This window comes from Prosthecobacter sp. SYSU 5D2, from assembly GCF_039655865.1.
Classification (GTDB): domain Bacteria; phylum Verrucomicrobiota; class Verrucomicrobiia; order Verrucomicrobiales; family Verrucomicrobiaceae; genus Prosthecobacter.
In genome coordinates, this window is sequence record NZ_JBBYXL010000012.1 from 173,014 (window position 1) to 230,684 (window position 57,671).

Annotated in this window: 34 protein-coding genes (2 of these 34 only partly in view); 12 read left to right on the forward strand and 22 right to left on the reverse strand. The window is 60.1% G+C overall.

Going from position 1 to position 57,671, the window contains the following annotated elements; genetic code table 11:
* Positions 1-145, forward strand: the end of a protein-coding gene (locus tag WJU23_RS19905) for a tetratricopeptide repeat protein (protein ID WP_346334373.1). The gene continues 968 nt to the left of window position 1, outside the view; only the last 145 of its 1,113 coding nucleotides appear in the window; its start codon lies off the left edge, out of view; it ends in the stop codon at positions 143-145.
* A 14-nt stretch (positions 146-159) separates the two neighbouring features.
* Here WJU23_RS19905 and mnmA read toward each other — a convergent pair whose 3' ends face one another.
* On the reverse strand, positions 160-1,233 hold the full coding sequence (mnmA, locus tag WJU23_RS19910) for a tRNA 2-thiouridine(34) synthase MnmA (protein ID WP_346334374.1): 1,074 nt from the start codon (positions 1,231-1,233) through the stop codon (positions 160-162).
* A gap of 108 nt (positions 1,234-1,341) precedes the next feature.
* On the opposite strand from mnmA, the gene WJU23_RS19915 reads away from it, so the two are divergent.
* Positions 1,342-2,424 (forward strand): redoxin domain-containing protein, encoded by a 1,083-nt coding sequence (locus tag WJU23_RS19915; protein WP_346334375.1) that lies wholly within the window; start codon positions 1,342-1,344, stop codon positions 2,422-2,424.
* A gap of 19 nt (positions 2,425-2,443) precedes the next feature.
* Here WJU23_RS19915 and aroQ read toward each other — a convergent pair whose 3' ends face one another.
* Positions 2,444-3,007: a gamma subclass chorismate mutase AroQ gene (gene aroQ, locus WJU23_RS19920; protein WP_346334376.1), complete on the reverse strand. Its 564-nt coding sequence runs from the start codon at positions 3,005-3,007 to the stop codon at positions 2,444-2,446.
* Between the two features lie 291 nt (positions 3,008-3,298).
* Here aroQ and WJU23_RS19925 point away from each other — a divergent pair, with 291 nt between their 5' ends.
* On the forward strand, positions 3,299-4,444 hold the full coding sequence (locus tag WJU23_RS19925; RefSeq protein ID WP_346334377.1) for a L,D-transpeptidase: 1,146 nt from the start codon (positions 3,299-3,301) through the stop codon (positions 4,442-4,444).
* A 30-nt stretch (positions 4,445-4,474) separates the two neighbouring features.
* Here the strand turns inward: WJU23_RS19925 and WJU23_RS19930 are convergent, their stop codons facing one another.
* From WJU23_RS19930 to WJU23_RS19955, 6 genes are all read right to left on the reverse strand, one after another.
* Positions 4,475-5,134: a hypothetical protein gene (locus tag WJU23_RS19930; protein WP_346334378.1), complete on the reverse strand. Its 660-nt coding sequence runs from the start codon at positions 5,132-5,134 to the stop codon at positions 4,475-4,477.
* 146 nt (positions 5,135-5,280) lie between these two features.
* Entirely contained in the window at positions 5,281-5,622 is a 342-nt protein-coding gene (locus WJU23_RS19935) for a zinc ribbon domain-containing protein YjdM (protein WP_346334379.1), read from the reverse strand.
* A gap of 71 nt (positions 5,623-5,693) precedes the next feature.
* A complete protein-coding gene (locus tag WJU23_RS19940; protein ID WP_346334380.1) occupies positions 5,694-6,275 on the reverse strand; it encodes a PqiC family protein in 582 nt (193 codons plus the stop codon).
* Complete coding sequence (locus tag WJU23_RS19945) at positions 6,272-7,282, reverse strand: MlaD family protein (RefSeq protein WP_346334381.1); 1,011 nt, start codon at positions 7,280-7,282, stop codon at positions 6,272-6,274. The genes WJU23_RS19940 and WJU23_RS19945 overlap by 4 nt, the downstream gene beginning before the upstream one ends.
* Before the next feature lie 12 nt (positions 7,283-7,294).
* Positions 7,295-8,080: an ATP-binding cassette domain-containing protein gene (locus WJU23_RS19950; protein WP_346334382.1), complete on the reverse strand. Its 786-nt coding sequence runs from the start codon at positions 8,078-8,080 to the stop codon at positions 7,295-7,297.
* Positions 8,081-8,083: 3 nt separating this feature from the next.
* Positions 8,084-9,235 carry an ABC transporter permease gene (locus WJU23_RS19955; RefSeq protein WP_346334383.1) on the reverse strand — a complete coding sequence of 384 codons (1,152 nt, stop codon included), beginning with the start codon at positions 9,233-9,235 and terminating at the stop codon, positions 8,084-8,086.
* A gap of 192 nt (positions 9,236-9,427) precedes the next feature.
* Here WJU23_RS19955 and plsX point away from each other — a divergent pair, with 192 nt between their 5' ends.
* The 4 genes from plsX (at position 9,428) to WJU23_RS19975 (ending at position 12,849) form a co-directional block, all read left to right on the forward strand.
* Positions 9,428-10,450, forward strand: coding sequence for a phosphate acyltransferase PlsX (gene plsX / locus WJU23_RS19960; RefSeq protein WP_346334384.1), 1,023 nt, complete (start codon positions 9,428-9,430; stop codon positions 10,448-10,450).
* Positions 10,437-11,453 (forward strand): beta-ketoacyl-ACP synthase III, encoded by a 1,017-nt coding sequence (locus WJU23_RS19965; RefSeq protein ID WP_346334385.1) that lies wholly within the window; start codon positions 10,437-10,439, stop codon positions 11,451-11,453. The genes plsX and WJU23_RS19965 overlap by 14 nt, the downstream gene beginning before the upstream one ends.
* Before the next feature lie 95 nt (positions 11,454-11,548).
* Positions 11,549-12,103, forward strand: a complete 555-nt coding sequence (locus WJU23_RS19970) for a hypothetical protein (protein ID WP_346334386.1) — start codon at positions 11,549-11,551, stop codon at positions 12,101-12,103.
* A 125-nt stretch (positions 12,104-12,228) separates the two neighbouring features.
* Positions 12,229-12,849, forward strand: coding sequence for a hypothetical protein (locus WJU23_RS19975; protein ID WP_346334387.1), 621 nt, complete (start codon positions 12,229-12,231; stop codon positions 12,847-12,849).
* 12 nt (positions 12,850-12,861) lie between these two features.
* On the opposite strand, the gene WJU23_RS19980 is transcribed toward WJU23_RS19975, so the two are convergent.
* The 3 genes from WJU23_RS19980 to WJU23_RS19990 form a co-directional block, all read right to left on the reverse strand.
* Complete coding sequence (locus tag WJU23_RS19980) at positions 12,862-13,776, reverse strand: aldo/keto reductase (protein WP_346334388.1); 915 nt, start codon at positions 13,774-13,776, stop codon at positions 12,862-12,864.
* 126 nt (positions 13,777-13,902) lie between these two features.
* A complete protein-coding gene (rpsT, locus tag WJU23_RS19985; protein WP_346334389.1) occupies positions 13,903-14,175 on the reverse strand; it encodes a 30S ribosomal protein S20 in 273 nt (90 codons plus the stop codon).
* Positions 14,176-14,280: 105 nt separating this feature from the next.
* Positions 14,281-18,354, reverse strand: coding sequence for an SUMF1/EgtB/PvdO family nonheme iron enzyme (locus tag WJU23_RS19990; protein ID WP_346334390.1), 4,074 nt, complete (start codon positions 18,352-18,354; stop codon positions 14,281-14,283).
* Between the two features lie 189 nt (positions 18,355-18,543).
* Between WJU23_RS19990 and WJU23_RS19995 the strand changes: the two genes are divergently transcribed.
* Positions 18,544-20,274 (forward strand): NAD-binding protein, encoded by a 1,731-nt coding sequence (locus WJU23_RS19995; protein ID WP_346334391.1) that lies wholly within the window; start codon positions 18,544-18,546, stop codon positions 20,272-20,274.
* Positions 20,275-20,277: 3 nt separating this feature from the next.
* Here WJU23_RS19995 and WJU23_RS20000 read toward each other — a convergent pair whose 3' ends face one another.
* The 4 genes from WJU23_RS20000 to WJU23_RS20015 form a co-directional block, all read right to left on the reverse strand.
* Positions 20,278-20,727 carry a SufE family protein gene (locus WJU23_RS20000; protein WP_346334392.1) on the reverse strand — a complete coding sequence of 150 codons (450 nt, stop codon included), beginning with the start codon at positions 20,725-20,727 and terminating at the stop codon, positions 20,278-20,280.
* A gap of 333 nt (positions 20,728-21,060) precedes the next feature.
* Positions 21,061-21,900: a 4-(cytidine 5'-diphospho)-2-C-methyl-D-erythritol kinase gene (ispE, locus tag WJU23_RS20005; RefSeq protein ID WP_346334393.1), complete on the reverse strand. Its 840-nt coding sequence runs from the start codon at positions 21,898-21,900 to the stop codon at positions 21,061-21,063.
* Positions 21,901-21,912: 12 nt separating this feature from the next.
* Positions 21,913-22,590 carry a polyphenol oxidase family protein gene (locus WJU23_RS20010; RefSeq protein ID WP_346334394.1) on the reverse strand — a complete coding sequence of 226 codons (678 nt, stop codon included), beginning with the start codon at positions 22,588-22,590 and terminating at the stop codon, positions 21,913-21,915.
* Positions 22,591-22,676: 86 nt separating this feature from the next.
* Entirely contained in the window at positions 22,677-23,039 is a 363-nt protein-coding gene (locus tag WJU23_RS20015; RefSeq protein WP_346334395.1) for a MarR family transcriptional regulator, read from the reverse strand.
* A 473-nt stretch (positions 23,040-23,512) separates the two neighbouring features.
* On the opposite strand from WJU23_RS20015, the gene WJU23_RS20020 reads away from it, so the two are divergent.
* Positions 23,513-29,206 carry an autotransporter-associated beta strand repeat-containing protein gene (locus WJU23_RS20020; protein WP_346334396.1) on the forward strand — a complete coding sequence of 1,898 codons (5,694 nt, stop codon included), beginning with the start codon at positions 23,513-23,515 and terminating at the stop codon, positions 29,204-29,206.
* Between the two features lie 6 nt (positions 29,207-29,212).
* Here the strand turns inward: WJU23_RS20020 and WJU23_RS20025 are convergent, their stop codons facing one another.
* The 3 genes from WJU23_RS20025 to WJU23_RS20035 all read right to left on the reverse strand — a co-directional run bounded on the left by WJU23_RS20025 (position 29,213) and on the right by WJU23_RS20035 (position 42,999).
* Positions 29,213-29,557 (reverse strand): DMT family protein, encoded by a 345-nt coding sequence (locus WJU23_RS20025; RefSeq protein ID WP_346334397.1) that lies wholly within the window; start codon positions 29,555-29,557, stop codon positions 29,213-29,215.
* A gap of 9 nt (positions 29,558-29,566) precedes the next feature.
* On the reverse strand, positions 29,567-30,319 hold the full coding sequence (locus tag WJU23_RS20030; protein WP_346334398.1) for a C4-type zinc ribbon domain-containing protein: 753 nt from the start codon (positions 30,317-30,319) through the stop codon (positions 29,567-29,569).
* A gap of 110 nt (positions 30,320-30,429) precedes the next feature.
* A complete protein-coding gene (locus WJU23_RS20035; protein WP_346334399.1) occupies positions 30,430-42,999 on the reverse strand; it encodes an autotransporter-associated beta strand repeat-containing protein in 12,570 nt (4,189 codons plus the stop codon).
* A gap of 827 nt (positions 43,000-43,826) precedes the next feature.
* Here WJU23_RS20035 and WJU23_RS20040 point away from each other — a divergent pair.
* From WJU23_RS20040 to WJU23_RS20050, 3 genes are all read left to right on the forward strand, one after another.
* On the forward strand, positions 43,827-46,334 hold the full coding sequence (locus tag WJU23_RS20040) for an autotransporter-associated beta strand repeat-containing protein (protein ID WP_346334400.1): 2,508 nt from the start codon (positions 43,827-43,829) through the stop codon (positions 46,332-46,334).
* 127 nt (positions 46,335-46,461) lie between these two features.
* The gene (locus WJU23_RS20045; protein WP_346334401.1) at positions 46,462-47,952 is read left to right on the forward strand and encodes a LysM peptidoglycan-binding domain-containing protein; all 1,491 of its coding nucleotides are present in this window, start codon (positions 46,462-46,464) and stop codon (positions 47,950-47,952) included.
* Between the two features lie 102 nt (positions 47,953-48,054).
* Entirely contained in the window at positions 48,055-49,674 is a 1,620-nt protein-coding gene (locus WJU23_RS20050; protein WP_346334402.1) for a sialate O-acetylesterase, read from the forward strand.
* 18 nt (positions 49,675-49,692) lie between these two features.
* Here WJU23_RS20050 and WJU23_RS20055 read toward each other — a convergent pair whose 3' ends face one another.
* From WJU23_RS20055 to WJU23_RS20070, 4 genes are all read right to left on the reverse strand, one after another.
* Complete coding sequence (locus WJU23_RS20055; protein ID WP_346334403.1) at positions 49,693-50,703, reverse strand: substrate-binding domain-containing protein; 1,011 nt, start codon at positions 50,701-50,703, stop codon at positions 49,693-49,695.
* Between the two features lie 15 nt (positions 50,704-50,718).
* Positions 50,719-51,849, reverse strand: a complete 1,131-nt coding sequence (locus tag WJU23_RS20060) for an LptF/LptG family permease (RefSeq protein WP_346334404.1) — start codon at positions 51,847-51,849, stop codon at positions 50,719-50,721.
* Between the two features lie 94 nt (positions 51,850-51,943).
* Positions 51,944-55,195, reverse strand: a complete 3,252-nt coding sequence (locus WJU23_RS20065) for a PVC-type heme-binding CxxCH protein (RefSeq protein WP_346334405.1) — start codon at positions 55,193-55,195, stop codon at positions 51,944-51,946.
* Between the two features lie 179 nt (positions 55,196-55,374).
* Positions 55,375-57,671: the 3' end of a choice-of-anchor D domain-containing protein gene (locus WJU23_RS20070; protein ID WP_346334406.1), read on the reverse strand. It continues 6,718 nt past the right edge of the window; 2,297 of the gene's 9,015 nt are visible here — the last part of the coding sequence; its start codon lies off the right edge, out of view — the gene reads right to left on this strand; its stop codon occupies positions 55,375-55,377.

Sequence of the window (57,671 nt, forward strand, 5' to 3'; positions counted from 1 at the left end):
TCCCTATACCGAGGCCGAGCCACAGAGCAGCGAGGATGGTGCTCCCCTGCCCCAGGACACTATCTTGCAGGAGGAAGGCGTCCCAGGCGGCACACCGGCGAAGCCGAAGAACAGCAAGGGCAAAGGACGCGGCACCGTGGTCTGAAAAGGCACCTGCCGCTATCTCTCATAGTCTATCCCCTCAAACACCGCCCCGCCCAGCAGCCGCTCCCCTTCGTAAAGGGCGCAGATCTGGCCGGGGGTGAGAGCACGCTGCGGCTCAGAATAGACGAGCTCCGCCCGCCCGCCCCCCAGGGGAGTGAAGACTGCATCGCCCGCCGGACAGCGATATCGCGGCTGCGCCTGCAGTGTCCGTGCCGTATCCAACGGCAACCCGGTGGCAGACAGCCCGGTCAGCGTGCAGCGGCGTGCCCAAAGCAGCGGTGTATCCGGGCGCTCGATGGCGATGACCAGTTCATTCGCCTCGTGCCGCTTGGCCACCACCACATAGGCCTGTTTATACAGATTGCTGGCCACGCCGATGCCCTTGCGTTGACCCAGGGTATATAAATGCAGCCCTTTATGCTGGCCCAGTACCTTGCCTTCCAGGTTCACAATTGGGCCCGGTTTGTCCTCGACAAAAGTGCGCAGGAAATCCTCCATTTTCACCTCACCAATGAAGCAGATGCCCTGGCTGTCCTTCTTGTCCGCCGTCTTCAGCCCCAGCTTCCGCGCCTGTTCCCGCAGCTCGGGTTTTAAAAGATGGCCGATTGGGAAACGGGCGATTTCCACCTGCTCCGGTTTCATCATCGCCAGGAAATAGGACTGGTCCTTGTTGCTGTCGGCACCGCGCAGGATGGATGAACCATTGCCTTTCCGGGCATAATGACCCGTGGCGATGGCGTCAAATCCGCGCTCCTTGGCCCAATCCCACAGCACCCCGAATTTCATCTCACGGTTGCACATCACATCGGGGTTCGGCGTGATGCCGTCCTGGTATCCTTCCAACAGGTATTTCACCACCCGCTCCCGGTATTCGCGCATGAGGTTCACTACATGGAACTCAATGCCGAGCTGGACTGCCACCGCCTTTGCATCCACGATGTCCTCCTCCCAGGGGCAATGGCCGATGATGTTCTCCTCATTGATCCAGTTCTTCATGTAGGCCCCCACCACTTCATGCCCCTCCTGCACCAGCAGCGCCGTTGCGACGCTGCTGTCCACCCCTCCGGACATGGCTGCCAAAATCTTCATGGGCCTACTTCGCATACGTCGCAGGCAGGCTCAAACCTCAAAACAGAGTTCCTTTGAAGCGCCACTTCTTGTTTGCAGTTCTTTATAATTACCATAAATTAGCCAATCATGATGCGCTGCCTATTTCTCTGCCTCCTGCTGCTCAGCCTTTTGCCAGGCCTGGGTGTTTATGCACAGACAGTGCTGACCACCGCTACGGCGCATGAGCAGATCCGCAGCATCATTGACAAATACGAAAACACCGTCCGCGCCAACACCCAAAAAATCATCGCGGCGACGACGGAAGAGGAAAAGGCCCGATACCGCTCCTCGGTGCCCAGTGCCGCGCCTTATGCCAGCCAGGTGCTGGCAGTCGTTCAAGCGCATCCGACAGATCCGGGCAGCGTCACAGGTGTCACCTGGCTCATCACCCAGGCAGCGGCCTTCCCAGAGTCGGAAACCGCCCTTGAACTGCTGGCCACCACCCATTCCGCCAGTGCCGGCATCGCCCCGGCAGTCAAAGCCCTGGAATTCCGCCCGCTGGAAAAGGCCGGTCCCATCCTGGAGACGATCCGCCAGAAAAACCCGCATTCTGAGGAAAAAGCCGCCGCCTTGTATGCCCTGGGCATGCTGCACTTCCGGCGTTTTGACGCCGCCCTCAGCCCGGCCGAGGCAGAAGTTTCCAAACAGATCTCCATGGACTGTTTTCAGGAAATCATCGCCAGTTACGGCGACGTGAAAATCCAGGGTTTCCCCATTGCCGACCAGGCCGGGCGGATGCTTTTTGAGATGAGCAGCCTCTCCGTGGGCAGCATCACACCGGAGATTGAAGGCACAGATCTGGACGGCCAGACCTTTAAACTGAGCGACTATCGCGGGCAGCATGTCGTGCTGGTTTTCTGGGGCGGCTGGTGCCACGCCTGCCACGGTCTGCTACCGCAGGTGAACCAGTTCGTCACCGAGATGAAGACGGCTGGCAAACCGGTCACCGTGCTCGGCATCAATACCGACATCCCGGACGAGGCCAAAAAAGCATGCACCGACTACCAGGTGAATTTCCGCAACTGGTCCGATGGCACCACCTCCGGCCCCATCACCAGTCTTTTTAATCTTCGGAATTTCCCCACGCTTTACCTGATCGGCCCGGATGGGAAAATTTTGCTCAAACAGACGGGCCTGGAAGCCATTCGGGAAAAATTGAAAGCGCTGTAAAGCCGCTCCAATCTTCTTTTTACCGAAGCCCTGCTTTCAGACCGGCAAGCGCCGCCTGGGTCACTGCGTGTGAGTATCCGGCCTGAATCAGGGCCGCTCTCGCCGCAGCAAGCACCTGGTCAGGTTCGTGATCCCGTCGCGTGATGGACAATGCAGCCAGCATCTTCTGCCCTAAATCATCCAGCGCGGGCCGGACATCCTTGGCGAGATCGGGCAAAGGGTGAGCACTCGCATCGCCCCGAGGATGCGTGGCCAGCCACTCGTTTTGGAAGACCTTGGCTGCCTCCATCTGGCCGTCAAAAAAGGAGCGGACTGCCTCTGGCGGCAGCTCATGCGAGGCAGCCTGTTTTTCCATGGCAGCGAGTAATTCGGCTTCGCGTTTCGGGTCCGTCACGGGCAGTGACCTGGCCTGCTTGACCCTGGCCACTTCATCCATCCAGCCCAGTCTTTCGACAATTAATGGCGGCAGGTCACCTGAGGATTTTGAACCAGGAGTTACGGTGTGAGTTGCACACCCCGACAGCAGCAGGAGCATCAGGCCACAAGCAAGATGAGGAAGCCGTTTCAACATGGCGGTGCTCATGCCTGCTTTTCTTGGACCTCCGTCGGCAATGGCTCTGCCGGAGGTGTGACAGCCACGGTTTTCTTGAGTTTTGGCGCAGGCTTCTGGCCAGGGATAAACCCGGCGTCCTTGTTCCCCCTGCCTTTGGTGGCATTACCGCTTTTAAAAGGGCGTGGCGGTTTGTTGGTTTGTTTCTGGCTCTTCATTGATTCGTGGTCAGCAATACAGGCGCATCGTTGTGGAGATTGGCGGGATTGGCAAATGCAAGATCGAGGCAGGGCCAGCGCATGGGGCAGAAACGAATAACTGCACATGCAACTGTCCTTCCGTAAAGCGCTCCTGGCATCCCTCCTGTTCAGCCCGTTCCTGATGTCCGCTGCTGGGGAGGAAAAAGAAACCTCATCTCCCGACGATGCCCAATTGATGAAAGCCACAACGCAGCTCCAGGTTTTTCTGGATCGCGCCAACTTTGGTCCGGGCAAGATTGACGGTCATTACGGTGGGTTTACCAGCAAGGCGCTCGCCCTCTATCGTGAGTCCCAGGGCAAGCCAGTGCTGAAAGAAAGCAAGGATGCCGGGCAGAATGACAAGACTGCGGAGGATGAAAAGAAGAAAGCCCGCCAACCCCTTCCCGATCTCCAGGATCTGGACCTCTCCAGCGTTGATCCAGTCTTTATTGAATACAAGGTCACCGAAGCGGATGCCAGGATGGTAGGCGAACTTCCGAAAGAAGTACCGGACAAGGCCAGGCTAAAGTGGATCCCTTATGCCACCCTGCCGGAAGCCATCGCTGAAAAGTTCCATAGCGACCTGGATTTCCTGGAGGAGCTAAATCCGGGCAAGCTGGCGGCGCTGAAGGCAGGCGATACATTGAAGGTACCCAATGTGGAGCCCTTTGACATGAATGCAGTCAAGGACATGCCTTTGCTGGACCTGGCCGATCAGGATAAAAAAGACGTCGAGGCAGCCCCAAAGGACAGAGACAAAAAAGAGCCCTCAACCGAGGACTCGATCAAGGACGAAAAAGGCGGGAACGGCGCGCTTAAACCGGACGAAATCTCCGTGACGGTTGAAGGCAGCGACAGCATGCTGCATCTCCATGAAAAGGGCAAACTTGTCGCTGCCTTTCCGGTCACCATCGGTTCCGCTCAGACCGAGTCCCCGCAGGGCGAATGGAAGATCAAGGGCATCGCCCGCCTGCCCGACTTCCGCTATGACAAATCCTTCCTCAAAACCGGCGAGCGCAGCGATGACACCTACCTGCTGCAACCCGGCCCCAACAACCCCGTCGGCGCCGTCTGGATCGCGCTCAACAAAAGCGGCATCGGCCTGCACGGCACGGATGATCCGGACAGCATCGGCCGCAGTGCCAGCCACGGCTGTGTCAGGCTGGCCAACTGGGACATCGCCCGCCTGGCCTCCCGCCTGCGCGCCGGGGTGGCAGTGACCATCCGCTAACTAATAATGCGACAAAGAACAGGACCCCGGTCAGGCCCCCTGCTTCTTTTTGGCAGGTTTCGCCGCCTTGGGGCTCTTGGTCGCCGCACCCGTGGAAGAGCGGTCCGTCCCCTGAATCCGGGCCAGAACTTTCTTCGCATAGCTGCTGCTCTGCTCAGGCGTCATGTTCGGCTGCTTGTCCAGTTGCGACTTCACCAGGGACTTGAACTGTCCCCGCGCCTCCGGGGACAGGGACGAATACAACTTCTTCCCGTCCTTCCCCAGCAAGGAAGTCGTCGAGAGCTTGCTGTCCTTATTCGGCACACCGCCACCGGCCAGCCGGCTCATTTTGCCCTCCTTCTTGCCACCCTGGGGAGAGACCTCCTGCCCATGATAATGCATCGTGATGGACTCCGGCCCGACGGTCATCTCGATCTGGGTATTGATGAGATCCGTCCCGGCCACCGCCCCGGTCAGCCGCCAGCCCAGGGCATTCGGCTCCTCAAAGACCAGCACCGTCTCCTTGGTCATCTTGTTATACACCGTAGCCACCGGCCGCCCGTCCACATACGCAATGCTCGTGAGCTGAAGCGAATCCTCCAGGCTCACATACCGGCTGAAAGGCGAGTTGGCGATGAGCCCCTCAGCAAACTGCCCGTCCACCGGCTGCGGCAGGTCCGGGTCGCCCGCAACATACGGTTCCACGGCCATCAGGCTGGAGGTTATAAAAAGGAGTATGCCAAGGCATGGAAGTATCTTCATCGAAGGGGTGCACTGAAAACGCTGGAAAACCTCCCGTCTATCATCCCCCCCGGCTCCTTCCAATCACCGGTTGCCGCCGATAAAGGCCAGCCCGTCTATACCGTGACTTTTTTGACAAAGCAGGCCTTCAGGGCAATGGCCAGCCCGTCCATCTTGCAGGAGATCTCATGGTCGCCATCCACCAGCCGGATGGGTTTGGACTTGGTGCCCACCTTGAGCACCTGGGAGGTGCCACCCAGCTTGAGGTCCTTGATCATGGCCACGATGTCCCCATCGGCCAGCACATGGCCATACGCATCCTTCACCACGCGTGCAGCCTCAGGTGCTTCGGCCTCCGTCTCATGCGGCCATTCGTGACCGCAGGTGGCACATTCATATCGTTCAGCGTGATCCAAAATCTCTTCCATCTCGCACATCGGGCAGGCAGCATTGCTCATGGAACACAGGTGAAAGCTGCTTGCGGCAGACACAAGTCCTCACTTGTCTTTCTCGGCCCTCTTTTTGCCGATCAGAGACTGCGGGCGATGTCACGCGCCAGGCGGCCCAGGGCTTCGTTCATGGCTGAGATGCGACCGGTCATGGGGGGCAATGTCGGAGTGATAAGGACGACGGTGCGGAAGCTGCGGAAGGCGACATCGGATCCCCTGACCGGCTGCACCCGCCAGGTGCATTCCAGGATCATGCTACCAGTGGCATCGGGATCAAACTGGGCGATGCGGAGCTCCAGCAGACCGGTATAATCCAGGGAGATGAAGTCCCCCACCGGAAGGATAGAGGTGGATCCTGTCAGGCGGCTGAGATTGGCGGCGGTGACGCGGGCGATGCCTGAATCCAGAGGCTCCGACCAGAGGGTGTTGTCCTGGATCTTGATGGCTCCGGTGCCATCGCGGGTGACGATCTGCTGGCGGTCAAGGTAGGCCGGAAGGGCAGGCCGGGCAATCGCGAGGGAAGGCCTGGATGAATGGCCGGCGCGGTAGGGCACGGCAGGGTCCAGGAGATGCCGTGAGGCGGGGTCCTTCACCGGCTTGAGGGTGCTGCAGGAGAGCAGCGCGAAGGGCAGGCAGAGAAGCAGGAGTAGCCGGGAATTCATTGGGGTTGTTCCTTGCCCATGAGCAGGGCGTTGGGATTGCGTTTGAGGTCGTTGGCCAGTTCTTTGATGGCGCGGGCGGCGCGCTCGGTTTCCATGAGCACGTCTTGCAGCCGCATCAGCACCGGGCCGCGCGGATTGGCCACCTTGGAGACTTCCGCCCCCACTTCTTCGATCCTGCTGAGGCTTTCGGTCGCCTTGTCCGCCACCCGGGAAAAATCTTCCAGCAGCGGATCAACGCCATTATTGACCTTCACTGTCAGCGCTTTGAATTCCACCAGGGCCTCATCCAGATTGGCGATGGCGTTGTTCAGCTTCTCATTGCCAGTGATGGCCTGGATGTCTTCGGTGATGGCGATGATATTGTCGCTGATGCCCTTGGCATTGAGGTCGTCAAGCTGTTTGCGGGCGCTTTCGAGCACGCCGCGCATGTCTTTGGCGATGCCATCGAGGTCCAGGGCGTTGATCTTTTTCAGACCGTCGGCGACGCCGGCGATAAGCTCATCAATCTCCGTGGCGGTGGTCGGGACCATGGGGTAGTTGCCAATGGTCGGGCCGTTATAGACGAATCCAGGGACGTCGGGGGTGATGTCGAACTCGATGTACAACAGGCCAGTCAGCAGGCTCTGCTGTTTCATACCGGCACGCAGGCCACCGTCCACGGCGCGTTGCACGCCTTCGCGGGTGGCAAAGTCAATGCTTAAACCCGATGTGGAACCGATGGCCTTGAGGTTCTTTTCCGAAAGCTCGACGACGACAGGGATGATCTTGCGGTTCTTCTCCGTATCCACCAGCACGTTGATGGAATAGACGCTGCCGATGCGTACGCCGCCGAAGCGCACATCCGAGCCGACCATGAGGCCGATGGCGCTTTTGTCAAAATGCAGCAGGATGCGATGAGAGCGCTCAAAGTATTTGCCTGCACCGAAGAGCACGACGGCAGCCCCAACGAGGATGAGGCCCACCAGGGTGAAGGCCCCGATGAGGGTGGGATTGGCTTTCTGGCTCATGAATAAAGAGGGCTAAGGGGATGGGGCGGCAGGTTCGGCACCACGGTTCAAAAACAGCCGCACGGCCGGGTTGTCCGAATGGTCTTTGAGTTCGGACGGATTGCCGACGGCACCCTGCGTGCGGGTTTCAGTATCGAGGAAGATGCAGTTGTTGGCGATGGCAAAGATACTGGCCAGCTCATGGGTGACGATGACCACGGTGGAGCCCAGGCTGTCCCTCAGGCGCAAAATCAGATCGTCCAGGCGGCGGGAGCTCAGCGGATCCAGCCCGGCCCCTGGTTCGTCCAGGAACAGGATGTCAGGGTCCAGCGCCATGGCGCGGGCGATGCCGGCGCGTTTGTTCATTCCGCCGCTGACCTGGCTGGGATAGAAGTCCTCATAGCCGGAGAGCCCGACAAGGGCGAGCTTGTAAGAAACCAGTTCCCGGACGGCCTTGGCCGGCATCTGGGTAAATTCCTCCAGCGGCAGAGCAATGTTTTCGGCCAGGGTGAGCGAGGACCAGAGGGCACCGGACTGATACATGACACCAAACCGGCGGATGAACTTTTCCCGCTGCTCCGCTTTCGCCGCGGTGAAGTTTTCGCCATCGTAATAGACCTCCCCTTTGGCGGGCTCGCGCAGGCCGATGAGGTGGCGCAGGAGCGTGCTTTTGCCACAGCCGCTGCCGCCCATGATGACAAAAATATCGCGCTCATTGATGTCAAAATTGAGGTCCTTCATCACCACAAAGGAGCCATAGGCCATGGTCAGATCCCGGATGGCGATCTTGGCTTTGGGTTCTGGTGAAGGGGCGGACATGAATCAGATGTCGAGGAGGGTAAAGATGGCCGCAAAGCCGGAGTCCATGATAATGATGGACGTGATGGAGATGACCACGGCGCGGGTCGTGGCCTGGCCGACTGCGGCGGAGGAATTGCCTGCCTCCATGCCCTGCATGCAGCCGCTGATGGCGATGGCCGCTGCGAAGAAGAAGCTTTTGAAAACCCCTAAAAAGGCCGTGGTCAGCGTGATGGCCCCGACGGTCTGGGTCCAATAGAGCACAGGAGGAATGCCGACTGCGGCACCGACCAGCATGCCGCCGAGGATGCCGATGATGTTCGCATACACCGTCAGCACCGGCAGCATCAGCAAAAGCGCCAGCAGACGCGGCAGGACCAGGAAATCAAAAGCGTTAAGGCCAAAGGTGCGCAGGGCATCAATCTCCTCATTGGCCTTCATGCTGCCGAGGTGCGCGGCAAAGGCGGCCCCGGTGCGCCCGCTCATGATGATGCCCGTCATAACCACGCCCATCTCCCGCACCATGGCAATGCCCACGAGGTCGGCCACGAAGATGTTGGCACCAAAGTTGGTAAGCTGAACATTGCCCACAAAAGCCAAAATCAGGCCGATGAGGAAGCTGATGAGCGAGACGATGGGCAGCGCCTCAATGCCGCACTGCTGCACCGTCATCCAAAAATCACTGCGGCGGAACCGCGCCCTGCCTGTGAAGTAGCGTCCCAGGGAAAGAATGGATTCACCCACAAACGTGGCCATGCCCTTGATCCCTCTCCAGACAGCAAGCGTCACTTTGCCCAGTTCTTTCAGGTCGGAATGGTCAGCGGACTTCGTCTTGGCATCGCTGCGCTCAGGCACGGCCAGGGCCAGTTCCATCAGGCCGGTCAAATTATCCGGCAGACCCGCCAGGGCCTTCTTAATGTCGTTTTTGTCTTCCGTTTTTATGTCTTTCTGGTCAGCGCTTTTCCTCAGCGTCGCCAGCAGGAATGCCGGCAGGGTGGAATCAAAGCTGCCTAGGGAGCCTGTTTCGTAGCGGTCAGGCCAGCGGTCGGGGGCCTCACCTTCCAGCTTCACCTCCGGTCCCTCACGGCTCCAGTCCCCGGAAAGAGCCAGGACATGGGCGTCCCCATCCTGGGACCAGGAAGCAAGAGGTGGAGAAGAGGCGTCAGCTTGACTCACTAGTGATGACTATCGTCCAGAAGCCGCCCTCAAACAACCTGGTGTTTTTCCAGATCTTCATTCCATGCTGATAAAACCTTTAGGTCCCGCCGCTTGATGAAGCGAACAGCCCGGATGAATCCGCATTTGCAAACTGCCCTGGCCACGCTTTAAACTGCCGTTCACCATTTTGAAAACACTAGCTCTTGAGGCATGAAAATCGCGTTGGATGTCATGGGTGGCGACCACGCCCCGCAGAACCCCATGGGCGGCGTGAAGCTGGCCCTGGAATCCCTGCCGCAGCTCGAGAAACTTTTTCTCGTCGGCGTGCCGGAAGTCATTGAGCGGGAGATGCAGGCGCAGGGCATCCCCGCCGGCCCGAGGCTGGAAATCTTCCCCGCCAGCCAGGTGGTGGACATGAGCGACAGCGGCCTGGATGCCGTGCGCAAAAAAAAGGACAGCTCCATCTCCCGGGCGGTGGACCTGGTGAAGGAAGGGACCGCAGACGCCGTCGTCAGCGCCGGCCATACCGGCGCGGCCGTCACCGCCAGCCTCATCAAGCTGCGCACCCTGGCGCACATCGAGCGGCCTGCCATCGCCTCCGTCATGCCATCCATGACCACGCCCTGGCTGCTCATTGATGCCGGGGCCAATCCCGACAGCCTGCCGGAGCACCTGGTGCAAAATGCCCTCATGGGCAGCGCCTATGCCCGTCACGTCATGGGCCGCTCCAATCCGCGTGTGGGCCTCATGTCCAACGGCACCGAGGAGGAAAAAGGCAATTCCCTGTGCAAAGAAACCGGCAAGCTCCTGCGCACCACCCCGGGCATCAACTTCATCGGCAATGTCGAAGGTCATGACCTGTGGGACACTCCACCGGATGTGGTGGTCTGCGACGGCTTCACCGGCAACATCATCCTGAAGACCTCCGAGGCCCTCGCCCATGCCCTTTTCGGCATGATCAAAGAGGAGATCATGAGCACCACGCGCACCAAGATCGGGGGCATGCTGGCCAGGCCCGCCTTCAAGCGCATCCATAAAAAAACCAGCGCGGACGAATCCGGCGGCATGCCGCTTTTAGGCCTCAACGGCATCACCATCATCGCCCATGGCGGGGCTAGCGCCTACGCCATGAAAAACGCCATCCGCATGGCCTGCGACACCATTTCCCACCAGGTGAACCCTCACATCGAGGCCGCCCTCTCCCAACATCTTCTCATCCATGCCCCAGCCTAAACCGCAGCCCTTCTGCACCTCCAGCATCATCGGAACCGGCAGCTACATGCCGGAAAAAATCCTGACCAATGAAGACCTGTCCAAGTTTGTGGACACCTCCGATGAATGGATCACCAGCCGGACGGGCATCCGGGCACGCCGCATCGCCGCCGATGACCAGGCCACCAGCGACCTGGCCAGCGAGGCAGCCCGCCGCGCCATGGCCGCCGCAGGCGTCACGGCGGAGGAAATCAACCTCATCGTCGTGGCCACCGTCACCCCGGACATGTTTTTCCCCTCCACCGCCTGCTTTGTACAAAAGAAGATCGGGGCCAGCAATGCCGTCTGTTTTGACATCAGCGCCGCTTGCTCAGGCTTTCTGTATGCGCTGCAGGTCGCCCGGCATTTCATCAATACCGGCAACCGCACCACCGCGCTGGTCATCGGCGCGGAAAAGCTCAGCAGCCTGATCAACTGGCAGGACCGCAACACTTGCGTGCTCTTTGGCGATGGAGCCGGTGCTGTCGTCATCCGCAGGGCCGAGGAAGGCGAAGAAGCCCCTGGCCGTGTGCTCTCCACCGTCATGGGCAGCGATGGCAACCTGACGGACCTTTTAAAAGTGCCCGGCGGAGCCAGTGCCTGCCCGATCACACCGGAAAACGTGGCCAGCCGTCCCAACACGATCCACATGGAAGGCCGGGAGACCTTTAAACATGCCGTCACCCGCATGTGCCAGGCCAGTGAGCAGGCTCTGGAGATGGCCGGGCTGACCAAGGATGACATCAGCATGGTCATCCCCCACCAGGCCAATGCGCGCATCATCACCGCCATCGCCGACCGCCTGGGCGTGCCGGAAGAAAAGACCTTCATCAACCTGGACCAGTATGGCAACACCAGCGCCGCCACCATCCCCGTGGCCCTGGATGAAGCCCACCGTCAGGGCAAGATCCAGCGCGGCGACATCATCCTTCTCGTCGCCTTCGGCGGCGGCTTCACGTGGGCGAGTTCGGTGGTGAGGTGGTGAACTAAGCTGATGCAGCTATTCTTTTAGCCAGGGAGCCAGACCGTCAGAGGTCTGGCTTTTGATTGTGCTGTTTCATGAATACCAGTCATCTCATTATGAAAATCAACTATTTTGCAATCCTCCTGCTAGCGGTTTACTTCGCGAGTCGCTCAAGTGTTGTGAATGCTCAAGAGAGAACACCTTCGGAAGGTCCCGACGGTGCGGTGCATAAGGAGACGGAAGACTATGTGACCGACTTGGACATAGCACTCAAACTTGCCAAAAAGACTGATCGAAAGGTCATCCTCTACACTGGACACATTCATCATCTGCGTAAGCATGGGATGGCCTCACCGAAAATTTATTTCGACACCGTATTGGTCAAAGCATCGCCATTGTTTTTGTCTCGACGATCAGAGTTCGTTGTTTGCGAGCGATTTGAGTTTACGGCTATGCACGACTCGAAAGGGAATTTCACGCCCGAATTCTTTAAATTTAGCAAGGGATGGTTCGGCGAACTGAACAAACTCTATGATATTCGATTCTTCACTCCAACCCTAACCCTCCTCGATGGAGACGGTAAAAAGCTTGCAGGACCTTTCGATAATTTTGCAGGCTTTGCCGAAGCTATAACTTCAGCATTGAAGAAAATTCCATCTGCGTCCCCGTGAAGGGGAACATGCAAGTGGCAATGATCTATAATTACCGGCCTACTGGCAACGCCTCTGCCAAACTGCCATCTGGATAGAAACAGTCCGGACTGGACAGCAAGGGCACGCCGTGATGTGATCCTGTTATGACACCTGCTCCCTCGCCGAAACTGCTGCCCCTTGTCCTGTTCAACGGCATTTACATCGCGGCATCAGTGGCAGCCTCGGTGATTGGCGGCAACGGAGAGTTCATCTTCTATATCGTCGTGATGCTGGTGCTCATCGGCGTCATGACGCTGGTGCACCGGAAGGTGGGCCTCAGCACTCCCCTGCTGTGGGCGCTCTCTGTTTGGGGCATGCTGCACATGGCAGGCGGTCTGGTGCCGGTGCCCGCAGGCTGGCCTTATAATGGTGAGCATGCGGTGCTGTATAGCCTGTGGCTGATTCCAGATTATCTAAAGTATGACCAGGTCGTCCATGCCTACGGCTTCGGCATCACCACCTGGCTCTGCTGGCATGCGCTCAGCAGCGGGATGCAGCGCGGCTTTGGCATCCGTCTCCAGCCGACTCTGGGGATGCTGACTCTCTGCGCCGCCGCCGGCGTCGGCTTCGGCGCGCTCAATGAAGTCATCGAATTCATCGCCGTTTTAAGCATGCCCAACACCAACGTCGGCGGCTACATTAACACTGGCTGGGACCTCGTCGCCAACATGGTCGGCGCGATGGTCGCAGCGGTCATCATCCGGTGCTGCACTCCAAAGAACTGATACCCAGTTAGGTCACGGAATAGACTGACCCTGCGCAGCTTCCCAGAGGCCATACCAGTCTTCGCGCTCAAGCTGAATCTCAGCCGCCTTCGCCGTGGCGAGGAGGCGGTCCATCTTGTTGGTGCCGATGATGGGCAGGGGCTGGGAGGGGTGGGCCAGGATCCAGGCATAGGCTAGCTGGTCCAGGGTGGCGTTTCCATACTTGGCGGAGAGCTCCAGGGCCTTGGCGTGCAGGCGGGCGGAGGCGGGCTGAGTCGTGTCCATCAGGGCGCCTTTGGCCAGCGGAGACCAGGCCATCGGTTTGATGCCCAGCTTCTGGCACTGGTCGGCAGTGCCATCATAAATCGGGTCCATGTGGAGCAGGCTGAACTCGACCTGGTTGGTGACCAGCGGCTGGTCCATGCGGGAGTTCAGCAGGTCAAACTGGTGGACGTTGTAATTGGAGACCCCGGCGCTGCGGATCTTGCCTTCCTTCAGCAGCCGGTTCAGACCCTCGGCAGTTTCATCGGCGCTGGTGAGCCAGTCGGGACGGTGCACCAGGAGCAAATCAATGTAATCAGTGCCCAGGAAGCGCAGTGACTTCTCTGCACTTTTGACGATGCGGGCGGCGGTAGCGTTGTAATGGGCGACTTTGCGATCGGGGTGAAAGTCGCAGGGGACGTAGATGCCGGACTTGGTGACGATCTCAAATTTTTCGCGCAGCCCTGGCTCGAGCCTGAGTGTCTGGCCGATGAACTCCTCCACCCGGTAAAGGCCATAGATCTCCGCCGTGTCCAATGTCGTGATGCCAAGATCCAGGCAGGCATGCAGGCGCTTGAGCAGGTCAGCCGGGTTCGCAGTCGCGGGATCGTCGAGAAAACGCCAGGTGCCATAAACGAGACGTGAAAACTCGGGACCGGAGGAAGAAAGGGAAATGCGGGAGATCATGGAAGGCGATTGAAACGGGCGTGAGAGAGAAGATAAATCTTAAAATGCAGCAGACAGAAACACGACGAAAAAACCCACCTGCCGCGAGGCGAGGTGGGTTTTAAAAAAGAACAAACAACCGGCAGCTTATGCTGGCTTGGTCAGGGCGCTCACCTTGACAGCCAGGCGGCTCTTCAGGCGGGAGGAAGTGTTTTTGTGAAGCACCTTCGTCTTGGCAGCCTTGTCCGTGGCAGCGGAAAATTCGCTGAGGCTTGTGCTGGCAGCAACAGAATCACCCTTTTCGATGGCGCTGAGGACCTTCTTGCGGAGCGTGCGGATACGGCTCTTCACGGATTGGTTTGCCGCGGTACGCTTGATGGTCTTGCGGATGTCTTTTTCTGAAGAACGAATATTGGCCATATAAAAAGTCTGCTGGAGAGAAGGGCGGAGTTTATAGAACAGACCGCCGGGGCTGTCAAACTGGAATGTGCACTTGCTGAATCCACAAAAAACCGGCTGCCAGGCTCAGTCAACCTCGGCCTGCGACTCGATGACGAACCTGCCGGAGCGGTTCGGGGTGAGGTAGAATCCGGTGGCGAGGGACTGCTTTTGAATAAGGATGCCGGTGAAGCCCTGCCTCCCCTTCGTCACGGCATCCTGCAGGCTGCCGGTGATGAGGCCGGTGGCGGGGACAAACTTCACCTTGAGGACGTCCGGTCCATAATGAATGACCTGGTTTTTTCCTGTCCAGGTCACCAGACGGTCCAGCGCGAAGCTGCCACTGGTGACGGCAAAGGCCGGCCCTTGGAAACGCAGCCAGGCATTGTACCACCCCTCGCCCAACTGCGGCCAGGCGCTCTGGTTGCGGGCAGGAGCCTGATATCGGCAGCCAATGACCGGCCGAGTGAAGGCAAAGCCGGTGGGGTAGAGGGCTGATTTGGGAGCGGCACCATTTTGTTTTTCCCAGCGCCACTGGCCATCCACTTCGCTGACGGCCTCCAACTCCCGGAAGGTGACTTTTCCAGCAATGAATCCGCGGGCGGGATTTCCATAGAGACCGCGATGCAGACTCCACTCGCCATTGCGGGAGACATGGCCGGCGAGAGTCACCTTGCTGCCATCCGCCAGCAGCAGGGTGCCGGTGCAGAGGCCTTTGACGCTGATTTTAAGAGCGGCCACACTGTCTCCGCCTGGTTGCGCATCGGCATTCACGTCCTCCGGGGCCAGCATGGCCAGCGTCCAAGGACCGGCCTGCGGCGCAGGGTCCTGGGTGCTGTAGGGCGGCAGCCTTTGGGCATCCACCAGGTGATCGCTGCCGGAGAGGCTGAGCACGCCGGTAAGCTGATAGCCATCGCTGCTTCCTGCCGCCTGCTGCAACTGGAGCGTGATGTCCAAAGGCGGCAATCCTCCCGTGCTCTGAATCTGGGTGGTGGCGCTGCCATTCAGATCAAATGTTCCTGTGAGGGCATAACGGAAACCATTGATCCAGATCTGGCCCGTGAAGCTGCCGCTGGTGGTGACGCGCAGGTTTTCGATGCCCCCGGTATGGACGCCTTCCAGCGCAAGCACGCCAGAATAAGTCCCGGCGGCGGCGCGCTCAAAGGCAATCGGCGTGAGGGAGGGAGCGGTGGCAGGTGTTTCCGGCAGCGTCACCTGGGCGATCTCAGCAACGACGCCGTCACTGCCCGGATGAGGGAAATCTGTACCTGGCAGGATGCGCAGAGCACCGCTTCGATCCCCTAACATAAAATGGCCGCCGACGATGCCTTGCTTTTGCAAAGCGATGCCCGTGAAGGCGATGCGGGTGCCGGTTTCTGGATCGCGGAAATTCCCGGTAATCTGGCCGCTCTTGGGGTTTGCCTTGCCCGCAAGGGTCTCCGGTCCGTAGTGGCGCAGGGCATTGGTAGGCAGCCAGCTGATGACTCGCTCCAGCTCTCCCAGCTCCCCGACGGTCAGGCCTGGGCTGATGAGGCTGAGGCTGGCATTCGGCTCCGCATCGGCAAGCTGGGCCAGAAGGCGCTGGCCCTTTGCTGCGGCGGTCAGGCGGCTGCCGACGGCCAGGACCTGCACGTCAAATCCTGCCGGGAACTGCGCGGCACGGTCATCCGCAGGTTTCCGCCAGTCCAGCAGGCCATCGCAGTCACTGATCAGCGCAATGTCACGAAACTGCATGCGCCCGCCGATGTGGCCACGGGTGCTGCCAGCACGGTAAAGCTCCGCAAAGAGCGCCCATTCGCCTGCGGCGGAAAGCAGGGCAGATTCTGTGAAGGCGTTGCCATCGCCCAGACGGCCTTTCACCGTCACCTTGCCAGTTTTCGAGACCTTCACCACCGCCCAGCCATCCCCCACGGGCGCGTCCAGCGGCCAGGCCGGATTTCCAGGAAGCAGCAGACTGTGGTTACCCACCCAGGCTTCCACCGCTTGCGCACGAGGAGCATAAACAGTCGCCGCGCTTTCTGCCCAGGTGAGCGTTCCGGTGACGACCTGGCGACCGGCTTCTGTCTCTGTGAGGCGGAGCTGTCCCTGGATGGCACCTGTTTTGGCCTTGGGCACGTCCACCGCCCACAGACCCGTCTCATCAAAACTGCCGCGCAGGGCCACCGCGCTGCCCTGGATCCGCAGCCGCGCAGAGACGCTGCCCTTGCTAGTAATTTTCACATTTTCCAGCGAGCCCAGCAGGCGTGGCTCTTCCGCATCTGAGTGCAGCAGCCCTTCATACAAACCGGACGCGGATTCTTCCCACACGATGTTTTCCGTGGACGGAATGGCAGGCGCTTCATCGGGTGCCAACACCAGACGGTCTCCCCGATGGTCCACGACGAGAAGAACGGTGGAACTGCCTTCATAGTACGGATTGGTCACGGTGGCGGTGACTTCATACTGCCCAGGCAGGACAGGCGGCTCCGCATTGCCGGCATAGGTCAGCGTAAACTCGATATCAGCCGGTTCAGTCGAGACGGAAACTGGCCGTGGGCTGCCATCATAAGGCTGAAGCAGACCGTCCCAGGCAAAGCTCACCGGGATGAATCCCCCCTGCCCTGTGAGGCCGACGCTGAAGGTGCCTTGCAGTGGATCGTTGCTGCTGATTTGCAGCGTTGCATTGCGCTGGCCGGTCTGGGTGGGGGTGAAAGTCACTGTCACCGTCATGGTTTCCCCCGAGGCCAGGGTGGTGGTATTGACGCCGGAGACGCTGAAGTCGGTATCATGATCTCCGATGACGGTTACCGCGATGTTTTCCAAAACGAGGCCGCCGTCATTGCGCAGGGTAAAGGTGCGGCCTTCCGGCGAAGCCAGGGCCACGGCAATGTAGTTGGTGACCGACTCGCCGCTGACCAGCGCTGTGCCGGATGACTGCTCGACCGTCAGAGAGGGATCCCGGGTATCCACAGTGGTGGAGGGGGAAAGGCCGGCGACGAGGGATGCGGCGCTGAGGGTGCCGCGGACTACACGCACGCCAGACCATTCAGGTGCATACGTGCGGCTGTTGTGGCGACGATAATTGATGCGCGCGACGGCGGCGTGATTTGCCCAACTGCCACCCCGAAGGCAACGGTTGTTACCCGATTGAGGTCCCAGGGGATCTAAACTGGGTGAAGTGGCATAGTAATCCGCCGCGTAGCGGTCGTAGCACCATTCCCAGACATTGTCTGCGGCACCATGCAAGCCATAGCCATTCGCAGGGAAATACTCCACAGGATTCGTCCGGGGGAAAGGTCCGGTATTGAAGTTTGGATGCGCTCCGGTAGTGCCGGTGGCATACTCTTCACCCCCTTCATTGTTAAAATTGGCTTCGGTGTGGCTGATGGTGTTGCCCCAGGGAAAACGCTGGCCAGCGATGCCACCACGTGCGGCCTTCTCCCACTCCGCCTCAGTTGGCAGGCGATAACCGTCAGCATCCCACTTGATCTGGGAGTTAAGTGGATTGTGGTCTCCCTCCTTCAAGATCACCTCATGAGCTTCATCCAGGTAATAGGCAGGAGTCAGCCCTTCCATCTCACTCCGGGCATTGCACCATTTCACCACATCCAGCCAGGCAATGCCTGAAATCGGATGGCCGTCTCCCCGGCTCGAGCCTGCGGGCAGGTCCGTGTAGCCTTCATTTAGAGCCCAGGTACGCACCAGTGCCCAGGTTTCGGAAAGAACTTCGTGCTGCCCGATGGCATAGGAACTCAGCCGGACGGTGTGGACGGGAGCGTTGCTGTTAGAATCCAGGTGATCCCCCATTTCAAAAGTGCCTGCCGGGATGGCCACCATCTCTCCGGCATGGGCATCTGCGAGCACCCGCACACGGACTTGCTCTGAGAGTTCTTCGGTCCAGTCGGCACCGGCATCCCAAGTCATGCTCAAATCGGTCCCTGCTGATATGGCTGGTCCATAAGCACCGGTGACATGGCGCACCGGAACGGTCCATGTCGCACCGCCGTCAGCGGAGACTTCCAGCGCGATGGTGACTGGCTGGGCCACGTCACTGAGGTCATAATCAACGTCCACCAGCTTCGTCTCCGCACGCTGGACGACGCGCACATTTTCCACCTCCAGCGCATGGGTGAACCCATGTTGGCAAAAGAGTAGGATGAGGGAAATACAGAACTGCTTCATAAGACGAAGATTCAAGATGACTGACTTACACGTGGACACTTTACCGAATTAATCGCACGTCAGTCAAAATGAATAACAATAAGTTATTTCTTTATCTATATAGATTTTCTGACGAACTGCACCCGCCGTGCGGACTTCCCAAGCAACGGACATTGCGTGATCAGGAATCACGGCGGAAGATGCACCTTCATGAAGGGTCTTATTTCTGTCCTTGCCACCATTCTGCAAGACCGTACGAGCCGTACCAACCTGAAGGCGCTGGTGAAGCTCCTGCTGGTGCTGCTAGGGCTGATTTTCTTTTTTACGGTGGTTTTCCATCTCCTCATGGAAAGGGAGGGACAGCATCACTCCTGGGTGACGGGACTCTACTGGACGCTGACGGTGATGACGACGCTGGGGTTTGGAGACATCACCTTCGCTGGGGATATCGGCCGTTTCTTTTCCATCGTGGTGCTGGTGACGGGGGTGATTTTCATGCTGGTGCTGCTGCCGTTTACCTTCATCGAATTCTTCTATGCACCGTGGATGCGGGCGCAGGCGGCGGCGAAAGCACCGCGAGAACTGCCTCCCACGATGCAGCACCACGTGATCCTGACCGCCTATGACGCGGTGGCCAGCGCACTGATCCCCATGCTGCAAAACTACGGGCACCCCTATGTGGTGCTGTGCCCGACGCTGGCGGAGGCGCTGGAGCTGGATGAACGCGGCATCAAGGCTGCGGTGGGGGATCTCGATGATCCGGAAACCTACCGCAAGATGCGCATCGAGAATGCGGCGATGCTGGTGACGATGCGCAGTGAAATGATCAATGCCAACGTGACCTTCACGGCACGGGAACTGGCCCCCAACATCCCCATCGTGGCTTCCGCCGGCTCCAATGCGACACGGGATGTTTTAGAACTGGCCGGGGTGACGCTGGTGCTGCGGCTGGAGGAGGTGATGGGCCATACGCTGGCTCGGCGGGTCAGCATCCGGGATTCGGATGCCCACATCATCGGCAATCTGGACGGCCTGGTCATTGCAGAAGCCTCCGCTGCCGGGACGGCGCTAGTGGGCAGCACGCTGGCGCAGAGCCAGATCCGCGCCCGCACCGGCGTGAGCGTCATTGGCACCTGGAATCGTGGCAGCCTGGAAATGGCCTCGCCGGAAAGGGAGATCACCAACCAAACCTTGTTTGTGGTGGCGGGGACGAAGGCCCAGCTTGAACAATACAACGCCTCCTTCAGCACCCAGGTGCCGGACAAGCCCAGGGTCATCATCATTGGCGGGGGCCGCGTAGGCCGCGCCACCTATCACGCACTGATGGATCTGAATGTCTGCGCCATCAGCCTGATTGAAAAACTGCCGGAGCGGGTCAAACACATTCCTTCGGCAGTCATCGGAGATGCGATGGAAATGGATATTTTAAAACAGGCCTGTGCGCGCGAGGCGACGACGCTGATCATCACCACGCATGATGACGACACGAATGTGGCGCTGACGATTTTCTTCCGCCGCCTGCGCAGCAACTGGCAGATCCTGACACGAAGCACGCTGGACCGAAATGTGCCGACGATGCTGCGGGCCGGGGCGGACCTGGTGCTTTCCTATGCTTCCATGGGCGCTAACACGATCCTGAATGTACTGCGCGGCTCAGACCACCTCCTGCTGGCAGAAGGGGTAAACGTCTTTCCCACGGAGATCCCAGCCTCCATGGCGGGCAAAAAGATCCATGAACTGCAGGTGCGCTCGCAGACCGGGTGCAGCATCATCGCGGTGGAGGAGAATGGAAAAAGAGTGCTGAATCCGCCCGCAGACTACCAGTTGCCATTGTCTGGACGCATGTTCCTCATTGGCAGCATCGAGGCGGAGGAATCCTTTTTGAAGACCTTCAAGCCCTCGCTGCTGCCTGCCCGGAAACGTGCGGCCGCCCAGCGGTGACATTCATGATGCATCGCGGCGGTCCAGGTAAATCTTCACCGCCGACTTCATCCGGGTGAGCACATAATACACAGTCTGGCTGCGCAGACGAACGAGTTCCGCACCGATGATGCGCGGTACAAATTCCGGCGCCACAGCCATCACTTCCGCCAGGGTGCTGCCATTCAGCCCCTGGCAAAGGATGGCGGTCAGAGCCCGGGTCAGTGTCTGCACCTTGGGCCCCAGTTCAATGGCAAAGGTGACCCGGTCCTGCTCATCCACTTTCAGAAAGACGCCGACCGTATCGGTGCATTCTTCATCTTTGCGCACGTCCTCCAAATCATAGACCTCCCCTTCCCTGCGCACGCACGCGCTTGCCGCTTCGGCATAGCTGATCAGATTTTCCCGCCTCTCCGGCTCGGGCAGGAACTCGAAAAAGCCGATGAGTTCAGTGAGGCTGGCAGGGTAGTTCATGGCTCACGGGCATTTCTGAAGCGCAGTAACAATGGCTGTGTCATCCTCACATTCAAGGTGGTAAAAGCAGGGAGATCTCCCCCGCCCACTGGCACCCAAAAAGAACTGCGGTAAAAAAATGAAAAAAAAATCATTTTGATTCAACATCTGCGACGCAGGGGAATCTAACCTATCAACAGTGATGGCGGGAGAAGTCCCCCAAAGCTGGTCTTGAGAGTGATTGGTTGTTGTCATCACCCCTGCGGAAACGCAGGCCAGTGTTGAGGTTGATGCAAACACAGGGGTCGGGCGGAATCGGGAGCCGCCCGGCCCCAATTTGTTTAAACTACTCACTCACGACAGCGTTTCGGTCGCCACCACCCAGGCCGTCTCCCCGCACCACCTGCGTGCCTCTTCCGCCAGCGCCGCCGCCTGGGCTCCTGTTTCCGTGATGGCAAACATCGTGGACCCGGAGCCGGACATCAGCGCCGCCTCCACTCCGTTTTGCCCCAGCAGCCAGGATTTCAGCGCGGGCAGAAGACGGTGCTTCTCAAAAACCGGCCGCTCCAGCCCATTCACCATGCTGCCCCACGGGCAGATCTGCGGCGCGTAAAGCACTCCGCGCAGTTCCTTGGAGTCCTTCCAGCGCTGATAGGCCCAGGGCGTGGGGATCGGAAAGGCGGGTTTGATCAGCACCAGCGGCAGCTTCCATGGGAACTCCGCCGGAGTCACCTGCTCCCCCCTCCCTGTTCCGTCTGCCGCCGGGGCATCCAGCAAAAAGCAGGGCACATCCGCTCCAATCCCGCCCGCGATCTCCAGCAGCTCATCCAGGGGCAAAGGCTGCCCGGACAGTTCATTCGCCGCCCGCAGCACCGCCGCCGCATTGCTGCTGCCTCCGCCCAGACCCGCGCCGGAAGGTATGCGCTTTTCCAGATGAATGCGCCAGGCCTGGGTATACCCCGTGCGCTGTTCAAAAGCCCGCACCGCTTTAAAGGCCAGGTTCGTCTCATCCAGCGGAATGCCCGGCACATTGCACGTTAATTCCACCGAGCGGCCCCGGCCTGAACTTTCAACCCTTACCGTATCGGCGACGGCCACTTTGCAAAGCCGCGTCTCGACTTCATGAAAACCGTCAGGTCTGCGGCCCTGGATGCGCAGCCAGAGATTGATCTTGGCAGGTGAGGAAAGCTCCACAAATAAATTTAGTTAGGCAGGTGAACCCGCAGACACCCGGCCCAAAAGGGCCAGCAGGCGGCCGGTGCGGCCCTTCTCCATGCGATAAGAATAGAACCGCTGCAAGTCCGACGATGTGCAGACGCCACAGTCTGCAAAATGCCCGTCCAGCACTCCCGCCTCCAGGCAGCTTTCGCGGATCTGAGAAGCAAAGTCCACCTCATAGGCCGGTGGCCGGATGCAGGGTCCAAGCTGCGCACGAATGTCCTTTGGATCACTGTCAAACCGTTCCGCCATCAGCCGGATGGCCACCGCAGCAATGCCCAGTTCCGACCCTTTTTTACCCGAATGCACAATGCCGCACGCCCCCGTCACCGGATCTGCCAGGTACAACGCCCCACAGTCCGCCACATAAATGCCGATGACCAGCCCAGGCGTGGCCGTGACGATGCCGTCAACCCCGGCGATGGGTGCCTCCGGCACCTGGTCAATCACCGCCACGCCCGCCCCGTGCACCTGCTCCGCAATGCAGAGCGCCTCCGCCGCGAAGCCCAGCTCAGCCGCCTGTTCACGATGCCAGCCCCACAGCCGCTCCACCACCTCCGCACGCTCCGCATCCACCGGGATGGCCGGATGGCGCAGGGTGAAGCGATGGCGGAACTCAGTCAGTTCCTCCAGCAGCGGAAAGGTCATCCAGAGTGGTTTTTTCATAACATCAGGCCCGAAAAAGAAAAAGGGCGCATAGAGCAAACTCGCTCCATGCGCCCGTCACAACAACACCGTGGCTCAAAAAAATGTTAGCGGCTGGCGATGCTCGTATCCATCGTGCGGTACGAGGTCATAAAGGAAGCTGCATCTGTGGCTGAGGTCTCCGTCATCGCATCAGCAATCTGGCTTTGCAGCTCATCCCGCAGGCGGCTCACCAGGTCCAGGCCCTTCGATGTCACCCGGACCATCACCTTGCGCCGGTCATCAATGGCGTGCGTACGCTCCATGTATCCCAGCTTTTCCAGGCGGTCCACCAGACCGGTGGCGGCGGCGGTGGAATGGCCCATTTTCCGGGCAATGTCTGTCATCGTCAGCTCCTTGGAGGTGGCCAGATATCCCAGCAGGAAAAACTGGGCGAACGAAATATTGTCCCGGTTTAACTCTTTGGACAAATTAAGCAAAAATTCACGCTGACTGAAGAGGATAAAATCCGCAAGTTTAGCGTGATCTTTGATTTCAGGTTGAAGAGTGGTGGCCATAAAGTGGGAGCTGAAGGTCTAGCTGGTCGGGAAAATTTTAAATAACTTTGAAAAAGGTAACCAACTCCAAAGGTAAGCGCAAGCTAATTCCATAGAATCCATAAATTAACAGGCCTGCTGAATACTAAATTCTCAAACTCAAGAATTCAACAGGACTGGATTATCAAGCATGACAGCGCAAAAGACAAGAATTTTCTCACTTCTCTTTGCAAAAATTAAAAATTCCCTCGGTTCAGCCCCGGGCCTGGGCAGCTACCGTCATCCAGGCTAAGATGTTCCTTTAGTGCGCTTCCAAAAGGGCTCATCTGCCTTCACAAGAGTTGAATAACAAAGATTATGTCGCTATGGAAGGAGCCCCCCCAACTTAACCCTCGTCTTCATCCCCCATGAAGTTGCGCACTCTTCTCACATCCGCCCTAGCTGTTTCCGGTCTTCAGTTCACCGCCCCGGCGGCAGATCTCTATTGGGGAGGCGATGCAAGCAGTTCGTTTCAAACCTTGGGGAACTGGTGGGCTGACCTGAACCGCAGCACCGCCGCCACAGCCATTCCAGGCGCAGCGGATGTCGCCATCTTCAATGCCCTTGCTCCGGTGCCTTCACAGATTGCCACCCTGGGGGCTGACACCACTCTTCTGGGACTGGTCTTCAATGGCAGTTCCGGCACCGCCATCACCCTCGGCACTCTCAATGATCATCTGCTGACCTTGGGTACCTCCGGCCTTAGCATTGAGGCAGGCGCTGCCGCCCATACCCTTAACTCCGCCGTTGCCATCAACACCAGCCAGACCTGGAGCAACCTCAGCAACCAGCTTTTCACCCAGGCCGGCAATGTCAGTTTCGCAAGCCCGGCCAACCAGACGCTTGAGATCAGCGGCACCGGCGGTTTCGCCATTACCGGCCCCATCACCGCCACGGCCAACCGGCGGCTGGCCATCACCAGTTCCGGCCCGGTCACGTTGGGGGACATCAGTTCAACCGCAGTGCTGACCTTTGACGTGGCCGATGGACTGAACCCGGCCATCACCGGGACCATTTCAGGCAGCGGCAGCATCCACAAGGAAGGCAGCGGTAAGCTGACTCTGTCCGGAGCGAACAGCCTGACCGGGACCATCCGCCTGCTGGAGGGAGAAGTCGTCATCGCCAAGTCCAACACAGCCAACAGCCAGACCATCTTTGGCCTGGCCAGCGGTGCGCCCGGCTCCAATGGGTTTGGAACCCTCACGCTGGATAACAGCACGGAAGATGTGAACTACCGCACGAACACGCTTTACGTGCATGCCACCAGCGACGGCGGCATCATCACGTCCACAGGAGGCAGCTTTGAGGCCACCCTGTCCCTGAACGCCAACCGCAACTTCATCATCAATGATTCGACGGCAGAAATTGACCTGCTGGTCACCGTCGGGATTGCCAACGGCGATGCCAATGCCCGCACGCTGACCAAGCAGTCCATCGGCACCATGGTGATGCAGGGTGCCAATACCTACACGGGTGCAACGAACGTGGACCGTGGAAAGCTGATCCTGGATTACAGCCTGAACAATGGGGATAACAAGCTGAGCAACTCCGCCACCACCAGCCTGCGCGGCGGACACCTGGAACTGCTGGGCAACAGCAGCGCCGCCACCACGGAAGTGGCCAACGCGCTGGCGGTGACCAACGGCAGCAACGTGCTGGCCCTCACCAGCCAGGGAGGCCAGGAGGTGACCTTCACCCTGAACGGCAACCTGAGCCGCAGCACAGGCACAGGCGTGCTGGACATCCAGAGCAACGCCCCTGCCCTGACGCACTTCATTGTCGGCGGGACGCCGGCGAACAATGCGGATGGATTTCTCGGCGGCTGGGCCACCTACAACGGCAGCCGCTGGGCCACGCGAAATGGGTCCAATGAAATCGTCGCCCTGGCAGGAACGGTTCAGAATGACAAAGGCCTGTGGAGTGCCGGTGAAAACATCATTATGGACGCGGCCTCCACAGGGGCTCTCGTGACCCCGGAGGTGGCCTCCCTGATTTTGGACTCGGCGGCAGGCGGTGCGCTGATCCTGGACAACAACGCCCGGGCTCTAACTTTGACCAGCTCAGCCATTCTTGTGAGCAGCAACGTCACAGGAGATACCTCCATCGAAGGCGGCCAGATCTTGACCCGCAACAGCGCGGTCACCGCCACCAACGAACTCATCATCACCAACCACTCCACCGGCAAACTGACCGTGGGTGCCAACCTGGGCGGCAGCAATACGCTGCTCTCCGCCATCCAGCACATCACCCTGGGCGGGGCCGGAGTCATCGAACTTGCCGGCTCCAACAGCTATTCAGGCAATCTGTATGTGCAGGGGAATGTGAAAGTTTCCGGCGGCGACGCCATCAACGACTATCGCAACACCATCCTGGCCACCGGTGGCAGCATGACGGAAAACGGCGCCCTACTGGACCTGGACGGCGGCAGTGAGGGCATCGGCAACCTGTCCGGCGGCAGCGCCGCAGAAAACACCTACCTTTCCAACGGACCAGGGGAGGTGCGGCTGGGCACGGGCGGTGCCTTGACGCTGAACCAGACGGCGGACTCCACCTACAACGGCATGTTCACCGGCTCCGGCGTGATCACGAAGCGCGGCAACCGCACCCTGACGCTGGCTGTCAATACGCACAGCTTTACCGGAGAGGTCGTGGTCGAGGGCGGGTCCATAACGGCCAACGGTGCAGGCACCGCCTTTGGCAGCATCAGCACCCTGCGGCTGCGTGGCGGCTCCTTCACTTCCGGACAGTCTGCGACCTCTGCCACGAACAAGATCAACAATTCTGCCACAGTCATTCTGGAAGGCACCAGCGGCAACGGCCTGCACATCCTTAGTTCCGTCAATGGCGCACGCACGGAAACCTCCAGCAGGCTGACCCTGGGCGGTGGCGCAAACACCCTGACGGTGGAGAACACAGTCACGCCGTCCGCCACCTTTTCAACCGCCACGGCCACCCTGGCCTTTGGCTCAGGCAACCCTTCCTTCAGCCGCCTGAACGGAGCCACGATGCTGGTGCGGGGGACTAACCTTGCCGGCACCGCCAGCGCCTCCACCGTGGCCACCCGGGTCACCTTTTCCAACACCACCGCCATCAATGCAGCTCACATCGGCACCAGCACGGCCACCACCCAGAGCTCCTCCGTGACGACGCTGAAGATCCTGCCTTTTGGCATCGGGGAAAACGATGTCGCCGGTGTGGGCAATTCCTTCCTGACCTACGCCACCACCCTTGGCCTCCGGCCGCTGGCGGAAAGTGAATACGCCACGGTTTACGGCAGCGCCGCCGCCGATGACAACCTGAGCCTCAGCGGCAGTGCCACGGGTCTGGCTGAAAAGACCTTCAATTCACTGCGGCTGGTCAACAGCAGCGGCACAGACCCGCTCGCCCTCACAGGCACCGGCAGTCTGACGCTGACCTCCGGCGGCCTGCTTTTCCATGCAGGGGCGACGGAAAATGATGCGACAGTGGACGGATTCAGCCAGATCCTGGCAGGCAACAGCGCGGGCACGGATGATGAACTGGTGGTCTTCGTGACCTCCTCCGCAGGTGCGGCTGCCGGGGCCACGCTGACGCTCAACAGCGGCATTGCCGACAATGGCGGAGCCACCAGCCTGACCAAATCCGGAGCCGGCACACTCATTCTTGGCGGCGTCAATACCTACACCGGCACCACCACCGTGAATGAAGGCGTGCTGCAGTTTGGCCAGAGCACCGGCACCCTGGGCAGCGGCAGCCTGCGCCTGGCGGGCGGGACGCTGCGCTGGGCAGCCGGCAATACCACGGACATCACCGCCGGAGCCCGCAGTGTGGAGCTACTGGGGGCATCTGTTTACCTCACCCCCGGCTCCGCAGGCACCACCAGCACCGGCGGCAACATCCTCTTTGCAGGCAGCACCCTGGATGTGGGCAGCAACAACGTCACCCTCACGGCTGCCATCGGTGAAAACGGTTACGGCGGCCTGACCAAAATGGGCACAGGCACCCTGACGCTGAACAGTGCGCCCACCTACACCGGCACGACGCTCATCGCCGAAGGGGCCATGAATTTCCAGACCATCGCCCCTGGCACGATGGAGGGTCTTTACCTGGCGAGCCGCAATGGAGGCGCGACCCTCAGCTCGACCATTCAGGATGGCCTGAATGTCCAGCAGCTCATTGTCGCCGGTGTGTATGGCAATCCCGGGGTCAATACTCCAGGCGTCACCGCCACACTCACCGTCAATGGCGGTGCGGTGAACATCGGCAGCGGCGCAGGCGATGACTTCGTCCTCATCGGCTATCGTGACACGACCGCCGGTGTGGCGACCTCTTTCACGACGGGAACCGTGGACTTCAGCGCTGCCAGCTCCGTGACCCTGAATGTCAGCAGCCTGGAGCTGGGGACCTTTTATGGAGCTGTCTCTTCGCCCAACAGCCGCACTAGCTCTGGCAGCCTGCTGCTTTCCAATACGCTGAACCACATCACCGCCGGCAAAATTATCCTGGGCAACAGTCCAGCCTCCGTCGTTAACGTGAGTCCGGCCTCCAGCATTAATCTGGGCACCGGCACCACCACCATTCATACGGATACGTTAGTCATCGGCGGCAGCCGGTCGGCGGGCACCATCACGCTAGGCAGCGGCGGCTCCTTTACCCTGCGGGGGCAGCAAGGCGGAAGCACCGGGGCCAATCTTTTCATTGGCGACAATGACTCCAACGGCTCCACAGGTACAAACAATGTCTCTTCCCTGACACTGACGGGAGCCTCCCTGGTGGACCTTAAAATCAATCTTCTCATTTTGGGACGCGTGAGTATCGCGAACACCTCTGGCGGTTATGGCCGGGGCACGCTGAGCTTTGACACGGGCCTCATTGAAGCCACCACCATTCTCATGGCGGACCCGAATTACTCCTCCGGAACGGATAACAACATCGCCAACACCATCGGCACTATCAACCAGTCCGGCGATGCAGTCTTCCGCTTTATGGAATTGAGCCGGGGGAAAGGCACCGCCGTCTGGAACTGGCAGGGCGGGACCTTGCAAAACATCAGCGGCGCGGACCAGACGAATGAAAATGTGAACTTCACCCTCAACGGCAGCGGGGATGCAAACAACCCCGCCCTGCGCACCTATGAGGTAGATGAAGACCGCACTGCCACCTTTGAAAGCGCCGCCGCCCTGACGGGTGCGGGCTCCTTCAGCAAGGAGGGGGAAGGCAGCCTGGCGCTGCATGGAGTGAATACGAACCTGGGCAATGTGCTCATCGCCGAAGGCAGCCTGGCACTGCACGGCAGCGGCAGCATGGATGATGCGGCCTGGTTTAACGTGGGCACGGCTGGCACCCTGGATGTGACCGCACGCACGGCTTCCTCCTATACGAGTGATGCGGTGATCTCCGGCACCGGCACGCTGAAAGCCACCGGCGGGAGCTTCACCATCGGCAGCAACGTGGGCAGTGTGAATGCTGACGGCGTGCTCAAGCCGGGCAGTTCCAGCTCCATCGGCACTGCTGCCTCTGCTGCTACCGTGGGTGACCTGACGGGCACCCTGCACATCGAAGGCGCTCTGGTTTTGGGCGGGAATGCCGTCCGTGTGGACCGCGCCGTGCTCCAGGCCGGCAGCACCGACCGGAATGCGGCAGCCACTCTCGACACCCTGCATGGCGGCAACTTGGCCACCTGGGTGGACAACATCCCGGCTGACTTCGCCGCATTTATGACCGGGGCAGGAAGCGGGCACGACCTGATCACCATCTCCGATGGCCTGACCCTGAATGAAAACGGCGGCATCACCATCACGGACTACGATGGTTACAGCGGCCAGTTTGGCGATGTGTTTAACTTCCTGGACTGGAGCAGCCTGGCCGGCCTGACCAACAATGGATTTGATGCCGGCCCACGCTATCAGACCGGCATCGAAACCGGTCACGACCTCACCCTCTTCACCCTCACCCCCGGCCTCCAATGGGACACCAGCCTGTTCCTGAGCAACGGGGTGCTCGTGGTGGTGCCTGAGCCATCCCGGATGCTGCTGCTTTTCATCGCCCTTGCCGCCTGCACCTTCCGCCGCCGCCGCGTATAAACAGCCTCACTTGCGGAAGATGAAATAAACCGCCCCGCACATGCAGAGCGCCGCCCAGAGGTAATCCCACTTCAGGGGCTGCTTCATGTAAAAGAACACAAAGGGGACAAAAACGGTCAGCGTGATGACCTCCTGGATGATCTTGAGCTGGGGCAGGTTCAGCGCGGTGCTGCCGATGCGGTTGGCAGGGACCTGCAGGGCATATTCGAAGAAGGCGATGCCCCAGCTCACAACGGCCGCGATGAACCACGGCCTGGCCTTCATGTCCTTGAGGTGCGCATACCAGGCGAAGGTCATGAAGACATTCGCGACTGAAAGGAGACAGACCGCTTTGACAATGGCCCAGTTCATAAAAGGTGGTTACTCCACCAGATACAAGATGCGCCCGCAGCTTTCGCATTGGGTGATGGTTTCATCCGCGCGCAGTTGCTGAATGGTGCCCATGACGACCTTCATGTGGCAGCCAGCACAGATGCCGTTGATGAGGGCGACGACAGCTGAATCGCCCTTTTTGTTAAACAGGCGGTTGTAGAGATCCAGCACGGGGGTGTCCACCGGGGTGGCGAGGGTGCTGCGCTCGGCCTCCTCAGCGGCAAGGCGGGTCTTCACCCCTTCCGCACGGATGGCGAGGGTTTTGAGATCCTCATCCACACGCTCCTGGGTGATGGCCAGCTTGGCCTGTGCTGCTTTGAGCACGGCTTTGGCGGATTCCAGGGTTTCCATGTGCTCAAGCTCCGTGTCTTCCAGTGCACGCACATCGGCTTCATAGCGTTTGATCTCATGACCGAGCGCCTGGAACTCGTCATTTTTGCGGGTCTCAAACTGCTGATCGTGCAGGCGCTTGATGGAATTTTGACGGGTCGCGATGTCCAGTTCCACGCTTTTGATTTTCACCTCGGTTTCCTTGGCATGCAGATTCGCGGCTTCCACGGCGGCCAGATCCCCGGCGAGCTGCATTTTGGCCATGGCCTCGTTCTTCGGGATGTCCTTGAGTTCTTTCTGGAGGGAGCGGATGCGCTGGTCCCGTTCCTGGAGTTTGAGAAGCTGGGTGATTTCTGGAAGCATTGTGCCGCCATGATGGCGCAGGATGCCGGGCGGGTGCAAGGACAACACGCAGCAAAGCGCAGCTTCTACCGGGGCGGGAGAGCGGGTCTGTCAATGAACAAAAAGGCCCGCAGCGGGAGCGGTGCTCACCGGTGCGGGCCGATTTTGCCAGCCAGACCTTACTTCCGCCGGCGGCGGAAGAAGACACCGCCCAGACCGGCCATCAGCAGCAGGACGCGGCCCGGTTCAGGCACGACGACGATGATGCCATGGGTCGTGAAGAGGCTGGTGTTCCAGAAAAGACCTTCGCCAAGCGTGGGGAGGTAGAGGTCGGTATTTTCATACCCGCCACCTGCGCGATTGCCAGTGCCAGCATCGAAACCTGAATTGAGAACGGCATTCCAGTCCAAAAGGTTGAAAACCGCCCCATCGCCGGGAGAATATCCGGTGAGCAAGTCCACACGGATGGTGCCATGCTGATTGAACTCCAGGGTGCCGCCGACATTGATGTAATCGTGCAGGCTAAGATCGCCAAAAGTGCCGTCCAGCACGCCCATCTGATCGGCAGTGCCCGTGGCCAGCCCTTGCAAGAAGGCTTCCACATCACCGCCTGCCCAGCCGAGGGCGGCCAGGGTGGTGGTGGAGCCGCCGAGCTGCAAGGTGAGGCGCTCGACCGGCAGGATGGCAGTTCCTGCGGCAAGGGTAAGATTCTGCGTGATCTGGAGATGCCCGATCATGTCCCCGGCCGTGGCCAGCCCAGAGGTGGAGCTGAGACCCGGAGCGAGGCGGCCACTGCGGCTGGCAAGCCCGACGGCATCCTTGACGACGAGGGAGCCGGTGATGATGCCGCGGCTGGTATTGTCCGCACGCTGGGCACCGACGCCGCCACCACTGATGACGCCATCAAATTCGTAGGAGCCACCGGTGCGGCCGCTGACATCCAGACCCGTGCCTGCGGCCATCCGGATCCAGGGGGTCTCGTTCACCGCGCCATCACCAGTGAGCAGAAGCCTTCCGGCATTGATGAAGGTATTTCCCACATAGGAGCTGCTGGCGGAGGACAGGGCGAGGTCACCTTCCCCGCTCTTGACGAGATGGGTGGAGCCATGGATCTGACCGCCATAAGTGGTGTCGCCAGCCTGGTTGACAGTGAGGGTGTTATAATCAAAACCGCCGTTGTGAACGGAGCCGCCGGTGCCCTGAAGGGCCGCCACTTCCTGGTCATACCCATTGAGATCAAACATGCCGGAGAACCGGGTCGTCAGCTCTGTGGTGACTGGGAGGGTATTGTTCCGGCCGATCTGGAGGATGCCATTTTCAATGTTGGTGTTCCGGAAGCTGTTGGCGCTGCCATTGAGGAGAATGATGTCCTGACCGACCTTGGTGAGGTCATGGTCGCCCGTGATGTTGCCATCAATGTGGAGGTAGGAACCGCGCAGGCCCGGATCGTTGGGATTCAGGTTGGTGGTGGTGTTGAGCTTGCCCATGTCATAAAGGAAATGGTTGGCTGCGTTGGAAGTGCCAGCGGGGTATAGCTGGCCCAGCAAGGAATCGGCTGTCAAATTGACGGTGATGCCGCTGCCCAGGGTGTGGTTGACGGCGACCTGCTCCCAGTCCAGCGGAAGGTAGCCCATGATCGAGCCGCCATTCAGATTGATGGTGCGGGTGCCGGTCTGGTTGGCCATGATCTGAAGATGCACGCCGGATGGCAGGCTGTAATCGCCGCTGCCGCGCGCTTCATTGACGGCCCAGCGCTCCGTGGAGCCCCAGGCCTGGGTAAGGGTGGCGGTAGGGGACCAGTTGGCCACGGCGATTTCCAGGGTGCCTGTGGGGTTGATGGTGGCATTGATGCTGGCATTGCCAAAAGCACCGTTGTGCATGACGCGGACACCGCCGTCGCCGACGGTAAAGCTGCGCGAGCCGGTGAAGGTGGCGCTGTTATCTCCCAGGGTCAGCATGCCGATGCCGGTCTTGCGGACATCATACAGGCCCTGGTTGTTCAGGCCGCCGGTGCCGTCACCATGGCCGAGCTGCACACCCGTGGTCGCTCCAGGGGCGGCGCGGTCCGTTTCAACATGCAGCAGATAATGGTCGTGCAGAGTCACGGTGCCGGTGCGCATGGTGCTGCGCAAGCCGTCCATCCGCAGGATGACGGTGCCTTCCTGGCCGGTGCCGGCAACGGTATTGGTGGTGCGCAGGTCTATGGCCGGGACCTGGATGGTGCGGTCGCTGCCGGCAATGGCGTAGATACGGTTGAAATCATACGCGGTAATGTCCCCCCCGCTCCAGGTGAAGACATCGGGCGAGCCTGGATTGAAGTTGTAGCGCACCTCGGTGGTGTTGAAGGTATTGTCACGGTCATTGGCCCGGCTGCCGTTGAGGATGACCTCCCCGGTGCTGGCCGCGCCGGGGGTGAGGAACTGGATGCCGCCGCCATTGACCACCCAGTCGCCCGTGAACTGGGACTGGTCGGAACGGATGTTCACAAAGGCCGAGCCCGACTTGGTGAACTGGCTGGCGTAGATCCTGCCGTTGAGCTGGAGGGTGTTGTTACTGGCGGAGACGAAAGCCTCGCCATCGCCATCCCCCTCGACAGAAGGGCCAAAGTAGAGATCGGCATTGATGGTGGGTGTATTGGCAACCTGGATGAGACCGCCGCTGCGGATGGTGATGCGGTCAAACCCGGAGCCTGCATTGATGTTGATGTCCCGCTCCAGGCGGAGGGCGTAAACGTCCAGATCGCCGCCCAGGGTGAAGTTGCTGGAGCCCTGCAGGCTCAGAATTTCGGTGCCGTCATTTTCCGTGATGACGCTGCCGGGTGTCAGGGTGGGGGTCGTGTTGGTGACGGCGAGGTAGTTGTCCGGCGCACCTCCCTGAGTGATGAGCTGGAAGCCCAGCGTGGCATCGTATTTGAGGAACTGGCCGTCCGTGCGGCTGGTGATCCAGGGAACCACCATGTTGTTGTCCATGAGGCTTGCACCGTTGGCGGCCAGGAGACGGGTGGCGCTGGCAGTGCCGGCGGTGCCGAGGATGCCGAGGGTGGTGGTGTTATCCACGATGGTGGTGACCATGAGGGTGCCGCTGCCGCTACGGGTGATGTCGCCGGTGCTCAACTCAGACCAGTTGGCACCGCGGCGGCGGAGGACGATTTCCGAACCGCCGGAGACGCTGATGGCACCGATGGTTTCACTGTTGTAAACGCTGTTGGTGTCGTCGCCAAATATCTCGATAACGGAGGTGTTCAGCGCGATGCCGGCACTGTCCGCCCAGCGTCCCTGGGTGTCAGCCGTGCCAAAGGCCGTGCCGTTGTCAAAGCGAATGCGTGAACCGGGATGGAAGACGTAGGCGTTGGCATTGCCCGTATCGGAGTTGCGCGCGGTGCCGTTGCTGCCCTCAATGCGGAGGTCGCCAAAAACATCCACTGTACCGGTGCCCACTGCGGTGCGATAGGTCGTGGCATTGACCTGGCCGGCCTGGATGTTCAGGACGGCTCCACGAAAGGCGCCGCCGCTGTCACGGGTGCGGCTGATCAGGGTGCCGCCGTCGAAGGTGTTGTTGGAATTCGCACCCAAGGTTACGGTGCCGTAGGCCATCGTGATCTGGCCGCCGCCGATGAGGAGGCGGTTGCCAGCCCCTGATAGCTGGTCGGAGTTCCCAGTGACAGGGTTCATGGTGATGGTGCCATTATGGCCGCCGCCCAGGCGGAATTCATTTCCCCCAGGCCCCCAGGCGCTCAGGGTATTGGAGCTGATGGTGCCGCTGCCTTCGACACCGCCGAGCCACCAGCTGGCAAAAGCGCCGCCATCGCGGTTGGCCATGTCCAGGTCGGCCGTGTAGTTGCGCCCGCCACCCAGGGCAAGCACGCCGTTACCGTTGCCATGAATAGTTGCCATCGCAGCAGCGGCCGTCACAGCATCGAATTGGGCATTGCCGCCGTCATTGTTGCGCACGGCAAAGACAGAGAAGGAGCTGGCGCTGGTGACGATCTGGGTGAGACCGGCCGTTCCCAGGTTGCCCACATTGCGCACGGACAGGGCCGCTCCGGGGTAGAGGCGCACGGCACCGGTGCCCAGAGTGGCATTGATCTGGCGCACATTCAGCTCACCCGCCCAGATGTCGGTGCCGCCGGTGTAGGTGTTGGCGGCATTGTTGTCAAAACCCAGCAGGTAGTTGCCGGCCTTGTTGATCTTGCCTTCGCCCGAAACGACGGACCCATTGCGCAGAAGGGTGAAGGCGCTGTCCACGCGCAGCCATGGAGCGTCATTGATGACGACAGAACTGTGAATGTTGATCTGGTCCCCAAAGCTGGCGGACTGGAAGATGATCCAGGGGCTGTTGTTAGTGGTGAGGACGTTGCCATTGTTCGCGGCACCGATGGTGATGTGGGCATTGGTGGAGCCCACGCGCTGGGTAATTAGGGTGGTCTGACCATTGAGTGTGAGCGTCTGCCCTTCGGCATCAAAACGTGAGCCCGCGGTGCCGGAAGTGTTGGCCATGCGGATGGCTCCGAAATTGGAGACCACATCGCCGGAGCCGCCTGCATCAGAGGTGTTGCCCATGGTGTACCACTCCCCGCGATTCACCGTCATGCCGCCCGTGAAGCCGGCATTGTTGCCGTTCATCCGCAGCGTACCGTTACCGCTCTTGGTGATGCCTGCCGCGCTGCTGAAGTCTCCTGTGAGGAGGGCGGTGCCGGCGCTGACGCGGATGCCCACGTCGCTGGTGCCGCCGACCGTGGTGGCACCATTGACGGTGAAGTTGTAGCTGTTCGCGTTTTCGATCTGCAGCAGGGTGCCCGCTGCGCCTTCAGTCCCTTTAATGTCCAGGCTGCCAATGCTGATGGTGCCGTTACCGGAGCCGCTGGAGCGGTTCAGCTCAATGCGTGCGATGGGCACATTTTCCGCCACCACCACCTTGTGGTTGTAGGTGCCGCTGGCACTGGCCGTGCGCAGGCTGAGAAGGGGCATCTGCGAGCCGTTGTTGTTGTTAAAATAGTCAGCATGCAGGGTGATGGTGCTGGCGGAGCCGAGCGTGCCAGGCGCGTTGGCAATGAGGGTGCCGCCATTGATCTGGATGTTCCCGGTGATGTTGTTGCCAGTGTTGGCCAGGGTGAGGGTGCTGGGGCCGCCGCGGGTGAGATTGGCGGCGGTGAGCACGCCGTTGACCGTGAGAGTACTGTCCGCAGAAAATATGATCCCTTCCACCGGAGCGCTGCCACTGCCAAAGTACAAATTGGAGGCCAGAGTGACAGCGCCATTGGTGATGAGGCCGCCGCTATGAATGTTAATCTGGTGGCCGGTGAGGGTGGTGGTGCCGGTCAGACGCAGGGCGTAGGCATTGACAGTGCCGGTGAGCGTGGCGTTTCCGGCAGTGCTGTAATGGGCGATGGAGGTGTTGGTGAGGCCTGCCAGGAAGGTGGCTCCTGTGCCGGTCGTGAAGGGCACATTGACCAGTCCTGTATCGTTGTTGTAGCCCAGGTAACTGAGGTTGCTGACGCTGAGCATCCAGGGATTGAACATGCCGTTGTTCATATTTTCAGTCACCCAGGCCGGATCATTGATGAAGATCTTCTGGGACTGAAGAGCCGCTGACCCCAGCTCCGCAGCCGTGGTGTTGCGGATGGAAAGCAGGGCCTGCCCGGAGCGCTCGATGCCGTCATTGGTGATGAGGATGGACTGGCCATTGGTGCCAGAGCGCTCCATCAAGATCCCGGCACCGCCCTTGACGGTGATCTCCCCGACGACTTCCTGGTTCACGCGACCGCTGTGGTTGATAAGGCCGAGCTGCGCACCGTCCAGGATGATGGGCGTGGTGTCTCCCCACTTGTTTTCATACAGGCCCAGGTTGCTGTTGTCCTGGCGTGAAACGACGAACTGGTCGTTCACATCCATAAGGTAATCCAGCCGCAGCGCCCCGCCGGGCCGCAGGATGACTTTGTTGACCTGATCCCCCGCATCGTTGGTGAAGCGGCCGTCGCCGCGTGCCTCCAGGCGGCCATAGACCTCAAACTCGGGCGTGGCATAGTCACCGTGAAAAGAAAGGAGATTGCCCACGGAGCCGAAGTCTGCACCACGGTGGATGATGGTGTTGCCGGTGAAGTTCTGGCCGCCGTATGTGCGCACCTGGGACTGGGAGCCCGTGGGCACGTTGCCGACATTCACGGGGCTGCGGCCCAGCACCACAGCATTGTCACCAGTCAGGAGGTTCGGCGTCAGCAGTGAGAGGATCCCGGCATTGGTGCCGCTGAAGCGGTAGATATCATCAAAGCCGGCACCCAGTGTGGAGGGCATGTAATAGGTACTGCCTTGGAAGGCGGAGATGCCCCAGCGACCGCTGCCCATGGCCGCCTGGTCCAGCGCGTGGGTGTAAAGGCCACCGTCACCCAAACCCAGGGAGAGGCTGCCGTTGGTGGTGGAGCGCAGGCCGTAATCGGAGACCTTGGCATCCGTGCCGATGTCAATACGGATGGTGCCGGAGGCTTCACTGCCAAAGGTCTGCACACGCTGTCCCTGCGCGGTCAGCACATTGTCCGGCGACATGAGGCGGATGGCCGTCGTGGTGGTGAATCCCTGGTTGATGATGATGTCCCCGGTGCCCGCATTGGCCTGGCTGTTGAAGGCGAGGGTCACACCGGGAGAGCGGATCTCATCCGCGCCGCGCGTGCCAAAGTAAACGGTGCCCTGGGTCACGACCAGGCCGCCGCTCCAGGTGGCGCTGTTGTCGCCATCAATGGTGAGATCGGAGGCACCGGTTTTGTTCATCGTATAACCAGAGCCTCCGTCACTGACGCCGCCGGCGAGCACGAGCTGGGAATCCGTCTGGATGCGCGCATGGTGGGTGAGGGTGGTCTGGCCGTCAAAGCGCGGAATGTAGGTATTGCCGCCGGTGGTCAGGAAGCGCTGCAAATCCAGAGTGAGCGAGCCCATGATGAGCAGCTTGTTGCCGCCGGCACCGGTGGGCCGGTTGGAATCCAGGATGGAATCCGCCCCCTGATGGACGACGTTGTTGCCGATGAAAATGGTCTGCTGATTGGTGGTGCTGTCGCCGATGGCCCAGGCCTCCCACTCGCCGCCGCGCAGCAAAACCGTGGTGCTGGAAGGCAGCGCAGAGGCCACCGAGGTGGGCGTGGCCCAGGACTGGTCATTGAGCCAGGTGCGGACGATGCCCTGGCTGATCTCCAGCGTTTCAAGCGAGTTGGGCAGGCTGCCGTTGATGTTGTCAAACACCAGACGACCGGTACCCACTTTGATGATTTTGGAATCCACGCCGCCGATGATCTGGCCCGAGAACGTCTGGGTGGAGGTGGTGCCGGGGGATTCACGACCGATGGTCAGAGTGGCCGAGCCCAGGTCCAAAGTACCGCCGCTGAACTGAAATTCAGCCCCGGCCCTCGGCCCGGAAAGATTGCCAAACTCCTGGTCAAACCCGTTCAGGTCCACTGTCGCCCCGGGGGCGATGGTGACGATGGAGCCGGTGCTGGCATTGAGATTGCGGAAGGTGGGAAAGACATTGGCTGCGCCTGCACGCAGGGTCCCCTCACTGACCAGAATGCCGCCCTGGAAACTGGCCGCTGCATTCAGCTCCAGCGTGCCGCGCCCAAATTTCACAAAAACCGGAGCGGTATTGACAGCCGGCTCGGCATTCGTTGAAAAGACATTGGTGGAATTATCACGCACATTGGTCAGCGCCACAGAGATGGATGAAGTGGCGGCATCATCCACATACAGGCTCAGCAGGTTATTGCCAAAATTCAGCGCCGAGCCGGAGTTGCCCGTGATGCTGGCACCGTTATTGAGGATGATCCCCGCCTGGCCGCCGCTGCCTACATTCAGGGTGAAACCGGCCAGGTTCACATTGGCATCGGTGCGGAAAGCATAGACAGCGCGGTCATCCGTCAACGTGCTGGGAGTGGTCCCGGCATTGAAGACTTGGGTGGAGCCAGTGGCAGTGTCCAGATTTCCCGTTCCGCCATAGGTCGCAGTGACCACTCTGTAAGGGCCGGAGCCCGTGGTGGTGAGGTAGTCCGCTGCATTGCTGCTGCCGCTGGCAGCGGCCACCGCCCAGGTACCGATGATGCCGTTGGTGAGCGCAGGGGCGCTGCTGAAGGTGATGTTTTCCTGCGTGCCCAAATTGCCCAGCTGCGGCACAAAGGTGACCGTGCCGCCCCCTGCCCTGGTGAGTGAGCCAAACCCAAGCGTGGTGGTGAAGGCATCGTTGGCCTGGTCATTGATGACGAGGCGGGATCCGCCGGCAATGTTCAGCGCACCCGTGCTGGTAGCACTGCCATTGGCCCCGGCCAGGCCGTCAAATTGTAAAATGCCATTGCCGAGGGTGAAAGCGCTGTTGACACCAAACGGGCTGCCGCTCGTAGCCTGCGCCTTGCCGATCAAAGTCCCTGCGGTGACAACAGTGGGTCCGGTGTAAGTGTTGCCGGTGCCTGCCGCAGGATTCAGCACCACTTTGCCATTGCCCACCTTGTTGATGCCACCGGCGGCGCTGACGGTGCCGGTGAAGCTGACATCACCCCCGGTCACGGCGCTGACGTTTACGGCGCGGGTGGTGACGACATTGCCGCTGAAGGTCTTGGCCCCGGCATCCAGACCGCCCAGAGTCTGCAAACCGCCGGTGGCGGAGTTGGTGATGTTACGGCTCAGCGTGCGCTCACCCGCAAGCAGGATCTGCGAAGAGGCCGTGCTGCCGAAAGTGACGGCACTGGTGCCGCCCAGGGCGTTGTCGTTATCCAGTACCAGGTAGCCGTTGTTCACGGTCGTACTGCCGGTGTAGGTATTGGCTCCCTTCAGCCACAGGGTGCCCTGATCCCCCTTGAGGACGTTGAAGCCGCCGGTGATCTGGCCATTGATGGTGGTGAGAGCACCACGTGTGCGGAAGTTGATGTCCCGGCTGAGGGTCACATTGCCGTTCACAGTGAAACGGTAGCCGTGGGACCCGTCGGTGATGAGATCAAAGTTCGTGACACCTGAAAGGGCCGCCCAGGTGATGGAGGAAACCTGGACTTCCTGGTTGGCATTGCCCGTGCTCAGAGAAGCAGGCCCGACCGTGACGATGCGGTTGCTGTTGTTCGTGCCGGACGTGAAGTTGAGCCCATAGTTATAATGATGCGGTCCAGCTCCGTTGATGAGGAACTGCAGGCGGGCCGTACGATCAGAATTGACGGCCATGTTGATGGTTCCGGCCAGGCCGGCTGCGGAGGTGTGGGAAAGGACGAGGTTCCCCTGCTGGAGCTGGGTGATGCCGGCATAAGTATTGGCCGCGCCTAGGACCAGGGTGCCGCCCAGGCGCTTGACCAGCGCACGGTTGCCCGTCCCGGTCTGCTCAACTTCGCCCATCAGGTATAGGAAGCCGGAATTGAAGCCTTGATTGTCAATGCCGACATCAAAGAGGGTATTGCCCGCCGCCGTGTGATTGAGGGTCGTCTTGCCGAGGAAAAGGACACCGTTCTGGCGGGTGGTGGTGGAGGTCACGGTCAGGACCCGGTCCGCGCCGTCCATTCGCAAGGTCCCCATGGACACAAGGCTGCCGCCTGCCCCGTTCAGGGATTCTACCCTCAGGATGGCATTGCCGCCGGAGACATCAATATTGCGGGCGGCATACTGGTTGTCTATCCCGGAATAAAGACCTGCTGCGACAGAGACACGCAGTTCCCCGGCCCTCAGGTTGATGGTGTTATTGCCGGTGCTGAGAGCTCCATTCCTGCCGGCGACGAGCAGGCCACCACTGCCGATCGTGAGCTGGCCGGAATAATTCTGCGCTTCAGGCAGATACACAGCTCCGCCGATGTTGCTGCGGGCATTGTGGTCTATGGCACCAATGAAAAGCGGCAGGGCACCATTCAGCACATTCGCTTTCTGGATAGTGAGGGTGCCGCCCCCGGAACCCAGGCGGAAGGCCAGGTCACCGGCCCCGTGGCCGGTAGGGGAAAGTGTATCTCCCGTGAAAATGCCATTGGCACTGGTGGCACCGAACCACACGCGAACGTTGGGGGCGACCGCAGCGATCATGCCTGTAAAATCCACACTCGTCGGCCCCATGCCATTCATCTGCACGGCCACATTGCGGGCGTTACCGGCCTGGTTATTGGCAATGAAGATGTTGTTTCCGCCGCTGTCCTGCAGCCCGCCGCCGGTGGCGGTGAAGCTCTGGAAAGAGATGCCGCTGCCATCGCCATAACCCGCGCCAAAGCCGATGGCAGAGGCATTGTCATTGCTGGCGTTTTGCAGAAAGATGCGCTGATTGACGCCAATGTGGCCGGGAGACTCCAGATGCAGCGCCCCGGCCGCTCCCACCTGCACGTCATTACCAACGATGTCCGCCCCCAGATTACCGCTGCCCCGTACCCAGACGAGCCCCTCATCAATCAATGTTCCGGACTTGTAAGTCTTGGCTGAATCTATGAGCAGGGTGCCGCCGCCACGCTTGACGATGCCGCCGTTATACACGTCGTTTTCAAACCGGCCAATTGCCCCGCGGCCCGCCCCCGAGGCAGCCCCGTCCAGGCGGATGTAGCGCTGCTGCCCCCCCAGATCCAGGGGGTTGACCAGGGTCAGCGCATGGGTGGCTGTGCCGCCATTTAAAGTAAACATGCTCGGATTAAAGTAAGCGCTACCCCACACGACCGCCTCTTCCGCACCGCCAAAGTTCACCTGGATGGCCCGTCCAAAAGCCCCGAATCCGCCCCCAGAGCCGCCGGTGATCTGCACCTGGCCGGCACCGCTGCCGAGCGCCCGCAGGATATCCCGGTCCGTATCAAAGGTGGACTGTCCGATGACGCTGCCCTGGATATGGAGATTGCCACCGCCCAGCGCACTGTAAGCACTGTTGTCTGCAGCATAACCGATTCTCTCCCGAAGCTGGCCTTCATTGATGAATGTTTTGCCTGTATGGAGCTGGGTATTGAGAAGGGAGAGCAGGTTGGGGCCGGTTTTGACGAGACTCACCGGATTGGCCCCATTGTCCACGATCACCGCGCTGAGGTTGAGGCTGGCATTGGAGTGATGGAGGAACAGCTCATAGGTGGCCCCTGGGCCGGGACCGGCCGTCAGGTTGCCGTTGCTGATGGTGTGTGTGGACGTGACCGAGGCCCCGCGGCTGATGAGGACACCGCCGGAATCCACCGTCAGGGTGTTGCCGCCCAGATCCAGTGTGCGCCCCGTATCCGAATACATGTTCAGCGAGTTGATGGTGCGGTCGCCAGTTAGCGTGGCGGCAGCCGTGAGCTTGACATTCTGAGTGCTTGCCCAGCCCGTCTGCGCAGTGTCAATGCTGTAGTCCCCGGCTACCAGCGCTGTGTATCCGTTGGCCCCATATTTGACAAACTCGCCGGCGGTATTCGTGAGGCGCGTCGTCGCCCACCCGCCCAGAATGCCATGGGTCATGGCAGGTGCGCCCAGGTCCAGGATACGTGACTGGGTGCCCGCACCGAGCTGCTGCCCGCCGCTGGTCACGCCGTCCAGGTTGAAGAGAATCGTGGATCCAGCCGTTCCTCGTGTCAGGCTTGTGAGAATGAGCTCCTGGGTCTGGCCATTGGAGACCGAGCGCATGTCAATGACATTGCCGCCGTTTTGAAAGGTCACCGGTCCCAGAGTTTCCGTGTGGCTCAGGGTCTGCACCGTCTGCATGCGGATGCGGGAGCCGTTGAGAGTGATGGTGCTGGTGTCGCTGTAACGGTCGTTGTTGATCGCAGCTCCGCTTTCCTGCAGGACGTAGAGCAGACCGTTGGTCATGTTAAAGGCGGAGACAGAATTGTAGCCGCCAGCACCGTTGCTCTTGCTCCGCAGTTCCCCCAGCGTGGCAGAGATGCTGCCCGAATAGGTGTTGCCCGCGTTTTGGAACCGCAGATATCCCATCCCGTATTTGGTGATGTCCGCCGACCCGGAGATGAGGCTGTCAAAGTTCAATGAGGCAAAAGCATGCAGCCGCAGGGCATGGTCCACCCCCAGCGCACCGCTGAGGGTCATGGCGCCACCGGTGGAATCGCTTTGGATCAGGGCCGCGCCTTGCATCGTGATGGCACCGGCCACGGTATTCGTATTGACCCCCAGCATGTTGCGGATGGCCCCCATTCCGAGGTAGCCGTTGCCTTCGATCGAGATGGGTTTGCTGCCCATGTTCATCCCCGCCGCCCCGGTGGCCGTGCTCAGCGCCAGGGTGGCCCCCGAGTTCACCACGGTGGATTGCGCCGTGCTGCCCAGACCCGTCGTCGCGACGTTCACCAGCGTGATGCCGCCATTCAGGACGTTGCCGCCAGTGAAGGTGTTCCCGCTGCTCAGCACCAGCATACCATCGCCGTTTTTCACCAGACCAAAGCCTGTGCCGCTGATGACGCCTGAGAGGATCATCGTCCCCTGATTGATCTGCGCCGTCAGATTTTCGGTGAGGCTGATGGGAGCGCTGATCTGGCTCGTTCCATTACCCGTTTTCAAAAGGGTGGCGGTGCTTGTACCGCTGTTAAAGACCAAAGACCCGCCTGTGCCAGGGGCCAGAACAAAACGACCTCCCCGCTCATTGCTGAACTGCAGGCTGCCAAGCGTCACCGCCCCGTTCAGGGAAATCGTCTGCGTCCCGCCGGGTGTGAAACCCAAAACAGCCCCGGCTCCAATGGCATTGGGCACGGTGCCTGTGTCCCAGTTCAGCACGCTTTGCCAGTCAAAGCCGCCAGTCCCCTGCCCCACCCAGTTGACCGGCGTTTGCGCGGAGACCTGCCCCCCTGCAAGCACAAGAAAAGAGGTCAACAAAGCTTGGGCCCATCGCCAGCTTGCAAATCGGGACTCTTTGGCGACGGTTGAGATAGGGATTTGAGGCATAGCAGGTTGGAAAAAAGAGGGCTGGTAAACAGAAAAGCAGGCGGGATTAAAGATCCTCCGCCGATAAGAAGGCATGGCGCTTAACCCATGAAGAGCAGAGTCGCATGACGAGGGACCATCCTGCTAATGGGACGGCAAAGATATGGCTGAACAGTGGCATGGCTTCTGCTTGACTCACAGAGACGGGTAGAGATCCAAAAAGACATTCTCCCCGGCGAAATACCCGGCGTTTGCCCGCAATTGGAAAGAACCCTTTACCATTTGCGAGCTGAAACCATTACTTCACAGGGGTTGAAACCCGAATTCATCACGAAGAGAAATTGGATGCGATAGAAAAGTGCGGAACGCTCCCACGATAAAGGAATACCTTATTTACCCATCAAGGCCGCGCAGCAGAAACGCTCCCGCTCAAGTAATCACTTTGGGAAAGGCAAGGACTAACCACTTGACATCTTAATATTATTTACCCGTGTTTTTGATGCAAAAAGCACCCACCTTGTTTCCAGCAGTTCAGGGCAACCACAATGGACTGGAGGCGTTCTGACAGGAGCGCGACCACTGCGGATAAAGGATCGGCTAATTCTTTGGAGATCCACGAATTTGTTATCTTTTGGGAGAGAAGCTGCTTGATGGGAATGTTTGTTTCATTCCCCCCCACCTTTGTTTTGATTGTGACCCTAAGGACCCTTTTTTTCCTGGCTGTGATAAGCACACAAGCAGCCCTCTCAGCCGTCCCTCTTTCCTGGGATGGAGATGTGAACGAAGAAGGGCTGCAAGACGGCCCAGGAACCTGGAATACCACCGCCGCAGACCGGTGGTTCAATCCGGCAGCGATGCCACCTGGCTACCAGGTCTGGAACAATGACCAGGCAGACATTGCCATCTTTGGCACAGGCACGGGTGCCGCCGGGACAGTCACCCTGGAGAGTGCTATCACCGCTGGCGGGCTGACCTTCAATGCCACAGGCTCGGGCAGCTACACGCTCAGCGGCAATGTACTGACCCTGGCCGGAACTCCCATCATTAATGCCAATGTGGCGGCGGCCATCAGCTCTTCCCTCGCAGGAGTGGCGGGCATGACGAAGACGGGCGATGGCGTGCTGACCCTCAGCGGCGGTGCGGCCAATACGCTGACCGGGCTGACTTACATCTCCGGCGGCACGCTGACCACGGCCAAAAGCTCCGGTGTGACGGCCATCGCAGGGGATGTGGAAGTGGCCACGGGCGGCACCTACATCTGGGGGGCGAACAACCAGCTCGCAGACACAGCCTCCATCACCGTCTCCGGCGGAGCGATCACTTTCAGCAGCCGCACCGAGACCTTTGCCAATTACACCCAGACCGCAGGCGGGCAGCTTGGCAGCAATACGGCCATTGTCACCATTACCGGAACCCTGGCCATGTCCGGCGGCACGCCACTGACGCTCAACAGCCGAGGCCGGTGGGCGGCCAATGCGGTGGATCTGACCGGTTTTACCTCCACGGGTAATGCGATCCTTTTTGGTGGCGATGGTGCCGATGTGGTCACCAGCCTCACCGTCGGCAGTGGCGGTCTGACCATGACCGGCCAGACCATTACTCTGAACCGCACCACCACGGCGGGCCGGCGTGGCAATGAGCTGATCCTGAATGGCGGCATCACTTCCTCCGGCCTCAGCCGTATTTCCACCAGCGGCAGCGGGGTGCTGCCTGATGGCGCGGTGAACCAGCTGAACCTGGGCACGGAGATCCGTACCTGGAACGTCCTGGACGAAACGACTACCGTGAGCCTGCCCACGGCCGGGACCGGCGGCATCAACAAGACCGGGGAAGGCATCCTGGTGATGGGAGGCGGAGTTTCGAATACCCATAGCGGCCTAACGACAGTGACCGAAGGAACGCTGAGCCTGAGCAAAAGCGCAGGTGTGGATGCGGTGGGCGGCGACATTTTAGTCAATGGAGGCACCCTGCGCTGGCTGGTTGCGGATCAGGTCCCTGATACCGCCACCATCACGGTCAGTTCCGGCCCGACCCTGAGTTTTGGCGGTCGGAATGAGACTTTTGCCAATTATGTGCAAACAGGCGGGACTGGCATTTCCTCCAGTTCGGGAAATTCCGCCATCGTCACCATCACCGGCAAGGCCACTCTGTCCGGTGGTGGTGCCATGACGACGAACAGCGGCGGACGGATGTCCGTCAATGAACTGGATGCCACAGGCTTTTCCGGTACGGTGCTGAACATCGGCGGCAACAGCGCCGCACGTGTGACCACGTTCACCATCGGTGCCGGAGGCATGACTCTCAGCGGGCAGACTATCTCACTCAACCCCGCCACCAGTGAAAGCAACAAAGGCAGCGAGCTCATCCTCGAAGGAAGCCTCACCGCCACCGGCACCAACAACTTCAACCGCGGCAGCGGTGGTTTTGGGGTGGCCCAGATCAACCTCGGCACTGAAGTGCGTCAGCTCGCCATCAATGCGGGCACCACCACCATGAACGTGCCGCTCATCGGAACGGGGGGCATTTTGAAAACCGGCAACGGTATCCTCCGCCTGACGGCAGCCAGCACTTTTACGGGCAAGACTACCGTCAGTGGCGGCCGCCTGACGCTCAATGCCGACGGCAGCATCGCCGAAAGCACCTGGATCCAGCTGGATTTGGACGGCATTCTGGATGTCAGCGCCCTCGGCGGCGGGTTTACCTATGAGCCAGCCAGTGGCACCCCGGTCATCAGCGGCAGCGGCACGGTGAACGGCAGACTGAACCTGGGCGGCAGCGCCCAAATCCGTCCCGGCAGCACCTCCGAGGCCGCCGCCATTGCCACGGCAGGTGACGGCATCGGGAGTCTGACCATCTCCGGAGACCTCGCCTTCACCCCGTCTGCCCCCGGCACCATGGCCGCCTTTCAAATCCTCAATGCTGGCAGTGCTGATCAGATCGTCATCAACGGCGACCTCACTCTGAATGGCAGCACTTTCTTCGTCGTCACCCTGGATGATGATTATGTCCCCGCCTCTGGTGACGGCTGGGTCCTGCTGGACTGGGCCGGACTGCTCCAGGCAAACGGCTTTTCCGTAGGCGAAAACAACCGCAGCGGCGGCAATCTGGCCGGCAATGAAGGGAATCTCGACCTCCCTGACCTCAGCCCCTGGGGCCTGCTTTGGGACATCACTCCATTGGTTGACGGCGGCTCACTGACGGTGACCATCGTGCCTGAGCCAGGGCGTATGCTTTTGCTGGCCCTGGGCCTGATGACTCTGGCCACCCGGAGGAGGCGCTTTTGAGGAATTCAAATTTTGAGTGGAGCCGGAAGGGCCCCGGACTGCGATTCCAGGGGTGAACCTGCCCGCTCCATTCCGATGTTCTTCCAACCTCCGCTTGTGCTCTTCCCATTCTCAGCTTTGATATCTTATGGCTGCGAAAAATACCTTGTTCCATGCCACTGCGGTTCGTAGGCTGCTCATTCAGAGTACAGTTCTTCTCCTCGGTTCGGCTCTGTCCCTTTCCGCCCAAACTCCGGCCCAGGCCACCGTGGAGCCTGGCATGGAAATGGCGGTGCAATGGCGCTGGACCCCGGAGCCCTCTGATGCCGCCGCCTGGGGCCTTTCTCTGGACGCACCGCCTGCACCTGAACCCGGCTCACCCGCAGCCGCCGGCGGCTCCGCCAACGCGCGGCCACAGGGTCCTCCTGAAACCACCCTGGAATACCAGGTCGTCAAAGGAGACTCCCTCTACGTCATCGCCCGCCGGTATGGCGTCACCGTGGACCAGCTGAAAGCCTTCAACGGGATGAAGCGGGACCTCATCAACATCGGCCAGACGTTGCGCATCCCCAGTCTGGCCGATATCCAGGCCATGGCCCCGCCGCCGCCGCCCCCGCCCAAAGTGGAGCCAGGCCAGCCAGTGAAAGCCGTGCCGGTGCCTGAGGATGAGCCGGAGGTCAAACCCCTGTTGAAGCGTCCCCTGCCCTCCGCCGCCAGCAGCGTGGCGCGCGTGGTGCTGATGCAGGCCTACCTGGACCGCCAGGGCTTTTCAGCAGGCCCCATTGATGGCACGGACGGCCCGCTTTATGATGCCGCTTTGCGCTCTTATGAGACCGCCAATCCAGGAGTGCTGACCTTTGAGATGGGCCAGGTTCCGGCTGTGCTCACCCAGATGGGCGGAGCCTTCATTGACTATCAGCTAAAACGGGAGGACTTCCGCTGGATCGCCCCGGAACCGGAGGCACCGCCATCTCGGTCCCGCACCCCGGCCCCGGCCGCACCAGCCGTCACCTTGGAAAGCCTGACCGCAGGCACCTTCCTCCCCTATCGCAATGTCTGGGAGTTTGTCGCCGAGCGCTTCCACTGCTCGGAATCATTCCTGCGCCGCATCAACTCCGGACTGAAGTCTCCAGTGTCTGCTGGAGCACTGTTTTTTGTTCCCAATGTCATCCCCTTTGAGATTGAAACGGCCCTGGATGAACCCTTGCAGCCCGCTGCCGATCCGGCCAAACCCGTCACCGCCACCATCGTCAGCAACAACCGGATGGAAATCCGCCGCAGCGGCAAGCTCATCGCCAATCTGCCTATCGCCGTGGCGCGCCCCGGACTGCGCGGACGCGGCACCTGGAAGATTTTGGAAGCCATCCCCCGCCCGCAGATGACCACGCTGGGAGATCCTGCGGCACCTTTCAGCTCACCGCTTGTACTCCCCGCCGGTCCGAACAACCCCGTCGGCCCCATCTGGATTCACCTGGCCAAGGCCAATGATCCCGCCCCCCTGCCCTATGGCCTGCATGGCACCAGCATCCCCGGTTACATGCGCAGACAGGAGAGCATCGGCGGTTTCAGGATGACCAACTGGAACATCGCCTATGCGGTGCGCCTCCTGCCCGCTGGGACCCCTCTGACCTGGCAATAGCCACCTTGCAGAAGCAGCGCGTTCAGCGCTTGTGCGTTTTGAAAGTACGTTGTTACGTACCTTAACAGGCTGACGTTTTGTAACAGTCTGCCCCCACCTGTCATGAAGCGTCTCCTTGCCCCCTTTCTCATCTTCAGCGGTCTGCCGGTCATGGCCGATGTCACCCTGCCTGCTTTTTTCAGCGATGGTCTGGTTCTTCAACAAGGCAAAGCCGTGGCCATCTGGGGGACGGCGGGGGAGGATGAAGATGTCACGATCAACTTTGCCGGACAGACCAAAGTCACGCAGGCAGACCTGGACGGCCAATGGAAAGTGACCCTGGACCCCATGCCAGCCAGCGCCACCCCGGCAGAGATGACGGTCACCGGCAAGAACAGCATCACCTTGAAAAACCTCCTGGTGGGTGAGGTGTGGGTCTGCTCGGGCCAGTCAAACATGCAGTGGACGGTGGCCCAGTCTGCCAATGCAGAACAGGAGATCGCAGCGGCAAACTTTCCGCAGATCCGCATGTTCAGCGTCGAGCGGGCAACGGCCATGGAACCGGCGAAGGATGTGAAGGGAACCTGGAAGGAAGCAAGCCCGGCCAATGCGGGCCAGTTTTCCGCTGTGGCCTACTTCTTCGGCCGTCACCTGCACCAGGTGCTGAAGGTGCCCGTCGGTCTCATCAACACCTCCTGGGGGGGCACCCGCATCGAGGCCTGGACCAGCATGGAATCGCTGAATGACCGCCCTTGCGCCGCGCAACTGCTCAGTGACTGGAACGGTATCCGCAACGGCTGGAATCCGGTGGCCGAGAATGCGAAATTTGATGTCGCCAAGGCAGAGTGGCAGTCTCAGGTGAAAGCCGTCAAGGAGGCCAATCTCAAGCTGCCAGAGGCAGAAAGGAAGCCTCTGCCACCGGCTCCCCGTCCGCCGGATGATCCCAATAAAACCCCGCATTATCCGGCCGTCCTTTTCAATGCCATGGTCGCTCCGCTCATCCCCTACACGATTCAGGGAGCCATCTGGTATCAGGGGGAGTCCAACCAGACCCGCGCTTTTCAATACCAGGAGCTGCTGCCCAACATGATCAACGACTGGCGCACGCGCTGGAATGACGAGTTCAGCTTTTACATTGTGCAGCTCGCCAGCTACGGCAACCGCCTGCCGGTGACCGCTGAACCTGGCGTGCCTGATACCTGGGCAGAGCTCCAGGAGGCCCAATACCTGACCACCATCACCCTGCCCAAAACCGGTCTGGCGGTCACCAATGACATCGGCGAAGAGAAGGACATCCATCCCAAGAACAAACAGGAGGTGGGGCGTCGTCTCGCCCTCTGGGCTCTGGCCCGTGACTATGGAAAAACGAGCACGGTGCCCAGCGGGCCGCTCTTCAAAAACAGCACGGTTGAAGGCAGCAAAATTCGCCTCCAGTTTGACCATGCCGGAAGCGGGCTGAAAAGCCGTGACGGCGGGCCGCTGAAGCATTTCCAGATCGCCGGGGAGGATCAAAAATGGGTTTGGGCAGAGGCCAAAATCGAAGGCAATGAGCTCGTTGTTTCCAGCCCTGACGTTCCCGCGCCTGTCGGAGTGAGATATGCTTGGGCAGCCTGGCCGCAAGGTGCCAACCTCATCAACGCTGAAGGCCTGCCAGCCAGTCCTTTCCGTACGGATGAATTCATTCTCAGCACCATGGGAGTGACCTCCCCCTTCCAGGAAGTCCTAAAGGCAGGTGCCCGCTGATCTTTCCCGCGGCGGTTCTTACAGCTCCGGATGCGGAGGCAGCCCGTTAAGACGGATTTCATCCAGATCTTTGGGCTGTATCGTGCGCAGCGGCATGTCGTACCTGGGTTTGGGACGGAAGGTCCGGTCTTCAAGTTTTTTGCGCAGCAGCACCCAGGCGAAGTCCACCAGCAGCGGCTGGTAAAGCGTGGCATCAATCTCCCCATCACCGACCAGGGTCATGCCGCCTTCCGTACCGCGGAATCCGTCGGTGCCGATGACCATGACCTCATTGCGCACCTCCTTTTGAGCCAGGGCCAGGGAGGCCCCGAAGGCCATCACATCATTGTGGGCGTACACAATGTCATAGGACTGCTGCAGGCGCAGGGCATCCAGGGCGCGGTCCCTGCCCCCGGCAAGGCTCCAGCCGCCTGGCGCATCATGGACCAAAATGACACCGGGAGCTTCAGCCAGCGCAGCTTCAAAACCTTCATGCCGCTGCTGGCACTGCACACTTTCATCATCTCCACGGATCTCGATCACCCGTCCGGCAGCCTCATTGCGCCCTTCTTCCTGGTTCTTTAAAAGCAGCGCCCTCACGGCCAGCTGACCCGCCAGTTCACCGAGCTTCCTTTGGTCCGCGACCAGTACGGTGCTGCAGTCCAGGTCTGCCGAGCCTTCCCCCAGGCCGATCACCAGCACACCCGCTGACAGGGCATCGCTTACCAAAGTCTTCAGGGACCTGGCATCCAGGGCATCAATCAAGATCGCCAGGGGTTTCTCCTGGAGGGCGGCTTTCATCTGTGAAACCTGCGTTTCCACCTGGCTGCCGGCATCCAGCGTCTGGAGCCGGAACCGCGGATCCTGAGTCATCAAACGGGCGAACAAAAGTCGCTGACCGTTTTCGTACATGCGGTCGCCATGGGCTGAAAGAAAGACAACGACGGAGGAATCTTCCACCACCTCAGGCCGGGCCGCACGCTTGCAGGCTGTCATCATGCCCAGGCACAAAAACAAACCCATTAACCAGATGCGACGGCGGTTCTTCATACACAAAAAGCAGGATCAACGGCGGCTGAGCCGGTAAAAAAGGAAGCCTCCAATGCCCAGAAAAAGCACATTGGGCAGCCACATGATGAGGTGCGGAAAGGCCGAAGGCTGGCTGTTGAGCGTATCCGCGAGGATGATGAAAACAAGATAAACGGTGGCGGTGATCAGACTGAGGGCAAAGCCGCTGGAAGTTTCCCTTCTTTGCGCGGTCACTCCCAGAGGGATGCCCACAAGGGCAAAGGTGATGCAGGCCAGGGAGAAGCTGTAGCGCTTGCTCAGCTCGGTGAGGGAGCGGCTGTGGTCTTTGTCATCCATGGCTTTTTCCGTGACTCCGTCTATGCGGCTGCCTACCTCATCCCAGAGCATGGCGGTGGATTTCATGCTGGCGTTCACTTTCACGCTGTCCGCTTTCAGACGCGAGAGCGGAAAGACGATGGCCGTGGTGGCGGCATTGACGAACTCCACCTTGTTCACGGATTTATCTTCGTTGTAGGTCATGCTCTCGATCTCCGCCCCCTCCAGGTGCATGATGAAATCCAGCTCACCAGGCTGCATTTCCAGCGTGGCCTTCCGCGCATGAATGACACGCTGGGCCAGCCGGCCTTCGATCTCGACGATCTCCACATTCTGCAGCTCATTGCCGTCGCGCTTGCCCGTGTAGATGCGGAATCCTGGCACCTTGTCCAGCACCCGGCCCTCCTGAAAAAGTGCGGCCGGATTGTCCATGGCCACTTCGAAGAACATGCGCTTGATGCGGTCCTTGGCCATGGGCGAGACGGACACATTCACCCAGTAGCACACACTGGAGAGGGCAAAGGCCAGGACAAAAACGGCTGCGCAGATGCGCGACATGGACCAGCCGGTCATGCGCAGTGAGACCAGTTCGTTGTCAGCCGAAAGACGGCCAAACACCAGCAGGATGCCTGTCAAAAAAGCCCAGGGAATGGTGAAGATGAGCGAAAACGGAATGATCAGCGCTATGAACTCCAGGATGAAACCCATCGGCAACTGGGTGTCGCCCAGCAGCTCATCCAGCTTTTTATAGACATTCCCCAGCACCATGACCCCGCTGAGGAGCAGCACGCCCATCAGCGTCGCTGCAAGGACTTGCTTGCCCAGATATCGGTCAAAAATACGCACCACCATGTGAGGCTCAGACTAGGCCGCGTTTTAAAGCTGGCAAGGCTGGCCTTGGAAAGTCAGCCGCCCGCCGGAACCTTTTTGTCATCTCCCGCCGGTTTTACTTCTTGGTGGATTTCTTTGCCTTCAGGCCGCCGAGGTAGGCCACCACATCTCGCACCTCCCGGGCGGTCAGGATGCCCAGCATGGGCGGCATCATGGAGACTGGCGGCGTCTGCATGGAGATCTGGTTGCGAGGGAGCTTTTTCTCCGTGCCATCCGCCAGACGGATGGTGATGCTGGACTTGTCCTCTTTAAAAAGTCCGCCCGCCAGGTTCGTTCCATCCTTGAGGGTGACCGAAACCAGGCCATATCCGGGAGCAATCTGGGCGACCGGGTTGACCAGGGACTCCAAAAGATTCTCCTTCGTGCGCAGGCTGCCGATGGTTTTGAGGATGGGCCCCACCTGGCTGCCCTCCTTTTCTTCCACCGTGTGGCAGGCCAGGCAGTTGGCCCCCAGGTGGTTGGTGACGATCTCGCGGCCATTGTTCACATCTCCGCCTTCGACCAGGTCATCCCGTGGTGCGGTGGTACGGGCATGCTGATAAGTGGTCACCCGCTCTGCCAGGGATTCATGGGCCTGGGCGGCCTCCATGACATCCAGCTTCAGCCCTGCCTCCACCTTGCCTGCGGCAAGGCGCTGCATCCAGCCGTCGAGAAGGTCGCTGGCGGCCTTGGTTTTGCTGGCCGCCATCAGTTTCATGACGGCCTGTTTTTCCGCCAGGGTCCCCTGCTCCAGCACGCGGGAGGCCTCAGCCATGAAGCGGTCCTTTTGATGCTCATAGGTCTGCACCAGAGACTCCATGCGCAGTTCCACGGGAGCCGTTTTGGCGGCGGACTGTTTCAGGGTTTCGGCAAACTCAGCGGCGGCGGAATGCTGGGAGGCCATGAGCCTCAATGCGCCCACGCGCAGCGCCGGACTGGCGGCACTGTCCGAAATAATCTGCTGCAAGGCGGGGGCGGCGACTTCCAATGACAGATTGATCATGAGCTCCACCGCAGCAGCCTTCAGATCGGGACTGGCCAAAGTGAGCATGGCCTGCACATGAGGCTGCATCACATCTGCCACGGCCTCAGGATCACGGGCCGGATAGAGCCTGTGCACGCCGTCCACCGGGTCCAGACGGGGTGGAGCAGTGAAAAGCAGCAGCGATTTAAAGGCTTCCAGGGAAAGCGGCTTGTCCGCCAGAGCATATTTGGCCAGGCGGGCCGCATCCCCAGGCTCGCCCAGGCGCAGGCTGGCATTGATGGCGCGGCGCAGCGTCGGCTCCTCCAGGACATGCGTTTCATCCAGCATGGCGGCCAGTTGTGGCAGGGCCTCAGGCACACCGATATCATCATGAATGGCCCGCGCGGCTTCATTCACGATGGCAGGGTCCGCATCTTCCAGATAACCCGCCACCAAAGCCGAGCGCTGGCGGCTCAGCGCCAGGGTGCAGGCCACCCGCAGGTTCTTCGACTCTGAGGCCGTCTGTGCAGCCAGATCTTCAGATTTCACGCAGCCTGCCAGGCCTGTCACAACGGCATGCCTCAGCCAGGCATCCTCCGCATCCTTCTCCGCCATCTGACGAAGGGCATCCCCCGCTGAGGCGACCTCAAGCTTGCCCAGGGCAATGGCTGCATGGAAACGGACACGTGGTGACTCAGAAATGAGCAGCGAGATCACCAACTCCTTTGCAGCATCCCCCGGCTTGCCATCACTCAGCACCTTGGCGATCTGGCTCTGCACCTCGGCATCCGTCTCTGTTTTCAAGATGGCCACCAGGGCCGCATCATCCGTCTGGCCACGCCGGAAGCCGATGCCATATCCCCAGACGCCGTGAATGCGGCTGAATAGGGACGCCTTTGTGTCCCCCGCCACTTTGGCCAGCGTTTTCCAGTCCTCCCGCTTCGCCAGCTCAAGCTGGGCAGCCACGCGCACACGCTGGTCGGCATGGCCTAACAAAATTTGCAAATCATTGACGGACGTTTTTCCAAAGCCCATAGTGAGCAGCTTCCGGGTTTCCTGCCGTGCAGGGCTGCCTTTGGCCTTCTCTTCATCCACTGACCAGATGGCGCCCTTTTCATCCAGCGGGTAACCGCCCACCCAGTCAGCCATGTAGAAGGAGCCATCTGGCGCCCAGCTCATGCCGATGCCCATGACGCCGCTATTGATGAGACGCGTCTTGCTCATCTCAAAGGCGGCCCCCTTCGGAGTGGCCTTGAATGCTTCCATTTTACCCGACGGAAACTGGTTCAGAATGAAGTGCCCGCGAAGGCGCTCACCCAGCGCGGTGCCGGGTTCATAGAGGAAACCGGCCGGACCGTTCCCGGCATAAGCCAGTGGTGGCGTGATGAAAAGAGGCTGGACCGCACCGGGCATCCAGATGTTTTCCCGCATCCAGCGGCTGTCAGATTTCATGTACTGGTGGTTGCAGCGCCAGCCGCTGTCACTGCGCTCGGTGATGTAAACAAACCGCTCTTTTTCACCTGGCATGTCCGCATCGTTGTCCACGCCAAACATGTTTCCATATTCATCAAAGGCCACTTCCTGGACGTTGCGAAGGCCATGGGCGAAGACTTCAAATCCACTGCCGTCCGGCTCCACCCGCATCACGGCTCCTTCATGAGGATAATACCAATTTTTACCGGTCTTGTCCGTGACGTTGAGCCCTTTGTCACCAATGCTCCAGTAAATGCGCCCGTCAGGCCCCAGTCGTGGGCCATGCATGTCATGTCCGGCATAAGCGATGTGCAGACCGAAGCCGTGCGCCACGACCTCCCGGATGTCCGCCACACCGTCATCATCCGTGTCTTTTAACCTCCATAGATCCGGGGCGATGGTGGCATAAACCCAGCCGTCATGGTAGAGCACGCCGGCGGCGATGCCCGTGACCTCCGTATTGAAGCCCTCGGCGAAGACCGTCATCTTGTCGGCCGTGCCATCGCCATCCGTGTCCCGAAGCTGGTAGATGCGCTCGGTGTGCACCGTGAGGTCTTTCCAGTCAATGGAGCCGTCCTTGTTATGGTCCTTCAGGCTGCCGCGCGGACGGCGCATTTTTCCGGGGGCCAGTTCACGGTGGTAAAATTCACGTTTATCTTCCACGCTCGTGAAGCTGACATCATCGGGGATCCACTGGGTATGCTCCCGGATGTCCAGATCCCCCACCTTGCGGCGTGTGGTGGACACCACATACACCCGTCCCTGTTCATCTACCGAGCAGGCCACCGGATCCGGCACATTCAAATCACCTGACCACAGGTGCAATGAAACCTCCGCCGCAGAGACAGAACAGGTGGTGGCAACAGCCGCGATCAAAGTCAGAAAACGCATGGAGGGTGGCAAGGGATGGAGAATGGGAGACAAGGCAGGATTCGGCGGCTCTTCCCGCAGAAAGCGGACGTTAAGCTGAACCGGACAGCCTGCATCAGCACAGGCAAGGTCATTACGTCAGCGAGAGGAATATTGGTTACTTGCGGTCCATGTGCAAGCGTTGCTGACCAGCCTTTAAATCACGGCATCTCCACCGGCACAAACGAATGGGAGGCCGGGGCAAACAGGAGAAGCGTGCCGCCATCCGCAGTGATGGCCATCTGGGTGGTCGTCGTCGGTAGAGGGAACTGGGCTTCAGCCGGAGAACCCGCTGAGAACAGGGTGCTGCTGGAGGCCACCCAACTGCCGTCAGGTGAAACCGCATAAATGCGCTGCCCTAGATTATTGGTGGCCGTAAGACCTGGAGCCGAGAAAGACTGGCGGCCATAGATCAGATGCGCTCCATTTCCTGACAGCAACAGAGGAGACTCGAGAGTGCCTGAAAAATAATTCGCCGTCACAAAGCTGATGCCGCCACCAGTCACGGCATACCTCACCAGCCCAACCGTGGAACTGCCCTGCGTCACGGCTGCATAAAGGTTGGCTCCATCCGCACTGGCCACGGTGAGGCTGTTACGGCCAAGAACCTGAACAGAAGAGCCGATGGCCATGCCTGAGGCAGAGTTGCGCAACTGCAAGACGTTGGCTCCGCTGAGGGTCACAAGCCTGCCCGCCGTTCCGGCATGGACGGCGGCGTGAGGCGTGGTGAGGGAATAAGAAGAGAGCAATGCATTAGCCCCCTGTCGCTCCACTGTCTGAATCTTCCTGCCATCCTCCACCAGAGCATAGACCCGGTCATCTGCGGGATGAGGGACGAAATCCAGGGCGGCATTGCCGACCATCACGGCCCGCTGAACATTCAGGGTCAAGGGGTCCACCCACAGCAGCCAGGAAAGATAAGGAGCCACCGTCTCACGGTGCAGCGCATAAACGACAGGCAGAACTGGATCCGCCTTCATTTTGACAATGTTCACAGGACTCATGACGTCCAGACGCACCGTCACCGTGACGGCATCCGCGCCGCTGGTAAGGGTGAGCGCCGCGTGATGCGGACCTGAAGGCAGCAGTGCAGGATTGAGCCTGACAGTCACCGTGGCAGGCCCCGTACCGCTCGACTGTCCAAGTGTGACCCAGGTGGCATCGCTGGACAGGGTCCAGGAGACATCCGGCGAGGCGGTGGTGATGGTCAGTGTTTTTTCCTGCACCGCCGCACCCGGCGGCATGGCGTATCCCGTCAGATGATCAGGGCTGGCTGCCGCGCGGGCCATCCGGAAATTCCACACCGGCCCTTTGGAAACCGTGCCGTCCAGGCCTTTCGAATCCACCCTCCAGTAACGCGTCTGTCCCAGCGGCACCTGGCTGGGCGAAAGGAAGGAGGAAGTGGTGGAAGAGGAAGACAGAAAAGCGCCCCCGCCCCCAAACACGGCCGACTCCACCACGGCAGAATCACTGCCAAAATACAGATCATAGGTGGCCACATTGGGATCTCCCGACCAGGAGAGCGTGTTGAAAGTGCCATTCTGCACCGAGCCTGAAGCAATGTCCGGCGCGACCAAGATCTCCGGCAGATAAGAGGTATCCACACTGCCCTGCACATCTGACGAGGGATCCTGATAGATGAGACGGGACTGGTCCGGCGCAAAAGCCGTGACGGTCGTGGTGACCGGAAGGTCTGCTACCACGCCCCCGTCTGCTCCGATGATCTGGGAGGCCGTGACAAACACATCCAGATAGGCCGAGGCGTTGTATATCTTATCCTGCGTCAGCGTCCCCTGCACTCCTCCGGCCAGATTGACCCGGGTGAAGAAATTTCGCTGCGTAATGACGTTATCCAGATTTGCACCCAAAAGGACCGGATGGGGGGAAGGATCCTGCTCCAAGGTGGCGCTGGTGGCAGAGAGCTGCGTAAGGTTGTCCGATGCGCATTCCACCTGCGCCAGGAAGGAAGTGGCGTTGCTGCCGCCTCCGGTCTGCGAACGCGCATAGATGAAATTGGCATCCGGCGTGACCACAAAACTGCCGATGCCCTGGAGACCGCTGAGGCGGAAGGTGTCCACATCCGTTCCGGTCTCGAAGTCATAGATGTGCAATGCCGGATTCGAGGTGGCGTCAGTGTAATACACCCTGCCTTCACGTCCTGCCTGCAGTTGATACAAGTTACCGGTATCCTGGCTCAGAGGGATGCTTTTGGAGGCGACCAAAGTGAAGTCATCCAGATTCACGCGGCTGATGGACCGCCCGGCAAAGCTGATGGCATAAAGCGTGCGCTCATCGGTGGTGAGATCCATGCTGGTGATGTCCGTGGGCAGGAGCAGCACCTGCTGCAAAGCGAGACTGTCGGGATGCAGGGAGACCAGGAAAGAAGTCTTGCCAGCCGTGCCTCTCACCAGCCCCAAAATGCGGTCATGCCGCCTGTCCGTCTGCATGAGGCTGAACT

Coding starts and splice junctions, on each gene's coding strand:
- mnmA (WP_346334374.1), bottom strand. CDS start 1,233: ATGAAGATTTTGGCAGCCATGTCCGGAGGGGTGGACAGCAGCGTCGCA.
- WJU23_RS19915 (WP_346334375.1), top strand. CDS start 1,342: ATGATGCGCTGCCTATTTCTCTGCCTCCTGCTGCTCAGCCTTTTGCCA.
- aroQ (WP_346334376.1), bottom strand. CDS start 3,007: ATGAGCACCGCCATGTTGAAACGGCTTCCTCATCTTGCTTGTGGCCTG.
- WJU23_RS19925 (WP_346334377.1), top strand. CDS start 3,299: ATGCAACTGTCCTTCCGTAAAGCGCTCCTGGCATCCCTCCTGTTCAGC.
- WJU23_RS19930 (WP_346334378.1), bottom strand. CDS start 5,134: ATGGCCGTGGAACCGTATGTTGCGGGCGACCCGGACCTGCCGCAGCCG.
- WJU23_RS19935 (WP_346334379.1), bottom strand. CDS start 5,622: ATGAGCAATGCTGCCTGCCCGATGTGCGAGATGGAAGAGATTTTGGAT.
- WJU23_RS19940 (WP_346334380.1), bottom strand. CDS start 6,275: ATGAATTCCCGGCTACTCCTGCTTCTCTGCCTGCCCTTCGCGCTGCTC.
- WJU23_RS19945 (WP_346334381.1), bottom strand. CDS start 7,282: ATGAGCCAGAAAGCCAATCCCACCCTCATCGGGGCCTTCACCCTGGTG.
- WJU23_RS19950 (WP_346334382.1), bottom strand. CDS start 8,080: ATGTCCGCCCCTTCACCAGAACCCAAAGCCAAGATCGCCATCCGGGAT.
- plsX (WP_346334384.1), top strand. CDS start 9,428: ATGAAAATCGCGTTGGATGTCATGGGTGGCGACCACGCCCCGCAGAAC.
- WJU23_RS19965 (WP_346334385.1), top strand. CDS start 10,437: ATGCCCCAGCCTAAACCGCAGCCCTTCTGCACCTCCAGCATCATCGGA.
- WJU23_RS19970 (WP_346334386.1), top strand. CDS start 11,549: ATGAAAATCAACTATTTTGCAATCCTCCTGCTAGCGGTTTACTTCGCG.
- WJU23_RS19975 (WP_346334387.1), top strand. CDS start 12,229: ATGACACCTGCTCCCTCGCCGAAACTGCTGCCCCTTGTCCTGTTCAAC.
- WJU23_RS19980 (WP_346334388.1), bottom strand. CDS start 13,776: ATGATCTCCCGCATTTCCCTTTCTTCCTCCGGTCCCGAGTTTTCACGT.
- rpsT (WP_346334389.1), bottom strand. CDS start 14,175: ATGGCCAATATTCGTTCTTCAGAAAAAGACATCCGCAAGACCATCAAG.
- WJU23_RS19990 (WP_346334390.1), bottom strand. CDS start 18,354: ATGAAGCAGTTCTGTATTTCCCTCATCCTACTCTTTTGCCAACATGGG.
- WJU23_RS19995 (WP_346334391.1), top strand. CDS start 18,544: ATGAAGGGTCTTATTTCTGTCCTTGCCACCATTCTGCAAGACCGTACG.
- WJU23_RS20000 (WP_346334392.1), bottom strand. CDS start 20,727: ATGAACTACCCTGCCAGCCTCACTGAACTCATCGGCTTTTTCGAGTTC.
- WJU23_RS20010 (WP_346334394.1), bottom strand. CDS start 22,590: ATGAAAAAACCACTCTGGATGACCTTTCCGCTGCTGGAGGAACTGACT.
- WJU23_RS20020 (WP_346334396.1), top strand. CDS start 23,513: ATGAAGTTGCGCACTCTTCTCACATCCGCCCTAGCTGTTTCCGGTCTT.
- WJU23_RS20025 (WP_346334397.1), bottom strand. CDS start 29,557: ATGAACTGGGCCATTGTCAAAGCGGTCTGTCTCCTTTCAGTCGCGAAT.
- WJU23_RS20045 (WP_346334401.1), top strand. CDS start 46,462: ATGGCTGCGAAAAATACCTTGTTCCATGCCACTGCGGTTCGTAGGCTG.
- WJU23_RS20050 (WP_346334402.1), top strand. CDS start 48,055: ATGAAGCGTCTCCTTGCCCCCTTTCTCATCTTCAGCGGTCTGCCGGTC.
- WJU23_RS20055 (WP_346334403.1), bottom strand. CDS start 50,703: ATGAAGAACCGCCGTCGCATCTGGTTAATGGGTTTGTTTTTGTGCCTG.
- WJU23_RS20060 (WP_346334404.1), bottom strand. CDS start 51,849: ATGGTGGTGCGTATTTTTGACCGATATCTGGGCAAGCAAGTCCTTGCA.
- WJU23_RS20065 (WP_346334405.1), bottom strand. CDS start 55,195: ATGCGTTTTCTGACTTTGATCGCGGCTGTTGCCACCACCTGTTCTGTC.